The organism is Kosakonia sp., assembly GCF_032052965.1.
In the GTDB taxonomy this organism is placed as follows: Bacteria; Pseudomonadota; Gammaproteobacteria; order Enterobacterales; family Enterobacteriaceae; genus Kosakonia.
The window spans coordinates 57672-115342 of sequence record NZ_DAMBVN010000005.1; the positions used below are offsets into that span (position 1 = coordinate 57672).

Sequence of the window (57671 nt, forward strand, 5' to 3'; positions counted from 1 at the left end):
CGCTGCGGCGTCCATCACATAGGCGTTACCGCCAATGCGGGCTAATGGCTCTTCAATCCCTTCCATTTTACCGATAGAGACTTTGAACTGTCGGCGAATGTGGGCATAAGCACCAATACCCATTGCGACCGATTTCACCCCGCCGGTGGAGTTGGACGGCAGGGTGATCCCACGGCCAACAGACAGACATTCCACCAGCATACGCCAGCCCTGACCGGCCATTTTTGGCCCGCCAATAATGTAATCAATCGGTACAAAAATATCGTTACCACGGGTCGGACCATTCTGGAACGGTACGTTCAGCGGGAAGTGGCGGCGGCCAATTTCCACACCGGGTGTGGTGGTTGGGATCAGCGCACAGGTGATACCCAGTTCTTCATCGCCGCCCAGTAATTTATCCGGATCGGAGAGTTTGAACGCCAGGCCAAGCACGGTCGCAATCGGCGCCAGCGTGATATAACGTTTGTTCCAGGTCAGGCGCATACCGAGCACCTGCTCGCCCTGCCAGTCGCCCATACAAACCACTCCGGTATCCGGAATGGCACCTGCATCAGAGCCCGCTTCCGGGCTGGTGAGTGCAAAGCATGGGATTTCCAGACCACGCGCCAGACGCGGCAGGTAGTGATCTTTCTGCGCCTCTGTACCGTAGTGTTGCAGCAGTTCGCCTGGGCCTAAGGAGTTGGGAACGCCGACGGTGATGGCCAGAATGCCGGAAACGCCTGCGAGTTTTTGCAGCACGCGTGCCTGGGCATAGGCCGAAAACTCAAGACCGCCGTACTCTTTTTTGATGATCATCGCAAAGAAACGATGCTCTTTTAAGTACGCCCACAATTCCGGCGGCAGATCGGCCATTTCATGCGTGATCTGGAAGTCATTCGCCATGCGGCAGGCTTCTTCGACCGGGCCATCAAGAAACGCCTGTTCTTCGGCGGTCAGGCGCGGCTGGGGATAGTTGTGCAGTTTTTTCCAGTCCGGATTGCCGCGGAACAGGTCGCCTTCCCACCAGGTGGTGCCAGCGTCGATGGCTTCTTTTTCTGTGCGCGACATGGGCGGCATCACTTTGCGGAAGCCGCGGAATACCGGAACAGAAATCAGCGCTTTGCGCATCGGCGGCAAATTAAACGGTACCAGTATGATCGCCAGTGGCAGCAGAACCCAAAGCGACCACAGGCCAGAGAGGCCCAGCGCGGCGGTCCACGCCAGTAAAATCAGGCTGCTGAGCAGCAAATTAACCCGGTGGTAAAACAGCACCCCGAGCAGTACAACCGTTGCGATAAGGCTCAAAATCATCATAGAAAAAAGCTCCCTGTCTTGTAGGAGGTCTGACCACTTGTGATGATATGGTTGTAGTGGAAGCGAATTCTTTTATCAATGTGTTTACAAAATAATTACAACCTGGTTCACATTGTTGAAGGCAATTTGCGCACGGATAACGAAAAACGCCCGGTTCGGTGTAAGGCTTTAGCTTCTCGCCCGGCACGCTATCCGGTAAACTTGCCGGTGTTATTTACATTTATGCTGAAGGATATCCTCATGTACCAGGATCTGATTCGTAACGAACTGAATGAAGCGGCGGAAACGCTGGCGAACTTTTTGAAAGATGATGCCAATATTCACGCTATTCAGCGCGCGGCGGTCTTGCTGGCAGACAGTTTCAAAGCCGGTGGTAAGGTGTTGTCCTGTGGTAACGGCGGCTCGCATTGCGATGCCATGCACTTTGCCGAAGAGCTGACCGGGCGCTATCGCGAGAACCGTCCGGGCTACCCGGCGATTGCGATTTCGGATGTCAGCCATCTCTCGTGCGTCAGCAATGATTTTGGTTACGATTATGTCTTCTCGCGCTATGTTGAAGCCGTCGGCCGTGAAGGTGACGTGCTGCTGGGCATCTCCACTTCCGGTAACTCTGGTAACGTGATCAAAGCGATTGCCGCCGCGCGCGAGAAAGGGATGAAAGTGATCACTCTGACCGGTAAAGACGGCGGCAAAATGGCCGGCACGGCGGACATTGAAATTCGTGTACCGCATTTCGGTTATGCCGATCGTATTCAGGAAATCCATATTAAAGTTATCCATATCCTGATTCAGTTGATCGAAAAAGAGATGGTAAAAGGCTAATTTAAAAGGCTATTTTATTTGCCGTTTTGACCACGGGCAGTGTCCGAAACCCTCATGTACTGCATGTACGCTCCGGTTTCAGTGCGCTGTCCGTGTCCAACTGACTGCAACAATTTCGCCTTCTCTGGTAATGGCGCTATGTGGGGGGATGTATGTGCGAACTGCTCGGTATGAGCGCCAATGTGCCAACCGATATCTGCTTTAGTTTCACCGGGCTTGTTCAGCGTGGCGGCGGCACCGGGCCGCATAAGGACGGCTGGGGCATTACCTTCTACGAAGGCAAAGGCTGCCGCACATTTAAAGATCCGCAACCCAGTTTTAACTCCCCCATTGCCAGGCTGGTGCAGGACTATCCGATTAAATCCTGTTCCGTGGTGGCCCATATTCGGCAGGCTAACCGGGGAGAAGTGGCCCTCGAAAATACCCATCCTTTTACCCGCGAGCTGTGGGGGCGTAACTGGACCTACGCGCACAACGGGCAGCTTACGGGTTATAAGACGCTGGAAACGGGCAATTTCCGCCCGGTGGGTGAAACCGACAGCGAGAAAGCGTTCTGCTGGCTGTTACATAAGCTCACGCAGCGCTATCCGCGCACGCCAGGCAATATGACAGCGGTGTTTAAGTTTATTGCTGAGCTGGCCGTGGAACTGCGTAAGAAAGGCGTGTTTAACATGCTGTTGTCGGACGGGCGTTATGTCATGGCATTCTGCTCGACCAACCTTTTTTGGATCACGCGTCGCGCGCCGTTTGGTGTGGCGAAGTTATTGGATCAGGATGTGGAGATTGATTTTCAGCGGGAAACCACACCCAATGATGTGGTAACCGTGATTGCTACTCAGCCGCTCACTGGCAATGAAACCTGGCACAAGATCATGCCAGGCGAGTGGGCGTTATTTTGCCTGGGGGAGCGTGTAGTTTGATGCCAGTTGCGGCTGAGCAGAGGTGTTCAGCGGCTTGCTAACCACGTAGCGACCATCCACAACCGAAACGACCGGCGGTTGGTGGGTGGCGGCGAAATAGTCATAGCCAGGCTTAAGTTGCTTCCAGAAATCCGCATACGTTGAGTACTTATGACGCTGCATGTTAGCGTCGGTCATGCGGAACGGGTAAATACTCAGCTGAACATTAGGCTGACCGAAGACCAGCGCGGCAGTGACAAACTGGAAAATCTCGTCAATGTTGGAGTCGGTCATGGCGTAGCAGCCAATCGAGACGCATGCACCGTGGATCATCAGATACTTGCCTTCGTAGCCGTGAGCGCGGTCATAATTGTTCGGAAAGCCAATATTAATAGCTTTATAGAAGCGGCTGTCCGGCTTGAGCTGGTTGCGCTGCACAGAGTAAAAACCTTCCGGGCTTTTGAAATCACCCTGGCGCTGTTTGGGGCCTAACCCGCCTGAGTAATTGCAAATCTTGTAGCTGTCGAGGAGCTGGTACTGCTCGCCCATTTTGACGTAGAGATCAAGGGTGCGCTCTTCTTTGAAGATTTGGATATAAACCGGCGACCCCATCAGTTGCTGCTTGAATTCTTTGCTGACCGGCGTGACTGAACCATTGCTGCTTACCAGCCCGGCAAACGAGACGCACGGCATCAGAAGCATCGCAATAAATAATGCGATTTTGCGCATACTACTTGTTTCCTTGATAAAGCGAATACCACATTGCCAGGACGGCAAAGGAAGCCCAAAATTCAGACTATTCTGTTTTGGAGCGCCCACATTAGCATTACGGCATTTTTTCGCAAGCCCCAATACACTTCATCCTTCACGCTGTCTCTTTGTTGGCTGCGCCTTCCCACCCCGGTCACTTAATTATGTAAGCTCACGGGGATGCTCATGCTTGCCGCCGCGACACAGCGCGAATGATTTTGTGTATACCCTTCACCTTCACGCTGGTTCTGAGTTGGCTGTTATGGGGCGGAGTGCGAGGGATCGAGTCTGCCCGCGTCGTTTATGCTGCCGTTTGCAGATGACGTATTTTGATCCTAAAAGCGCCGGATTAACAGCCGACGGGGGATTTTTCTGTCTGTTTTTCGCAACCTTATGCGCTCGCTTCTCATTTAACCTGAATGTGCTGTATACTTATCCAGTGTTCTTTGAGGGCGTACGCATGCGCAAAATCATACATGTCGATATGGACTGCTTTTTCGCGGCGGTGGAAATGCGCGACAACCCGGCGCTGCGCGATATTCCAATTGCCATCGGCGGCAGCCGCGTTCAGCGTGGCGTGATCAGCACCGCCAACTACCCGGCACGTAAGTTCGGCGTGCGCAGCGCCATGCCAACGGCGATGGCATTAAAACTTTGCCCGCACCTTACGCTACTGCCTGGCCGTTTCGACGCCTACAAAGAAGCCTCGAATCAAATCCGCGATATCTTTTCCCGCTACACCTCACGCATTGAACCGCTCTCGCTGGACGAAGCCTACCTTGACGTTACCGACAGTCCTCACTGCCACGGTTCGGCGACATTAATGGCGCAAGAGATCCGCCAGACCATTTTTAACGAAACACAACTTACCGCCTCAGCAGGCATAGCACCGGTGAAGTTTCTCGCCAAAATCGCCTCCGATCTCAACAAGCCCAACGGGCAATATGTCATTACACCGGCGGAAGTGCCGGCATTTTTACGCACGCTATCGCTCAGTAAAATCCCCGGCGTGGGGAAAGTCTCCGCCGCAAAGCTGGAAAGCATGGGGCTACGTACCTGTGCAGATGTGCAGAACAGCGATTTGGCCTTGCTGCTTAAACGCTTTGGCAAATTTGGCCGCGTATTATGGGAGCGCAGCCAGGGCATTGATGAGCGGGAAATTAGCAGCGAACGACTGCGTAAATCTGTTGGAGTAGAACGTACCCTCATTGAGGATATTCACCACTGGGAAGAGTGCGAAGCAATTATTGAGCATCTTTACCCGGAGCTGGAAAAAAGGCTGGCAAAAGTTAAACCCGATCTGTTAATTGCCCGCCAGGGGGTAAAATTGAAATTTAATGATTTCCAGCTTACCACCCAGGAGCACGTATGGCCGCGTTTAAATAAAGAGGATTTACTGGCAACCGCTCAGCAGGCCTGGAATGAAAGGCGCGGCGGGCGTGGCGTGCGGTTGGTAGGTTTACATGTGACGTTGCTCGATCCTCAACTTGAGCGCCAACTGGTATTAGGCTTATAAAAACTACTAAAATTTATGGTAGCTATTTATCAGCGGCTTCTTTATTATCTCGGGCGCTTATTCATTCCCTATTTACTGCAAAGGAGGTTCACCATGACACAACATGCCCTGATTTCTCTTTGCAGACCTTTCCAGGATTAATTCTTTGTAATATTGCCCCTGGTTTCGTCTGCCAATTCCTTTTATTTATCTACATATGGATTGGTATATGGGCAATTCTATTTGTCATATCTCTGACGCTATTTCGTATATTGCTTCAGAAAATCTTTGGATCGAAGGTTCAGCGATCCAGCAACTTCAAACGACGGCAGCATTACCGGGTATGGCCCGAGTTGTTGGCATGCCGGATCTGCATCCTGGACGCGGTTACCCGATTGGCGCGGCATTTTTCTCTACCGGTCGTTTTTATCCGGCACTGGTGGGCAACGATATTGGCTGCGGCATGACATTGTGGCAGAGCGACCTGCCGCTGCGGAAATATAATGCCGACAAATACGAAAAACGCCTGAGCACACTGGGCGATACCGCGACATCAGCATGGCTGGATGAATATGTCCCGCCGGCGTTGCAGGATCATCCTTACCGCGCGGCGCTCGGCTCTATTGGCGGCGGCAACCATTTTGCCGAGCTGCAACAGGTCGACAGCGTGGCGGATAGCGCCCTTTTCGCGCAGAGCGGGTTTAACATTCAGCATTTGCTGTTACTGGCGCATAGCGGTTCGCGTGGCCTTGGTCAGGAGATCCTGCGTCGTCATGTCGATGCATTCTCCCATGCCGGGTTGGCAGAGGGCAGCGATGCGGCCCGCGACTATCTGGCTGAACACCATGACGCGCTGAACTTTGCCCGCGTCAACCGCGCGCTGATTGCGCGGCGAATTCTCGGCCATCTCAAAGCCGATGGCACACCGGTGCTGGATGTGGCGCATAACTTTGTTGAGCCGTGCACCGTTGGCGGCAAGAGCGGCTGGCTGCATCGCAAAGGCGCAACGCCGGACGGGCAGGGGCTGGTGGTGATCCCCGGTTCACGTGGGGATTACAGTTGGCTGGTCAAACCGCTGATCAGTGAACAGAGCCTCTTCTCTCTGGCGCACGGTGCCGGGCGCAAATGGATGCGCACCGAGTGTAAAGGTCGCCTGTCGGGCAAATTTTCCCCGGCGCAGCTGTCACGCACCAGTCTGGGTAGCCGGGTGATTTGCCGCGATCGTCAGTTGATTTATGAAGAAGCGCCGCAGGCTTATAAATCTATCGACAGCGTTATGGCCTGCCTGACCGATGCCGGCCTGGTGGTTCCCGTGGCGCGTTTACGCCCGGTGCTAACGGTGAAAGTGAGCGGGGAGGCAGGCGAATGATGTTATTGCAACTCTCTTCCGCGCAGGGGCCAGACGAGTGCTGTCTGGCCGTTGGCAAAGCGTTAGCCCGCTTAATGGCTGAAGCGCAGGCGCACAACGTGGCGCTGGATGTGGTGGAAACAGAACACGGGCGTAACGAGGGGACTTACCGTTCAGTGCTGGTATCGCTCGATGGCGATGATGAGCAGGCGCTCAGTACCCGCTGGTGTGGGACGGTGCAGTGGATTTGCCAAAGTCCGTATCGCCCGCATCACGCGCGTAAAAACTGGTTTATTGGCGTCGCGCCGTTCACCGCCCAAAGCCAGTCGCTGGCGGGGGAGATCCGTTTTGAAACGTTGCGATCGTCCGGACCAGGCGGGCAGCACGTGAATAAAACCGATTCCGCCGTGCGTGCTACGCACATTGCCAGCGGCATTAGCGTTAAAGTGCAGTCCGAGCGCAGCCAGCGTGCCAATAAACGGCTGGCGACATTGTTAATTGCGCACCGTCTGGAGCAGGTAAAAGAGGAGGAGCGCGCGGCGATGAAATCTGAACGGCGGCTGTTTCACCATCAGATTGAACGGGGAAACCCAACGCGGACGTTTAAAGGTCTGGCGTTTAAACCGCAATAACGGGTGAGGAAATGTCCGCGCCGGGCGGCGCGGACATGGCGCTTACTTCGCCGGAATAGCTTTCAGCAGTTCGGTCAGCAGGGTCCAGTAGTGGCCCACGCTTTCGATATGCACTTGCTCATCTGGCGAGTGCGGCCCGGTAATGGTTGGCCCAATGGAAACCATGTCCATATCCGGATACGGTTTTTTGAACAGACCACATTCCAGACCGGCATGGATCACCTGAATGTTCGGGGTCTTGTTGAACAGACGCTGGTAAGTTTCACGCACCAGCGCCATCACTGGCGAATGGGCATCTGGCTGCCAGCCAGGGTAGCCGCCTTTCGGATGGGTCGTGGCTCCAGCCAGCGCGCCGAGTGACTCCAGCATGCTCACCACGTACTCTTTTCCACTATCGACCAGAGAACGGATCAGGCAGACGATCTCTGCGTGGTCATCCTGCAGCGTTACAACGCCGACGTTAAGTGATGTTTCGACCACGCCTTTGGCGACATCGGAGTTACGGATCACACCGTTTGGCGTCGCATTCAGCAGACGTACAAACGTATCGCGGGAGGCGGTGGTCAGCGCGGCTTTGTCGCTGGTGGTGCTGTCGAGCAGAACGGTCAGGTTCTTCTCTTTCATCTCCAGCTCGTTTTTCAGGATTGCCAGATAGTCGTTTGCCAGTGTTTTCAGCTGTGCGGCTTTGTCTGCCGGTACGGCCACGGTGGCAATCGCTTCACGCGGGATGGCGTTACGCAGGGTGCCGCCGGTGAAATCGAGCAGACGCAAATCCAGTTCCTGGGCATGCGCGGCGAGGAAGCGGACCAGCAGTTTATTGGCGTTGCCCAAACCGACATGGATCTCAGCGCCGGAGTGGCCGCCTTTCAGGCCTTTCAGCGTTAGCTTAAAGGTTTCAAAGCCCGCCGGAACAGCTTCGCGGGTTAACGGCAGGTGGGTGATAAAATCGATACCGCCTGCGCAACCCATGTAGATTTCACCTTCTTCTTCGGAATCGGTGTTAATCAGAATGTCGGCCTGCAACCAGCCAGCCTGCAAACCGAATGCGCCATCCATGCCGGCTTCTTCAGTCATGGTCAGCAACACTTCCAGCGGGCCGTGTTCAACGCGGTCATCTGCCAGTACTGCCAGTGCAGACGCCATACCGATGCCGTTATCCGCACCCAGTGTGGTGCCGCGCGCTTTAACCCACTCGCCGTCGACATACGGCAGGATCGGATCTTTGGTGAAATCATGCACCGTGTCGTTATTCTTCTGCGGCACCATGTCCAGGTGCGCCTGCAGTACCACCGGTTTGCGGTTTTCCATGCCGGTCGTTGCCGGTTTACGGATCAGAATATTGCCAACCTGGTCGCGCTCTGCATGAAACCCTTTTTCCTTCGCCCAGCCCATAATGTGTTCGGCCAGTTGTTCTTCATGGTAGGAGGGGTGAGGAATGGAACAAATTTTGGCAAAAATATCCCACAGCGGTTGCGGAGATAGTTGAGACAATTCAGACACAATGAGTCTCCTTACGAAGCGCCTGCGAAACATTACCTTGCAGGCCACAGGGTTAAATTAACGAGCATCGCAAGACAGCCTTGCGAGATGGCGTTGAGAATAACACTTATTGCCTGTTTACGAGCACAGGAACATGTAAAAAGCACCTGCAATGCCGGGTAACACTGGTTTTTAGCGCTTCAGATCTCTATAATCTCGCGCAACCTATTTCCCCCTAGAATACTTTTTAAGCCATAAAACACAGGCTGGGACACTTCACATGAGCGAAAAATACGTCGTCACCTGGGACATGTTGCAGATCCACGCACGCAAACTTGCCGCCCGATTGATGCCTTCTGAACAATGGAAAGGCATTATCGCCGTTAGCCGTGGCGGTCTGGTGCCAGGCGCATTGCTGGCGCGTGAGCTGGGCATTCGTCATGTTGATACCGTTTGCATCTCCAGCTATGACCACGATAACCAGCGTGAGCTGAAAGTGCTGAAACGCGCGGAAGGCGACGGTGAAGGCTTTATCGTTATCGACGATCTGGTGGACACGGGCGGCACGGCGGTTGCAATCCGCGAGATGTATCCAAAAGCCCACTTCGTTACCATTTTCGCTAAACCGGCTGGTCGCCCGCTGGTCGACGATTATGTTATTGATATCCCGCAGGATACCTGGATTGAGCAGCCGTGGGATATGGGCGTTGTCTTCGTCCCGCCGATCAGCAGCCGCTGAGGCTTCATCTGCATTTCTTTCAACGCCCGGTTTTGCCGGGCGTTGTTCATTTTAAGGCGCAACAGGTTACAATAACCTCCGGTGATAGATACATGGAGGCTGCGCGCTATGTCCCAGTCAAACCTCAGCGAGACGCTGTTCAAACCCCGTTTTAAGCATCCGGAAACGTCGACGCTGGTGCGTCGTTTTAATTCTGGCGCGCAGCCGCAGATGCAATCCGCGCTGGATGGCAAAAACGTGCCGCACTGGTATCGCATGCTCAACCGGCTGATGTGGATCTGGCGCGGCATTGATGCCCGCGAAATCCTCGAAGTTCAGGCACGCATTGTAATGGCCGGGGCGGAACGCACCGATCCGGAACTGTACGATACGGTGGTCGGTTACCGTAATGGCAACTGGATCTACGAATGGTCAGTACAGGCGATGCAGTGGCAACAAAAAGCGATGCAGGAGCAGACGGCGGAGCTGAGCGGTCGCCACTGGTTGCATGCTTCCAGTCTGTACAGCATTGCCGCCTACCCGCACATCAAGGGCGATACGCTGGCCGAACAGGCACAGGCGCTGGCGAACCGCGCCTACGAAGAAGCGGCGCAGCGTTTGCCAGGATCGATCAAAGAGATGGAGTTCGCCATTCCGGGTGGTTCGCCAGTGACCGGGTTCTTACATATGCCGCCGGGTGAGGGCCCTTTCCCCACCGTGCTAATGTGTGGCGGGCTGGATAGCCTGCAAAGCGACTATTACACCCTGTTTGAACGCTATTTCGCCCCGCAGGGCATGGCAATGCTGACACTGGATATGCCCTCGGTGGGCTTCTCTTCAAAATGGAAGCTGACGCAGGACTCCAGCCTGCTGCACCAGCATGTTCTCAAAGCCCTGCCGAACATTCCGTGGGTTGACCATACCCGAGTTGCGGCATTTGGTTTTCGTTTTGGCGCGAATGTGGCGGTACGCCTGGCGTACCTGGAAGCGCCGCGCTTAAAAGCCGTGGCCTGTCTTGGGCCGGTGGTGCACGCTCTGCTGAATGAGCCGCAGCGTCAGAGCCGGGTGCCGGAAATGTACCTTGATGTTCTCGCCAGCCGCCTGGGCATGCATGATGCGTCAGATGAAGCGCTCCGCGTAGAACTGAACTGTTATTCATTAAAAATGCAGGGGCTTCTCGGGCGCCGCTGCCCGACGCCGATGCTGTCCGGCTTCTGGCAGAATGATCCCTTTAGCCCGGAAGAGGAGTCGCGCTTAATCACCTCGTCATCCAGCAATGGCAAGCTGTTAGAGATCCCGTTTAAGCCGGTGTATCGCAATTTTGACAGCGCATTGCGGCAAATCACCGGATGGATCAACCATCATTTCCGTTAATAGATTGATAAATTCTATTGATTTGGTAAAACAGTTGCTTCACAAAAGGAGATCGCAATGACGTTACCGAGTGGACATCCGAAAAGCAGGTTGATTAAGAAGTTTACTGCGCTTGGGCCTTATATCCGCGAAGAGCAGTGCGAAGATAACCGTTTTTTCTTCGATTGCCTTGCTGTTTGCGTCAACGTTAAACCCGCACCCGAAAAGCGTGAGTTCTGGGGCTGGTGGATGGAAATGGAAGCGCAGGAAAGCCGTTTTACTTACCGCTATCAGTTCGGCCTTTTTGATAAAGAGGGTCAATGGAAACCGACAGCGATAAAGGATCAAGAAGTCCTCGACCGCCTGGAGCAAACGCTGCGCGATTTTCACGAGCGTGCGCGTACCTTACTGGCGTCACTTGAGCTTAAGCTGGAACCTGCCGACAACTTCAAAGAGTCTCTGAAACTCCCCGCGTAACGCCCCCGATAAAAAAAGCCCGATCGCATCTCGCGTATCGGGCCTGCACTGGCATCGTCCAGTGTTTTCCTCAATCAGGATAAAAACATGCCCTCAACGGAGGGCATGCCATATAACGAGGGTGTTACAGGTTAGATAACTTAGAACTGGTACGTCACGCCCACGGCAACGACGTCGTCGTTTGCGAGGCCCAGTTTGTTGTCGTCTTTAAGCTGGTTGATTTTGTAATCAACCATCGCAGAGAAGTTTTTATTGAAGTAGTAAGTCGCGCCTACGTCGATGTAATTCACCAGATCTTCGTCGCCAATACCGTTTTCCATGTCTTTGCCTTTGGTCAGGACATAGCCCACAGACGGACGCAGACCGAAGTCGAACTGATACTGGACAACCGCTTCAAAGTTCTGCGCTTTGTTCGCAAAACCCAGAGACGAGCTGACCGGGGTCATATTGTAAGACACGCCGTACATGGTGGCGATATACAGGTTATTGGCGTCGTATTTCACGCCAGTTGCCCAGGCTTCGGCGTTCTCGCCGCGACCCAGCGCCAGAGAGGTGTTCTGGGCGTTGGTACGGTCAGAGTTAGCGTAGGCGCCAACGATAGTGACCGGGCTGCCGCCGAAGTCATACGCCAGAGAGGTACCCCAGCCGTCGCCATTCTGCTTGATGACGCTGCTACGGCCGTTTTCATTTTTACCCTGGTATTGCAGGGTGAAATCCAGACCATCAACCGCACCGAAGAAGTCGGTGTTGCGGTAAGTCGCTACGCCGCTGGTGCGTTTGGTCATAAAGTTGTCGGTACGGGTCAGAGAGTCGCCGCCGAATTCCGGGAACATATCCGTTACGGAAGCCACATCGTACAGCACGCCGAGGTTACGACCGTAGTCGATTGAACCGAAGTCTTTGATTTTCAGACCAGCAAATGCCAGACGGGTTTTCTGACCAGAGGTGCTCTCGTCGTTGTTGCCCGCAAACTCAGCTTCCCAACGGCCAAAGCCGGTCAGCTGATCGTTAATCTGAGTTTCGCCTTTGAAGCCGAAACGCACGTAAGTTTTGTCACCGTCGTTGCTGGTATCATCGCTAAAGTAGTGCATGGCTTTTACTTTGCCGTACACGTCCAGTTTGTTGCCGTTTTTGTTATAAACTTCTGCTGCGTGAACAGAAGAAGCCGACGCAACAACGCTCATCACCATTAATGCCAGAGTGCTCTTTTTCATTTTGATTCCTGATTTAACTAACGCGCTAATATTCGCTGGGCCTTTACGCCCCGTGAAAAAACAGAAAGGGTTTTAACGCTGCGAAATTAAAGATTTATGACAAATTCAGAATATTTTTAAATATGTGTATTTTTTTGTGTTTGCCATAAAAGTGTCAAATGGCGCCGCTACGCTTGCTGATCCCGCGCAACAAACCGGTGGGCTATTTACACTGGCAGTTGGCAAGCGCCCTCACTCCTGTTACAACGTCTGATTACGTCAGGTTTTCCTATTATTTCCTTAAAAAAACGGCAGAGAATCATGAGTGACAGCCAGACGCTGGTGGTAAAACTCGGCACCAGTGTTTTAACGGGCGGTTCCCGTCGCCTGAACCGCGCCCATATTGTGGAACTGGTGCGCCAGTGCGCCCAGCAACATGCCGCCGGGCATCGTATTGTAATTGTGACGTCCGGGGCGATTGCCGCCGGGCGCGAGCATCTGGGTTATCCGGAACTACCCGCGACCATCGCCTCCAAACAGCTGCTGGCCGCAGTAGGGCAGAGCCGTTTGATCCAGCTCTGGGAGCAGATGTTTTCCATTTATGGCATTCATGTGGGGCAGATGCTGCTGACCCGTGCCGACATGGAAGATCGCGAACGCTTTCTTAACGCCCGCGACACGATGCGTGCCTTGCTGGATAACAATATCGTACCGGTGATCAATGAAAACGACGCCGTCGCTACCGCTGAAATTAAAGTGGGCGACAACGATAACCTCTCTGCGCTGGCAGCGATCCTGGCCGGTGCCGATAAGCTGCTGCTACTGACCGATCAACAAGGTCTGTTTACCGCCGATCCGCGCAATAACCCTGAAGCCGAACTGATTCAGGATGTTTACGGCATTGATGATGCGCTACGTGCCATTGCAGGTGATAGCGTTTCTGGCCTGGGGACGGGCGGAATGGGCACCAAATTGCAGGCCGCCGACGTGGCTTGCCGCGCCGGCATCGACACCATTATTGCTGCGGGCAGTAAACCCGGCGTGATTGGCGATGTGATGGAAGGTATTGCTGTGGGCACCCATTTCCATGCGCAGGAATCGCCGCTGGAAAACCGCAAACGGTGGATCTTTGGCGCGCCGCCGGCAGGGGAAATTACGGTTGATGAAGGGGCGACAGCGGCCATTCTGGAACGCGGAAGCTCGCTGCTGCCAAAAGGCATTAAAAGCGTGACAGGCAATTTCTCCCGTGGTGAAGTGATCCGTATTCGTAATCTTGAAGGTCGTGACATTGCTCATGGTGTGAGCCGCTACAACAGCGATGCGCTGCGCCGTATTGCGGGGCAACACTCGCAGCAGATCGACGCCATTCTGGGCTATGAGTATGGCCCGGTCGCTGTTCACCGCGACGATATGATCATCCGTTAAGGAGAAGAAGTATGCTGGAAGAGATGGGCATCGCTGCGAAGGCAGCGTCATACAAACTGGCATTGCTCTCCAGCCGCGAGAAAAACCGTGTGCTGGAAAAAATTGCCGATTATCTGGAATCGCAGTCAGCAGAGATCCTGCAGGCCAATGAGCAGGATTTGCTGGAAGCTCGCCGTAATGGATTGAGTGAAGCCATGCTCGATCGTCTGGCGCTGAACCCGGCACGTTTAAAGAGCATCGCCGACGATGTGCGCCAGGTTTGCAAGCTGGCGGATCCGGTGGGTCAGGTGATCGACGGGGGATTGCTGGACAGCGGCCTGCGTATCGAACGTCGCCGCGTCCCGTTGGGCGTGGTTGGCGTGATTTATGAAGCGCGGCCGAATGTCACCGTCGACGTCGCTTCGCTGTGCCTCAAAACCGGTAATGCCGCCATTTTACGCGGTGGCAAAGAAACCTGGCGCACCAATGCTGCGACGGTAAAAGTGATCCAGCAGGCACTGGAAGAGTGCGGCTTACCTGCCGGTGCGGTACAGGCGATTGAGAGCCCGGATCGCGCGCTGGTGAATGAAATGCTGCGTATGGATAAATACATCGACATGTTGATCCCGCGCGGTGGGGCTGGTCTGCACAAGCTGTGTCGCGAACAGTCAACGATCCCGGTGATCACCGGCGGTATTGGCGTGTGTCATATCGTGGTGGACGCGTCAGCAGAAATCGAACCGGCGCTGAAGATTATAGAGAACGCCAAAACCCAACGCCCGAGCACCTGTAACACCGTTGAAACGTTGCTGGTGCATCAGGGCATCGCGCAGCGTTTCTTGCCCGAACTGAGCAAGCAGATGGCGGAAAAAGGGGTAACACTTCACGCTGATGAGCCTTCGCTGGTGTTGCTGCAAAACGGCCCGGCAAAGGTCGAAGCGGTAAAAGCGGAACAGTATGACGATGAGTTTCTGTCTCTGGATCTGAACGTGAAAATCGTCGCCGATCTGGATGACGCGATTACGCATATTCGCCAGCACGGTACGCAGCATTCTGATGCGATCCTCACCAGGACGTTAAGCAATGCAAATCGTTTTGTGAATGAAGTGGATTCATCTGCCGTTTATGTCAATGCCTCTACACGCTTTACCGATGGCGGGCAGTTTGGCCTGGGCGCGGAAGTCGCTGTGAGTACCCAGAAGCTCCACGCCCGTGGACCAATGGGGCTGGAAGCGCTGACGACCTATAAGTGGATCGGTTTTGGCGACGATACCATTCGTGCTTAATTGAAGAGGGGTGATGCAAAAGTAGCCGTTTGATTCCCAAGGGCATTGACGCATCCCCCTCTTAGTTTTAACCTTCTACTCCGTGATTCACGTTCGTGGACACATCGCAGGGCCGATATAGCTCAGTTGGTAGAGCAGCGCATTCGTAATGCGAAGGTCGTAGGTTCGACTCCTATTATCGGCACCACTAACCTCGCGGGTTTACGCTATTTTCACCAGCTCAGCAAAAGCGCCTTGTGCCATATTTGTGCCATTCCCCACCAGAAAATGCCGCTTGTCTCAACTTTATTGATTTAGCGATCTCACGCATCAAGTCATTACATGACGGCGTTCGTTCCTCGTAACGCCATTTTCCGGAGCAGCCGATCATTGCCGTGTGTAAATTCGTTGAAGCCAGAAGCACTATCAGGGATGAGCGCTGTTCTGGCTCGGTTTCAACGGCGACAGGTTTGGTTTACAGGGAAAGGAAGTGACAGATAAATTCCCCTGGCCGGGCAAAGAGAACTGCGCTTACATGCGCAGCGCATCGACACTTTCCGTTCGCAAGTCCACGACTGTTTTTAGACTGGTTTCAATACAGTGAATAATCTCTTCGCGCGGGCCGTTGCGCCAGTCGGCGCTTGAGTAAAAAGCATCCAGAACAGCAGCCATTTGCTCAGGGCTCTCAAAAGCACGAATCAGATAGTAGCAATCCGGGTCATGCAGAGAGTGACCAAACGACACGACATCAATCCCGTGGTGTTGATGAAGGGGAACGCTAACTTCCCGCATGATAGTGTGAAATGCAGTACCGGTGTCTTTGCGTAATGCGTACTGCAATATCTCAATAGTTTTCAATATGTTATCTCCCTCGATACATTCAGGCTTCCCTGGCGATGACGATAAAGTAAACCAGATCGTGCTACGAAGCGACGACTAATCTGGCTACGTTCGTTAACAGAAGCGGTGATCTGTGGCTCAGACGATCAAGGTCATCTTCCCGTTTAGCGGTACATTTCACTTCGGAAAGATAAGCAGAACGTGTCGAAAGCTGACTTCAATAGCACGCATTGGTGAATTATCACGAGCGCATTGGACATTTCGTGCTTTTTTTGAACAGTAAACGAGAATAGGTAACGATATATCGTAGGAATATTCTTAGTTGTGCCATGCTTGATCCGATTGTGATGCAGGAAATGCTGATATGAAAAACGGTTGTTACCGGATCCAGCATGAAGGCATTGTGCAGATAGCCTGGTTTACTAGCGATGGAGCTGAAGAAGCTGAAAATGTAGCCTCTCTCACCGGCATATGGCGGCTTACAGAGGGATATGACATTCATCATGGTGACACTGTAAAAGTGCTTGAAGGGCCACTCACTGAGCCTCATGTATAAAATTGCGTGTATGAGAAGATTTTAAACTTAAATTGCCGGGGTGGAAACCTGGCAGGTAAGATAATAACTGACCAGTTCGGGAGGACTGGTCACTTTATTTTTCGTCACACATAGCAAAAGACATCTTCCTTATTTGTCAGCAACAAAAGCCCCTGTTTTTCATTTTTTAGAGCAGCCTCAGGGAAATAATTTATATTTTCGGTGGTTTGTATTCCCGTTTATAATCCGGTTACCCATAAAAATAATCGTAGAAAGCATTAAAATTCTCGCTGCCAATAACAGGCGAAACGCGCGCGGCTAATTCATCTTTGAAAATTTGTTTCACCTCGTCATTATCATCGGCGATATCAAAAATTTGATAACGGCCATAAACCAGGTCGATAAGTTCAGCCAGTGAAACGATAAAGTCTGTAAAACAGTTTGCTATTCTGAAAGGTTCGCCCACGTCGTAATTTGCGTATACAGGCGTATTTTCTTCATCGAGTGCGGCGATTAGTGGTTTTCCGCCACCTATGTCATCGCCTATTACCAGTGCATTTGCCGGGAGATAACGGTAACCCGTTTGTCCTTTTACTAATTCTGAGGCAGCGTAAATCTTTACGGGGGTGAAACCCGTTTCAATTATTAGATTTTCTGGGTTATAGTTTTTATAGAGGTAATTCAGTTCAGCAGAGCAAAATACATTGGCCGGGAAGAAGGCCGCCAGATCGTTAACCTGCGTAAAATGCCCGGTCAGTGAATGCTTTTCGCACGTGTTAACCCATTTTTCTAACGCATTTTTTATATCGCTCACCGGTTAACCTCATAAATAACAGATTTAAAAATCCAGATCGACACTCACAACACCCGATGCATCAGCTTGCGGATCCTGAACCTCAAGCAGCATGATAAAGGCTTCGAAAGAGTCTGCTATTTTTGTCATTCCTGAAATTACCACATCATCACCGTATACCGGGTCAGACTCATGATCCCAGTACCAAACCTGACCAGAAAGCGCGCCCTGCAGGCGCAGGCAGATCTGATTATCACCCGATGAGGCGCCAATGGCTAACCATTGCGAACCAGTATCTTGCCGGTAGGTCTCAGCCGCTCCGAAAACACTCTCTTCGTTCCCTGATTGACTCAGGCCGTACAGAGATGAAAGGGAATCATACCCGTTATCATCGGCCCAGGGAGAAGGTTGTAATGCTTTGAATAGCACATTCTCTTTAAACACGATGGTCGCGCCAAAATGACATAAAAAGGCGCGATAATCCGCAGGAAGGTGTCCCGTTGACGTTTCAAGTGCCCTGAGATGTTCCTGCAACGTATCAAAGGATATTGGCACAGGCAATGCGCCATAATGTTCCAGTTTTAATAACGTGCTCATTTGCCTTGTGTGAATATCCCTCGTGACTTTCGATAAATGGCAGGCATTCGCTGGAACCGTTTTACACGCTTATTTATAGCCCGGTTTGTCCTGCCATCGGCACAGAAGATAGCTTACTTATCCTTGCGATTGGACTTATTTTTGAGGGCAGCAATCCCTACAAAAACGACGATTACCAGTGGAATAATCCAGGCTAATTTAGGCATGATATATGACAATGTGTCCATGTAATCCTCCAAAAAGTGTAACAGCGCTGCGGCAGTAAGAACGACGAAACCACCCTGTTGGGGCGCGCAAACTACCTCGCATCAACCGACGTCCCGCTGACAGGTTGTACCTTATTTCCCTTGTTCAATCAATCGGATGGGGCTTAAGCTACGACATTATTATTGTTACCCTGCGCTATTTCGCTTAAATCCCTCTCGTTAGCCTTCTCTTTTTCCCGTGCGCTTTTAAGATTTTCCTGATGACTACGAATTGCAGGATAAAGGCTACAATCTGTAACCAACTATTAGCCGCTATTTCAGATCGTTTATTTGCGATCGACACATAAATCCATTCGTGCGGCAAAGAATATATTATATAAAACGCCATTATATTGAGTGTGTGAAGCTAACTATCACGCCATGCAATTATCAATCTAGACGTTCACGTTTAATTAATCGTTGTGATTTGGCTGTGCACATTATCGGCCAGCCAGTTTGTTCAAATAAAGTCTAATAAATCAATAAAATTCAGGTGGCGATAATCTTTTTATCGCTTCGTTTGGAATGATATGGTCAAAATATGAGGTGTCAGTGATGAAGGTCGGACACATTAAACAACGCGTCAGAAACCATCTCAAATCGTTAAAAAAGAGGGTTTCGAATCTGCATAAAAAATGGATATATCGCAATAATTTCAGTTCTGAAGTACTGTGGATTTCGCTGGGTGAAAACTGCCTTCCGGACGATATTCTGCGGCGACATCACCGAAAATCGTTCAGCTCTGTTTTTTCATCGGGGCGATCGAACATCGAATATATTCTGCAAATGGAAAAAGATGATTACCGGAACTTATTGAAACCGGAATTTTTGCAACCTTTTCCAGACGGTGCGCATACAGTGGTTCGCTCAACGTGTTATAACCGTTGTACAGGGCACTATAGCGAGAGGCATATGCTGGGTTTTGAGTTTACGCACCATGACCCGTTAAACATTAAGGAAGATCATCGCGCCTTCAAGCGTCGTATCGAACGTCAGCTCAGCTATCGGGGAACAAAAAATTTTGTTTTTCTTTATCACCACCGCATCACGGAGCAATCGGATCTTCTGCTTTTAAAAGCGCATTTGAATGAATTTTTGTCGTTGTACAACACGGGCGGTTGCGAATGCAAAATGGTGCTTTTCTATCAACATATCATTCCTCAGGCGTCGGCGAAGCATATCGATTTCACCCCACATGACAGCGGATTACTGGAGTTCGTCTGCCACACGCATGAGATATGGGGAGGCGATGATTTGGAAACGTTCTGGGCGAAAAAAGATGATGCGCTCTTCGCCGATATGTTCACTACCGTGGATCGTTACGCGCCAGATACAGAGACACGCCACACCGGCGCTACGCTCGTGACAGCAGGCACGCAAGCGCCTTTATGACAGCTGGCATGTCTCGCGTTACGGGGCATGAGGATGCCAGGACGGAAATAAAAACGCCCCGACAGCGGAGCGTTTTTTGCATTGTGGGCACGCCGTGACGCCGAGAAAATCAGCTGCGATTTTCTTCAATAAAGTGCGCCAGATCCGCCGGGGTTTTCAGTACGGTAGCGACTTCTGTCGGTGGGATCATGCAGCCGTAAACGTCCTGCACTTCCAGCACCATATCCACAGCGAGGATCGAGTCGAGAATATCCGATTCGATCAGCTCATCGTTGAATCCCACTTTGCGGGATAAGATCTTTTCAAACAGCGCGAGAATTTCTTGTTCCATAATATTTTCCAGAATAATCAGTTAGTGCGGGCGTGCGTATCCAGCAACTTGCGGTCGATTTTGCCGTTAGGATTCAGCGGCAATGCGTCTTTAATAATGATTTGCGAAGGCACCATATAGGGCGGGATCACCTTCGACAGGGAATGTTTAATCACTTCGGGTGCCAGTTCTGTCACACAGAACGCGGCAATACGCAGCACGCCGCCGCCGGATTTCATCAGCGGCAGAACCACCGCTTCGCTGATACCGGACATGGCCAGCAGGCGGTTTTCAATTTCGTTGATTTCAATGCGATAGCCATTGAGTTTGATTTGGCTGTCGTTGCGACCCTGGCAGTACAGCAGCCCGTCCTCGTAACCGAGATCGCCGGTACGGTAACCGCGGTAGGCCTCTGTTTCGCGGTGCAGCAACTTTTCTGCATTCTCTTTCGCCAGCCCGAGATAGCCGCGCATGACGTTTTTACCCCAGATGATCAATTCGCCGTCAGCGGTAATTTCCATTCGTGACTCTGGCATCATTGCACCGACCGGCAGCAGATCATTGTCGCTGTTCAGGATCGCGTCGGTTATCTCAATGACGGTGGTCGCAATGGTCGCTTCTGTCGGGCCATAGGAGTTGAGGATCTTTGCCTGTGGGAAACGGCGGCGTAGTTGTTTCACCAGCGCTTTGTTGAGCACTTCGCCAATAAACACAAACACATTTAGCGCGGGCAAATAGTCGCTGTTGAACTGCGGCGACAGCAGTTTCTGGTAGGCGAAAGAGGGCGTTGAAACCCACACCGAAACGTCGTTGTCTTTCAGACGATCGAGCCAGTTGTCTGCGGCGATATCTTCTTTTGCATTCAGCACAATGTGCCCGCCGGTTGCCAGGTTCGCCAACAGCGGTATCAGCGACAGATCGAAGCTGAACACGGCATGGTTCATCAGGACCGGTTTTTCCGGCAGCGCAAAGTCCTGCCGCACCCACTTCATAAAGTGCCACAAACTTTCTCGCCCGATCTGCACCCCTTTCGGTTTGCCGGTGCTGCCAGAGGTAAACATGATATAAGCGAGATCCTGCTCGACCAGTGGCTGGCCAGTCTCGCCAGTCGCGATAAACTGGCGGGTCGCCACATCGTAATACCAGGGAGCGTTGGCCAGCTGGCAAATTTCTTTCAGCCGCTCCTGTGGGTAGATGCAATCCACCGGGATATACGGAATGTTGTGCAGCAAACAGCTGTAAATCGCCACGGCAAACTCCGCCTGCTGATGCCCATATAACACCACCGGCGCACCGGCAATCTGAGGGCAACGCTGGTAACGTTGCAACCAGTCGGTGACGGCAGCGGAGAGCTGCAGCCAGGTCAGAGCCTGGTCGCTGCCGCTAATGGCCAGTTGCTGCGGGTTGGCGGGATCGAGTAATGCCGCACGCAGGAAATCCTGCAATTCCTGAAGCTCGTAATGAAGGTTCATAGAGGTGACATTCCGCTAAAAATGTAGAGAGAAGCCGCAGCGCTTGCCAGCGTTAATAGACGCCCGCAGAAGCTCACAACCGGATACTGAAGCCAGTTATTGAGCGCCGGGCTGCGTTTGGCTGACCACTGAAGCATGTTATGCGCAACGGAAATGGCGCCAAACAGCGCGCCGCTGATAACATAATGTCGTTCAAGTCCGTTCCATGCCCCCATACAAAACAGGGTGCAGAAGATACCGATGTTCTGCGCCAGGGTTTTGTTCTGACGAAAGAAATTGAGCTTCATCAGATTCATATACACCGGCATAAACACCACGTCCCGCAGCCACTCCGACAGGCTGATATGAAAGCGTCGCCAGAAATCCTGTGGATTCTTCGCCAGGATCGGCATGTTAAAGTTCGCCGGGATAGTAAGGCCAAATAACCGCCCGGCGCCGATCGCCATATTGCTGTAACCCGCAAAATCAAAATAGAGATAAGCGCTGTAGGCCAGCGACATCACCACACCGACGGTAAACGTAAACGGGCGATGGCCCCACGACGCAATCACCAGGTTATCGATCAGCATGGCAAATAAAAATTTCTGAATAATACCGGTGAAAATCTGTTCTATCGCCGTTAAAAACTGCTCACGACTAAGCGCAAATACCGGTTTATTAATGTCGTTTACCCATGTCCGCCAGCGATACATAGGGCCGGCCAGGATAATAAACGGCATAAACAGATAGCAAAAATAGTGCAGGATGTTGCGGTCATCTTTTTTATTGCGGTAGAGCAGCACATCAATGGCGCGGAACGTCATAAAAGAGAGACCGATCATGCCCCAGTGGTTGTTGAGGTGTAACTTCACTAAAAACAATGGCAGCAATGTCAGGCTGACTGCCTGCCAGGTTTTTAACCAGCCTTTCTCTTTTAAGGACACCACAAGATAAAAGCTCAGGAATACCGCCACGGGAACCACATAATCCCCCTGGAAAATGTATCCCCAACCGACTGCCGCCAGCACGGAGAATGCCGCTAAATAGGTCAGCCGGAAACGCAATACGCGGTTAACCAGCGCAAAGACCAGCGCGGATGAAAACAGAAAGAAAAAAAAGGTTCCGGAGCTATACATCATTCATTCCTCAGAACTTTTGATACTCAAAATGCACTTTTATATTCATGCTTTCATCAACAGAGGACCACGCAATGATGGTGACCGCCAGAAAGAGATAAAGGAAAAAAAGCCGGATAGCGTATTTCATCATTTAAAACTCTCAACAATAAAGCGATCCATCGTTACCCATGCCAGGTCCGTGGGGTGCAGACGATCCCAGTTCCAGCCGTCCTGATATGGCATCGAGTACATATCCAGATAGGGGATATTGTTTTCTTTGAGGATCGCCGTCGTCTGCGTGACCGCAGGCTGAACCAGTTCGGGGTTTTGCACCGCACGCCGGTTAATCGCGTCGATAATCACCACGACCTGAACATGACGCTCTTTCAGCAAGTTAATCATGGCGCGGAAGGCGTTCAGTTGTTCTGGCAGTACCGGGGAGTCATCCCATACTTCGGGTTTTTCCCCTGGGATATACACCGACTTGTCCATCCACAGTGTGGCGGCGCTTTCGTGACGGGACTCGTTCAGCTCACGGGCGTGCGCCAGTTCGCGATCCCAGTCTGGCGTTATTGAAGTAGCAGGCTGCAGGGGCCAGGGCTGTGCAGGCTCGGGCTCAATGTGCAGCAACGCCAGCCAGTCGTTTTTAATCAACGTGCAGAAATTGGCAAACTGGAAACTAACTTCCTGCCAGATATTGTCCAGGCTCCAACCTGCGATCTTCATTTGAGCAAACGTTAAATGGCTGACCTCTTTTTTATCAATCTTCTGTAAATAATTGACCAGGAAAGGGCGAGTCTGCTCATTCTGCATTAAAGGATTAAAAATTGGGGCCGGGAAAAGGTTGGCAAAAATAGCGGGCGGAACACCATTAGAATAAAAACTGTCAGGTGCCAGTAACAAAACGACTTTGCTGTTTGCGTTAAGGTCGTTTTTAAAACGTGAGAACAGTAAAAAATGTGTAATACTGTCATAAAAGCTATCGCCAAACGCCACTACCGGACGATGCAAATCATTATTCAGATAATTATATACAGCGTAATGTTCATCTTCAGAGGTGGCGACTTCAGAAGCGCCAATGAAAAAAATCGCATTACCCTGTAAAGCGTGAGAAATAGTCGCCATCTTTTCCGCTTGTTCTTTTTGCGTTCCTTCCATTGATTTAATCAACGGCTGAAATTTAAGCGGCGGATTGAAGCTTGTCACCAGCGGGTGAGCACTCAGGAACAGGATGGCGAGGGCCGCCATCAGGATATGTAGGCAGAGAGCATTTTTAAGTTTCATTATAATTTTAAGAAAACATGATATTCATTTGTTTAAAATTTGTTGGGTTTTAACTTTACAGATAAACCGTTCTCTGTGTTCTCGACACTATATACCAGCCACTGGCTGAATGATGAGCGTTGCTGTGTAACGGTATGTACAGATTTGATCTGGCGTAATAACGCGTACTCATTGGCGGGTGCATATTTAACTTATGCAGATGTTTTAAGGGGCTTTTTTATCACACCACGTAGTGCGTTTTTTAAACGTACTTAAGAAAGGTCGCAAGTGCCGGGTTTTGTTGTCCTCCCCGTTCTTTCGTTTTATCTTTCACCTGTTCATACAGTCCGTTGAAAAGATGCGGTAAGCAGGGAGTATTGTGATGATTATCAAAGAGCAGGCGGTAGAGATCGCCAGGCGCTACGCCGCAGAGCAGAATCGGGGCTGGGATGAGCACTACCATGAGGCCACACCCATGACCCTGTTCGGTGAACCGGTATGGAAAATCTCCACCATGGACATTAAATATTCGCCAGAATTGCCCTGGTTGATGGAGTACCTGCCTAACCCGGCGTATTACTACATCAGCATGGTAGAGGGGCGCTGTATCGCCATTGGCACCCGTAACGGTACTGTTCATGGCGTTCGCTAAAGCCCTTTAGTGTGCCGGTTTTGTCGGGGAAGTGGCCGCCATACTGTTCATCTTTTCATAGCGTTTTTTATACTCCGCAGGCGGAATACCGTTATGTTTGCGGAATATCCTGGTGAAATAAACCGGATCGCTATAACCCACCGACTGCGCAATTTTGTATATCGGCAACCGCGTCGACTGGATCAGCAAACGTGCACGGTTCATGCGCTGCACTTCGCGCCAGGCATAAATCGTGGTGCCTAAATCATTTTTAAACAGGTGCGCCAGCCGGGAAGCCGACAGGAACACCATGCTGGCCAGCGTTTCGATTTTCAGCTCTTCATCAATATGATCGTTGAGATAGTCGCAAACTGCATTGATCCGCGGGTCGTGCGCGTAGCGGTTGCTGATGGGCTGCTGCTGAAAACAGGTGATGATCAGTCGCTCGAGGGCGTTCATTGCCAGCGCTTCAGATAAGGGCGCATCAGCAGAGTTATGGCGGATCACCTCATAAAAAAGCGCGCGCAGCGTCGCCAGTGTTAGCGCATCCTCAACCCGCATTTTGCCGATCCCTGCCGGGTTTTGATCCCACTTTAGCCAGTCAAGCCAGTAAGGGCGGGGAATAAAGTAAATCCACACGTGATCCCAGTGCTCGCTGTGCTCATCGCGGCCATACTGATGGGGCACGCCCGGCGGGAAAAGCAGCAGGTCATTTTGCTGGTATTGCAGGGTGCTTTCGCCTACGTTGGCGCGGCCCTGGCCACGTAGCGTCAGATTGATCAGATAGCCTTTCATGCCCTGCGGGCGATTAATGTAATAATCGAGCGAGGAGCCTCTGGAAATAGGCGTAAAGCCGGAGACGATCCAGGCATTAAAGGTGAAGGTTTTTATCAATGGAGAAAAGTTAATCAGTTCATTGATATCCAGTTCCATTATTGCCTCGTTGATCGCCACCGGCTCGCTGTTTAACTTTCGATGATACTAAAGTCCCATGGGCCTAACTGCAACGGCGCACCACGGTGGATGGCTGTTCCTTGCAGCAGGTTAACACCGTCGATTTCACTGCAGAATGTTTGCTCCTCCCCGGCGTAATTGAAGAGGAAGGTGAGCGTCTTTCCGCGCGCGTTGGTCATTTTTCTCACCACCAGCGGGAAGCGGTAAGCCGACGTGCGCGAGCGCAACGACAGGCCGCGCGTCAGCCAGGCAAAAAGTCGGGCGATCAGCGGTTTTTCAGGCAGGAACCCGACATACATCGCCAGGCCGTTACCGAACGTCGCTTCGGTGGCTGCCGCATAGTGCTTCCACATCGGGTGTTGGTAGCGCAGCAGTGTGCGCGTCTGTTCGGCGGGCGTCAGCAATTCCATCCACAGTTCGGCAGGGTTATGCCCCTGACAATCCAGTTCAGGGATGGCCGCGCTAACGGTGACATTTTCCGGCAGGGTAAACTGGTTGTAACTTACGCCGCAGGCTTTGCTTAACCGGCCGGGTTGCGTCTCCACCCGTACTTTTACGTTTTCATCGCTAAAGCCAGATTTAAAGCCGATCAGCGCACGACCGCCCTGCGCAATATAGGCGTTGATGCGTTCAAGCAGTGCGTCATCCGCTGCATAGAGGGCCGGAACAATGATCGCCTGGTAACGCACGGCGCTATCATCGATATCATTAATGATGTCGACCGCCACGTTTTGTTCGTAGAGCGCATCGTGGAAACGGCGCACGATATCGTTATAAACATTGGTCTGCGCACCGGCAGGTTTAAAGTGGTTCAGGGCATCCATCGCTTCATTGCTGATCAGCAGCGCGACATCGTGTTCAGCCTGCAACCCTGCCAGCTGCGGCGACAGGCGTTTAAAATCAGCGCCGATGGTGGTGGCTTCCTGCCAGGTTGGATTGGGTGCAAAATCATGGCTCAACAACCCTTTCCAGTAAGTTTCAAAAGAATTATGGATCGAGTGCCAGTGCCAGTATGAAACCATCGACGCACCAGCCGCCACATGGCTGAAAGCCTGCAACCGTAGCTGGCCGGGGTAGGGGGTCCACTGCGGAAATCCTTGTGCCTGCGTTTCCAGTACGAAGTAGTTTTGCCCTTTTTTCAGGCTACGGGCCACCGCACCGCCAAAGGCTATCTCTTTCCCGGTTAAATGATCCTGACCCGGATGATAAATGTCGACCCCGGCGATGCTCAGACATTTCGCCGCTGCAAAATGATCGACCCGCGGTTGCACGCCATACGAATAACCCCGCCATTCGAAATCAAAGTTATGCGTGACAAAATGCTGCGGTCTGGCGTATTCGCGCACAATACTGGCCTGCCAGGCCAGGTATTCGCTAACCTGCAGGCGCTGGTAACGGCTGAATGCGCACGCCAGGCTGGCATTGATCGTATTTTCGACCGGGGGAAAGTCGTCCCAGTGATCAATACGGTTGCTCCAGTAATCAAGACCAAAGTCTTCATTCAGTTGCGCCAGCGAGGGGTATTTTTCCTGTAAATGGCGAATAAAACCCTGCTGCATATCACGCCCGATATTGTCGTAATGCTTGGTTTCGTTATCCAGTTGAAAGCCAATCACCGCCGGATGATCGTGCACATGCGCCATCAGAACGCGAATGATATTTTCTGCGTGGCGGCGGAAGTCCGGATTGACGATATCCATGATTTGCCGCGGGCCATATTTTTGTTGCCCGTCCACCGTGGTGACCATCACCTCCGGGTATTTGCGTGCCAGCCAGCCAGGGATGGCATATGTTGGCGTGCCGATGATCACGGCGATCCCCGCCGCATGCATTGCGTTCAGTACCCGATCAATATGGTAAAAATTATATTGCCCCTCCTGCGGCTCCAGCGTGCTCCAGGTGGATTCAGCGATGCGTACCACATTGATGCCGGTTTCGAGCATCAGGGCGATATCTTTTTCCAGCCGATCTTCCGGCATGTATTCGTCGTAATAGGCGACGCCATAATATAATGCAGACATGAACCATCTCCCGGTATCAAATTGACGTTGCAGGAACGGCGTTAAACGTTCGCGCTTTGTCGAGGGTAATAAACGAAGCCAGAGTAAATAACAGGGCAATACACCCCAGCACCATATAACTGTCGGCAAAGCCTAGTTTTTGATACATATGACCAATACCCGTTGACAGGAATATTGAACTGAAGCTTTTAGAAAACTGGAAGCCAATAAGATAAACGGTGGCTGAAAGTAGCGGGTTAAAATTAGCGGTAATGTATTTCAGCGCGGCCACCAGCAGGATTGAGCTTTCAAAACCATGCAACAATTTAATCAGGCTGATGGATATTGGCCCCACAGCCCACGCAGAACCGATAATGCGCAGGCTCATAATTAACCCGCAGTACAGCAGGGCATTTTTCGGGCCGATTTTATTCACAAACCATGGAGCAAAAAACATCACGACGGCATCCAGGAAAATCTGCCCGGTGGTTAAATATCCGAATGCCTCAGCGCCATGCGCTTTGCTTTCAAAAAAATGGCTATAGTAAATGGCAAACTGCTGATCGTAGGTTTCATAGACCGCGCCAACGCCAATCATATAAAGGGCGAAGAACCAAAACTTTTTCAATTTTAACAAGGCGGTGGCGTCCGCCAGCGTCACCGGTGTGCTGGTCCGGTGGTGTGCCTCTGGCGCGGCGGTCCTGACCTGCGTTTTCCAGACGGTAAAGAGTAAACACACCCCTGCGCCGCTGGCGGTCCAGAAAATCAGGTTTTGATCGATGCCGTATAATTTCCCGGCGGCAAAGGTGCCTATCGCTGCTCCGATGCCACCAAACATTCTGGCGCGACCAAATTCAAAACCTGAAGCACGGCTGACTTTATCAATATAAGCTTCACAGACACCACAGCCAGCGCCGTAAGCCATGCCAATATAGATGCCGCCCGCTAACGCGCCAAGCACGACATTTATTTTCAGTAAAGGCGCAAAGATATAGATCCAGTACGGTGCGAATAACGTGATAATAATCGCCAGCATCCACATCAGGTTTTTACGGTAAATTAATTTATCGGAAATAAAACCAAACAGCGGCTGGATGCAAACTGCTACCACGGCGGTAAAGGAATAAACCAGCCCAACGTCGCCGTAATTAATACCAATCGTTTCTGTTAGCCATAATGAGAGGTAGGGATAACAACATCCCCAGCCTATAAAGAAAAAGAGAAAAAACAGACAGCTCATATAATAGTTTTTATTTGAATCTATCATGATGCCCTCACCTTATCGGAACCTGAGTACAGGATTTGTCCTCAGCAAATTACCTTTTCAGGGAGGGGAGAGTCATAAAACTCTCGCTATCGACCAGTAAAAATCTGCTATCCACAAACGGCTGTGAAGTGGCTCACGTTCCGCCTGCGGGTAGCCCGGTGCGCTACCGTTACGCGAGGGGGCTTTCAGCGCGCCGTAAAAACGCGGGCGCAGCCTTTTTTAAATACCCCTTTAACCAGCCAGTAGAACGCGGTGGTGAGCAGAAGATGAAACAGCAATATGGCTGCCAGAACAGGATGTTCCAGCTCCGGCGAGTGGGTATCGGTAAGGCGATCATAGGGCACGATGTGAAAGAGGAGCGACATTAACACAATAAACGTCAGCAGCTTGCTTGCCCGTCGGATGCATGCCACTGCCCATAACAGGAAGAAATTTATCGCGTTAAACCGCTGCGCGCTGCGCCAGCGAGTCAGCCCGCTGGTGAACAGACTAAAGAGGATGACACTGACCGCCAGTACCAGAAAGCCATACGCATCGGTCACTACCGACTCCATCGCTTCCGGGGCCGGTTCGCCGTCCATCCACGCCGAGAGACGCACGGCGTCATCAAACGTCAGGTGGCGGGAAACCGCGTCAAAAACCTGTTGTTCAAACGGTGCTGCCCACATGATGGCTAAAAACAGGATAAAAAAAGCGAAAAACTTGAAGAGCGTAATACCCACAGACTTCATTATTCTGGTCCTTACTTCTACGGGCAGGCAGTGCATCGGCGCACAATGGCAGGGAGGAGACAGGCGTTACACCATCTCGTTAGGCATGAGCAGTACCTTCTGCGGATCTTCAGGCAGGTAATAAAGTACCACGGTATTGTTACGCATCACCTTGATGAGATCTTCCGGGGTGAAGTAACGTTTCGTCGTTGCGGTCACGCTTCCGTTGGCGGTAGTGAAGCTAACCACCACGCGGAATTTGGTATTACCGGTACCCGACGCGCCAATTTTTTCTTTGCTGACAATGTTTGCTTCCGTGCGGATGCCGTTCTTTTTGTACTTATCGTAAACCGCGCCAGTGTGGTAGCAATAAACCACCAGCGCCAGCACGATCAGCGTAATAAGCAAAACCGTAAACCAGGGGGAGTCAAATGACATGGTCGTTCCCTAATCATCCATAAATTGCCGGGAATTATAAGCCGTCATTTTCATATCTCAATATTAATCCGGATGCTTCAGGCTGCATGGTGTTGGCCGCCTCACCCAGATGAAACGCTCGCCGGTTTTGGTATTTTCTGTCACGAAATCGCCATCACGATTGCGCGCTGGCGGTACAGAAAAGCGTACAGCATGCGCTGTACGCCCGGAAAGGGGCGGCGGGTAAGGCCGCCTGTGCAATGCCGTTACGCGCGAACGTCGAAATAACGAAAATGCGCGTCTCCCTTTTCCACATTATCTGTTGATGACAGGGCGTAAATCCCCACTTTCGCGCCGATCCATTTTCCAGCCGCAGCAGCAAACGTGGGGCTAATATCCTGCCAGCGTCCCCCGCTCTGCGACCATGCAAAAGTGCAAATCCCATCCCGATCGACGCGGACACGAAACAGCAGAGTCGGCGCTGTGATAGCAACAGGAATGAACACCGAATCGGCCTCGACCATCCCTTTATCGCTGTTCCAGCCGGTGGTGCTTTTTAACCCGTATTGCCCGTTCTGGTAAGCCAGTGCGATTGCGGCAAAGCGCTCTCCGTAGATAACCAGTCCCGCTTCATCCGTCTCATGACGAAAGCGGGCCTGCACCTCCGTTTCCACAGTAAAGGCAGGTGCGGGGAATTTTTGCAGGAGCAGTTGCGGCGTGTCGTACAACGAATGCGCACCCATCGGGTAACAGGCCAGCGTCAGGCCGTTATTGCCGGGCACTATCCAGCCCGCTTGCGGGTTGGCGGGCCACTGCCACTGTAAGCCCGGTTTGCCGCCGACAAAGTTATCGGAGGTTTGCGGTTCGCAATACGCACGTTGTGCGCTGCCGGAGCGCTTACTGCTGCGCAGCACCGGTTCGCCACAGTCTGCGTGTGCATCCTGCGCGCCGATATGCGGCCAGCCTTCTTCGTCCCAGACCAGGGGTTGCAGATGGGTAATGCGGCCGTACAGGCTCTTGTCCTGAAAATGTATAAACCAGCCTTCCCCTTCCGGGGACTCCACCCAGCCGCCCTGGTGTGGGCCATTGATTGGGGTGCTTCCCTGGTGCAGAACGTTTCTGGCCTGATAAGGTCCGGTGACATGCTGGCTGCGCAACACTGTTTGCCAGCCTGTTTCCACACCGCCTGCCGGGGCAAAGATGTAGTACTCGCCATTGCGCTTATAAAATTTGGGGCCTTCGATCGTGGGGTGAGAGCGCGTGCCATCGAAAATGATCCGCCCTGCATCCAGCAATTGTTGTCCATCCGGGGACATTTCGCAGAGCTGCAATTTGTGTTTGATATTCGCCCGGCTGTAGGCAAAGGCATGCACCAGCCACGCCCGCCCGTCGTCATCCCAGAGTGGGCAGGGATCGATCCAGCCTTTCACCGCATGCAGGCAGTGCGCTTTCGACCACTCGCCGCTGGGGTTTTCAGCCTTGCTCATAAAGACGCCTTCGTCCGGCATACTGAAAAAGACCCAGAAAAATCCATCGTGGTAGCGCAATGAGGGGGCCCACACGCCTTTGCCGGGCAGCACCTTGTTGTAATGCTCACCAGGCAGCTCGGGCAGCACGTGATTAATAATTTTCCAGTTCACCATATCGGCGGAAACGAGCAACGGCAGGCCGGGAAGATGGTTAAAACTGGACGCCACCATGTAGTACTGGCCCTCGACACAGATCACATCCGGATCGGAATAGTCAGCGTGGATCACCGGGTTGTGATACGTGCCGTCGCGATTGTCTGCTTGCCATACCATATCCATGACTATTTCGCCTCTTCGGTAATCAATGCAGCACCGGATACGTCCCCTGTGGGTTGCGCGGCAACGCGGCTGGTTTTAGCGTCGATCTCATCATGGATTTTACGCATCAGATCATCATCCAGTTTATAGAAGAAGGAGAGCGCATAAAGGATCAGGTATGACAACGACGGGCCGATTGTCAGCAGGCTGACGATACCGGTGATCGCCGCAGTGCTTTGCGTGGCCGATCCAGCCTGGTAGCCAAACCCGTTTAATGAAAAACCGACCATTGCGCCAGCCACCGCCATGCCCAGCTTGAGCATAAAAAGGTTGCCGGAGAACGACAGGCCGGTAATACGCCGACCGGTTTTCCACTCACCGTAATCGGCGGCGTTGGCCATCATGTTCCACTTAAAAGGCTGGTACATTTGGTGTAAAAAGCCGATCAGAAAATAGACCGGAAAGATAATGCTCAATAGCGTAGGCGGAATAAAGAACATCATTACTCCGGCAAAAACCAACAACAAATTAATGGTGCGGAACATAAATAATGATTTATAGCGCTGCGAGAAATAACCGGCACCCATTGCGCCAAAAATTGTCCCCACCACCATCGTCGTAATAAAAGCGGTTTTCATGGTGGTATTCCCGGCGCTACTGCCGCCGGTCATCAGATACGTGGCGTAATAGAGCGTTGCGGAACTGCGCATTACGCTGGCCATACTGGAAAAGAACGTAATAATTGCGACGATCCGCCACTGGTCGTTTTGCCAGAGATTTTTTAAATCCGCTTTTATCGATGAGTGACTATCAACGACTGGGGTAATGCGCTCTTTAGTATTCACGAAGCACAATATTAACATCACTATAGCGATGGTGCCCATTACCGCCATTGTAGCCTGATAGCCGAACTGTTTATTTTCTTTACCGAACCACTCCACCAGGCTTAGCGTACCGACTGAAACCAACAGCCCGGACAACGAAGATAATGTAAAACGCCATGACTGCGCTGAAAGCCTGTCTTTATCATTATCTGTAATGACCCCGCCCAACGCGCAGTAGGGAATATTAATAAAGGTGTAGGCCAGCATCAGTCCGGTATAAGTCAGGTAGGCGTAAATTAATTTACCGGTATGGCCAAAATCGGGTGTAGTAAAAGTCAGTACCGCCATCACCGCATACGGCACGGCAAACCAGATAAGCCACGGACGGAAATGTCCATATTTGGTTTTAATGCGGTCGGCAATCATGCCGGTGACCGGGTCCACAACCGCATCAAGAACGCGGGTAACCAGAAACATTACGCCGACCGCAGCGGCGTCCAGCCCGTAAATATCGGTATAGAAATAGGTCAGAAACATGGTCACAGAGGAGAAAACAATACCGCAAGCGGCGTCACCCATGCCAAAACTAAGCTTCTCCATCGTACTCAGACGAGTGTAAACAGACATAATTGCCTCGTAGTTGTCATGCATATTGGAATAACTTGTATGCTATCTTTTGTTTTCAGGTATACCACTTGTAAATTTTGATTTTAGGTTTATGTTTTTTTGCTAATGTGAGGCTTATCTCAATAATGAGTCACGGTGTCGGTGGGGAATGATTAATAAAAGGGTTGTCAGAGGAATAAATGGTCTTTAGAAAGGGCTGATATGGCGGTTATTTCCCACCCACTGCAAAATGCTTAAACACGCTATCGCGTGATTCATGCGCCAGGCGGCACAGATTGCCGCCCGACGCAGCGAGATTAGTGGTGTAACATCTCTTCGACAATCTGCTCTTTATTCATATTGTACGGATAATAGGTCGGCCATTTGTCCATCTCTTTTAACAATGCCTCCTGAGACGTATTGCCCATAAAAATATGGAAGTGCTGTGATTGCCGCGGGGCAATAATATGATCGCTGAATTGCACATATTTCGGCGCGTTGGACTGGCTCTCTTTACATTCGAAAAGGTAACGCACGCCTTTTTTACCTGAGCTGTAGGTGAGGATTTTATAGCCTGCATAGTCATAGCGGCAGCTGCTGACGCTGTCCCCCACGTGGAATTCCATCACGTTATTTTCAATACCGATCATGTCGACGTTTGTGGCGTAGCCTTTTTTGTAATAGGCCCGATACTCTTCCACGGTTCTGTCACCCTGTCTGGCTTTTTTCTCCAGCACCGGATCGAGCGAACCGTCCTGCAAATAAGGGTAGAGCGACTGCCATATGCCCTCCCAGTCGGCCAGCGTCCGGTCTTTTACATCTTTATTATCGAAAACGCCTTCACTGGCTTTGCGCTCCACTTCTGTTAGCGGTTTGCCGTGATGGTGGTCGTGCGCCATGCTCTGTGCGCTGCCAAGCAACACACTCATGCCGAGTAAAAACGCTTGTTTCTTCATGATCATCGGTAATCCCTGTTTATCGTTTGTGACAAATTGAAATGTTATAATATAACAAAACTAAATGCTACCCACGCGAAAGGGTGACGCCTGTCGTTTAGTGTGTGAAAGACGAAAGGTGCAAGACGATAGCGCGCCAGGAAGAACGTGCTGGGCATGGGGAAGCCCACGGCCAACGGCCTGAATCAGGCGCTGGCCTAAGAGAGTACAGCTTGCGAATTAACGCGGGAAACCATTTTGAAGGCAGATCTGTCGGCTGGTGCGCAGGGTAAAAGCAATTTTTTGCGGGTACTGGGCGTAATAATTGTGTTCCTCTTCCAGCCCTTTTTGCTGCGCCAGTTTGACCGTTTCCAGCGAACAGGTACGGTAGATCAGATCTTTTTGCATCTTGTGCTGACGTTCAAGCTGCGCTGTGCTGGACTGTTTAAACCAGTCTGGCGTCAGGGAGTAGTCGAAAACCACGCGATTTCCCTGCGGGTGCACATCTTCAACATAGAGATATTCACCGATTTTCATCCGTTTTTGCCCGCCCATACGCGTTTTATCCGCTTCTGCGCCATGTACCGCCAGCTCTTCAACACTCATGGTCTGGATTTTTTGTTGATAAACGCGCACATACTCTGCTGGCTGGGCGTAGTGAGTGGCATAGCGTTGGCGCATTTCCGCATCGCTTACCGTGCACCCTGCCAGCAGGGCGGGTAGCAAGATGACCATTTTTTTCATCATTCCGTTCCTCGTTATCGTTTTTTGCCCACTCAGGATAGGCGCAACGGCACAGAAATGAACTCTTATTTCAGGTAGGGCTTAACGGGTGAGGAACAATCCGCGGGCGACGATTTTCTGAAATTCCGGGCACTGGCTGTGTTCAGGGGCGCTACAGCCAGCAATGTGTTTCAGACCGCGACTGAGCAGACGGAGTTTACGGATGGTGTGGTCTATCTCCTGCGCCCGGCTAACTATTTTCTTCGGATCCAGCGTTACTTTTCCTCGGGGGTCAAACATCTGTGCCATCTCATCCAGCGTGAATCCTGCTGCCTGACCGAGGGCTATCAGCTGTAACTGGTTGAGGACGTCCTCCCGGTATTGCCTTCTCAGACCGTGGCGGCCGAGGGGGCAAATCAACCCTTTTTTCTCGTAGAAGCGCAGGGTTGAGGGCGCAATACCGGCGCGCTCTGCCACTTCGCCAATATCCAGCTCTTTCATTGTTGACTTAAACCTCACTTCACGTTGCACACTGTTGGCAAGCTTATCACTGACAAGGTAAAGAAGGCACAACGCATGGACACAGACCTGATTATTCGGCTGCTCATCACGGGGTTGGGCGCAACACTATGCATGGATGTGTGGTCGCTGTTTCAGCGCCATGTACTGGCGATCCCTTCGCTGGATTATGCGCTGGTAGGGCGTTGGATCTTATGGATGCCCAGCGGGCGATTTTACCATCAAACGATAGGGCAGACGCCCGCGTGCAGTGGCGAAAAAGGCGTAGGTTGGGGCATGCACTACCTTACGGGCACTATTTTTGCGTTTCTTCCGTTCTGCCTGGCCGGGCACGACTGGTACTGGCAACCGACGCTATACCCTGCACTGCTGGCCGGGATAATAAGCCTGTTCGCCCCGTTTATGGTGATGCAACCGGCTTTTGGTTTTGGCATTGCGGCGGCAAAAACACCGCGCCATGGTCGGGCCAGGTTGCTCAGTGTCTTAACGCATCTGATATATGGCGGCGGGCTATATCTGTCTGCCTGGGTAATAGCGCGAGTCGTATGAAGCAGCACCCAGCAGGACACCCAGGTGAAACCCTCAGGCCAGAGATAAGCCTGAGGGATCCATCATGCGGCCATTTGCAGGCACGCATCGGCGCAGCGTCGGCAGATTTGCGCGCAGTGCTGACAGTGTTCATGTTGGTAACGACTGCACTCTTCGGCGCAGGCACGGCAGATATCAATGCAGATGCGGCTAATAGAGGCTAAATGTTCGCTTTCCAGCGCCATGAATTGCCCGGTCACCCGGCAAATGGCGGCGCACTGCATATCCAGCCGGATACAGGCTTGCATCGTCTGCACATCTTCTTCTTGCAAGCAGGAAATGGCGCAATGTTCACAAGCCGCAGCGCACTGGTAGCAGGTTTCGACACATTGTTGATGTTCGGAATGCATAATTATCTCCACATTTTTTGTGTGTCATTCAAGTGTGCACAAAATATCCCACTTAGCCACTTTTCAGGCGGTATTAATTTAATCGTCCTGTGATAATTCAGTGGTTTCACGTAAAATAAAGAAGATACATCTCCTTTTTTGTCTGTGCTTTTTTTTAATTTTTTACGGGTGGTAATAAAAAGAAATATGGCGCAGTTATTCGTTGTTAATGAGTAAGTTGCATTCCCTATGCAATTTATTTTATTTATTTGGCGCTTATACTTTGACTTATTCTCATAAACAACCAGACTTAAAGCTCTAACGCGATCGATATGCCAACGAAATATGCGTACCGATTATGTCGATAATGAGAAGTGGAGATATACCATGGCAGAACAACATAGAGGCGGTTCAGGTAATTTCGCAGAAGATCGTGAAAAAGCATCCGAAGCAGGACGCAAAGGCGGCCAGAACAGTGGCGGCAACTTTAAAAATGACCCTGAGCGTGCATCCGAAGCCGGTAAAAAAGGCGGACAGAACAGCCACAGCGGCGGCAAAAAATAACCGCTGCGCTTTGCAGTTATATGACTTTATTAAGACAATAAATTTTCGCTGTCTTAATAACAGGCGAGCCGGAGACGGCTCGTTTTAAATGGCATGTTATCATGTCGACTGAGGATCTCATGAGACAAAAAAATGAAAATAATAATGATGACGATGATACGGAAATAGTAGAAATTACCAATTTTATTATCACTGAAGCATCGTGTAGCGTAAAACATACCCGAATAATTATTGATACATCTGAAGACGTTAATTTACCTCTCGCCCCTTATCAAAAACGCCTGATTCACAGCATGGCAATTCGTAACATCACCCCCGACGATGCAAAACAGAAATAACGTTCATTATTTTTGGGTCGTTTTTCCGTTTATTTTGTCGCAACCACGTTCACACAGACGTTAAAAAAATGCCCGAATAAACAGCAAAATAGTGTTGTCAGCGCTGTTTTTTTCGCCTGCCGCCTGGCTTTTTTTCTTTCCGCTTATCTATAGTCAGAACATGAGTGGCGAGAGGGAGGGTACCGTGCTGAAAAGTGAAAAAGATGATCCACACCATGCGCCGGAGTCGGGTGAAAAACAGCCGCAACCGGTGAAGAAGTAACAGAAAGGTCGCTGCGGCGACCTTTTTGTTGTGGCAGAACCGGCATGATAGTTTGCCCAGCTACTGCCTGTTTACGCTTTTTCTACATGTCCCAGCGGCTTCTCCGGGAAACAGTAATCACGTACCCGGCGTTTAAGTTCGGCGGCATCCGGAAAACCACCATCCCGCTTGCGGTCCCAGATCACCTCACCCTCAATATCAATCACAAATATCCCGCCTGTGCCCGGCACGAGCGTGACAGCACCCAGATCGGTGCTAAAGGTATGCAGCAACTCCTGCGCCATCCAGCTGGCGCGCAGCATCCAGTTGCATTGTGAGCAGTAATGCAGAGTAATGGCGGGTTTGGTCATTTTTTCACCGTCGGCGTGCCTGTCAGAGTCTTTATTGTAAGCAAAGTGCGTCGGGAATATGAAGTTGCTATGAATTTGTTGCAAGTGATAATTATTATCATTACTATCTGGCCGATAACGATGAGGATTGGCCTTCAGTGTCTGGTGCGGACACGGCACAATCCCGCGCCTGACTGGAAGTAAGCGGTGAGCCTGATACTAATAACTCATAGGCTTGCAAAATATGTCTCAATCGCAACTTTCCCGGCCTCGCTTTAGCAAAAGCATGCTGGTGACTTCATTACTCGCAGCGCTGTATCACACCTCCGCCTGTGCGGCAGAGGCAGGTTCAACCACCGTCACAACCAGCCTTCAGGATAATGCTGAAGAGATGGTCGTCACCGCGCCCGCACCGGTATTAAAGGCGGGCAGCCACCACGCTGTCAGCGCCCAGGATTTGCAAAACAAAGGCGCCAAAGACTTCGGCTCTGTTATGCGGTACGAACCGTTGATCAGCGCGACCGGCTCCAGCGGCGGTTCTGGTAACGGCAAAAGCGGTTTCGATCGGGGGGGTTACACCGGCTATAACATTCGCGGGCTGGAAAGCAACCGTGTCGGGATTGACGTTGACGGCATTCCACAGCCAGACGCCACTGGCCGCAGTTATGTCAGTCGTTCTGGCCTGAACACGTTTGGCATTGGCCGCGACTATATCGATCCTTACATGTACGGGGCTGTCGACATTCAGTCCGGCGCCACCGCAACAGATAACGCCAATACCTCGATTGGCGGTAACGTCTCGTTTAAACCGAAATCCGCCGATGATTTTCTGCATCAGGGTAAGGATAGTTATTTTGGCTACCAGAGCGATTACGACTCCGCCGATCGCAGCTGGCATAATGGCGTGACGGGCGCAGCAGGGGACGATACCCTGCGGGGAATTTTTGTCTACAGCCGCCGCGATGGTCAGCAGACCCGCAACAACAGCGGCACCCACGACGCCTACCCGGCCAACTGGCACTCCGACGCGATGCTGGCGTCCGGCATCTGGCAGCCTAATGAGGCGCACAAACTGAGCGCTACGCTGGACTATTACCACAAAACCAACCACACCCATTACGACAGTTGGGACAGCAGCGGTAATGCGATTCTGGGCGAGGCACAGCAGACCAGCCAGACCCGCCGCTGGGGCGTGAGCCTGAAAGATGACTGGACGCCGATGAACGACTGGCTGGACAGCCTGTCCACCAGGCTCTTCTATCAGCATACAGAAGCACATGACCGCACCTGGATGCCGGACAGCACCACTGCCACAATGGAGACGGTTTACTCCAACTATGACACCGACACCTGGGGCATGCAGACGGCACTGGCAAAAAGCCTTGGCCGCCACGATCTGAGTGCCGGTTTCAATGCCAGCACCAGCAAAACCCAGCGCCCGTTTAACCAGTCACCTGTACCCAGTACTTTCAGTGTGATCATGCAGCCCGAAGCCGACAGCAGCAGCTATACGCTGGGCGGTTTTGTCCAGGATCAGATCAATTTCGACGCTGACGGTCACGCTTTTGCCATCATTCCCGGCGCGCGCGTCGTTTACCAGTCAACCAGGCCGGATAACCTCTCCAGCCTGACGACCAACAGCAGCGTGCTGACGGAGTCCTCGGTGTCGACATTGTACGGTAAAAACAGCGATACCCAGCTTCTGCCGTCGTTAACGTTCCAGTATGACATCACGCCGCGCCTGATGACGTACCTGCAATATAAACGTGGTGCAGAGTTCCCGAATGCCAGCCAGCTGTATGGCTCATGGAACCTGGGCTCCAGCTATGCGGGACGCGGGCAGTATGCATTGATCGGCAACACCGATTTGAAAACCGAAACCAGTAACAATGTTGAATGGGGCATGAAAGGTGACGTTGCCGCGGGCGTGACACTGCGTACCGCGCTGTTCTACAACAGCTATAAAAACTTCATTGCTTATACCCGATACACCCGTTCGGCTAACCCCGACAAATTCACCCACGTTCCGTCGAACATCTACACCACTTACCAGGCGGAAAACCGCGATAAAGCCTTTATTTATGGCGGGGAGATCAGCGCGAAATTTAACATTGGTCGCTGGGTCGACGAGCTGAACGGACTGAGCGCCACGCTGGCATATGGCTATACCCAGGGCAAGTCTAAATCGAGTTATTCCGGCGACAAATACGTTGATCTCGACAGCGTCGCGCCAATGAAAGCGATCGTGGGCGTCGGCTGGGATGATCCGGCAAAACGTTACGGCACCGCGCTGACCGCCACCTTTGTTAAAGGCAAACGTGCCACCGCGACCAATCGCCAGTCTTATCTCAATACTGGCGGCGCCCTCGGTAACAGCAACACGGAATATATGCGGGTGCCGGGCTACGGTGTGCTGGACTGGAGCGCCTACTGGCAGGTGGCGAAACACGTCAAAATTAACGGCGGCGTCTATAACATCACCGACCGCAAATACTGGGATTATCTGAACAGCCGGACGCAGGAAACGTCCACTAACCAGAATGCCTATGACCAGGCGCTGGCGGTGATGCCGGGCCGGACATGGCAACTGGGTGTGAACGTCGATTTTTAAGGCGACATGCGCTTTCGTTCGGCCCGTCACCGGCCGAATGCGGCGCGGTTAAATTCATTCTTTCTCCCCGGTATCGCTGCCGGGGAAGACACCGTTAAAGGAAATAAACATGCTTGCATCGTCAAAAAATGTCGCCGAAATCTGGCATCAATACCAGACCATCAAAACGCAGCAACCAGCGAAATATGCCCGCGATATCGCCAGTGAGATGGGGTTGAGCGAAGCGGAACTGACCCATGCCCGTCTTGGACATGATGCGATACGCCTGACAAGCGACATGGCGGGGATTATCGCGGCGCTGGAGTCTGTGGGTGAGATCAAAAGCCTCTGTCGCAATGACTGGGCGGTTCATGAACAAATCGGTCGTTTTACTCATCAACACCTTGGTGAACATGCCGGACTGGTACTCAACCCACGGGCGCTCGACTTACGTCTTTTTATGCAGCAGTGGGCCAGTGCCTTTTACCTGCGCGAACAGAGCCCGCGCGGTGAACGCCAGAGCATTCAGTTTTTTGACCATCAGGGTGACGCGCTGCTGAAGGTTTACACCACCGCGAACACCGATAGCGCTGCATGGGAGGCGCTGATTGCTCGCTTTCGCAATGCGTCGGATCTGCCGCTCACACTGCTGGCAGCCCCCGTGCAACAGCACGCACCGTCTGCCGATGCCCGCGAGGTCGATCAGGCATGGCGCGCCATGACCGATGTACACCAGTTCTTTGGCTTGTTAAAGACCTTCCGCCTTTCGCGCCAGCAGGCATTTCGCCTGGTGGGCGACGACCTGGCCTATCTCGTCAGTAATGACGCGTTGCCGCGCTTGCTGGACACCGTCCTGCAAGACGGCAACGAAATCATGATCTTCGTCGGCAACCGCGGCTGCGTGCAGATCTTTACCGGCGTGATAGAGACGCTGAAGCCGATGCAGGGTTGGATCAACATCTTCAATCAACAGTTCACTCTGCACCTGCGCCAGGCGGCGATCCATGAAAGCTGGATCACGCGCAAACCTACCGCCGATGGCTATGTCACCAGCCTGGAGTTATTTGCCGCAGACGGCAGCCAAATCGCCCAACTGTACGGTCAACGCAGTGAAGGTGATGCGGAGCAACAACAGTGGCGGATGCAAACAGACGCGCTGGCCAACAAAGGAAAAGCCGCATGAGAAAATTTCTGATACTGCTGGCTCTGCTACCGCTGGTGGCCAGCGCAGCGGCAGAGAAAATTGTTGCCCTTGGCGGCGATGTTACCGAAATCGTCTATGGACTGGGTGCACAAGCGCAACTGGTCGGGCGGGACAGCACCAGCACCTGGCCTGCCGCCGTGAAAACCTTGCCCGATGTGGGCTACCTTCGGCAAATGAACGCGGAAGGTATTCTCTCACTGCGCCCAACGGTGGTACTGGCAAGCGCGCAGGCGCAGCCGTCACGGGTGTTGCAAAACATCCAGCAAAACCATGTCCGGGTGGTGTCGGTACCGGGCGGCTATACGCTGGCAGACATCGACAAGAAAGTGGCGGTGATTGCCGGGGCCATTGGGCAGCAGGAAGCGGGCGAAGCGCTGCGTAAAAAGCTGGCGGCGGAGATCGCCGCGTTGCCGACAACGCCCATCAATAAACGGGTGCTGTTTATTCTCAGCCACGGCGGTATGGGCACCCTAGTGGCCGGGCAGCAGACCGCAGCCGATGGCGCGATTCGCGCGGCGGGCTTACACAATGCCATGCAGGGCTTTGATCACTATCGTGCTATGTCCCAGGAAGGGGTGATTGCCAGTCAGCCGGATCTGGTGGTGATCTCTGCCGAAGGTTTGCGCAGTATGGGGGGGGAAGAAAACCTGTGGCGGTTGCCTGGGCTGGCGGAAACGCCCGCCGGGCGTAACAAGCAACGGCTGGTGATCGATGATATGGCGCTACTTGGCTTCAGCCTGCGCACGCCGCAGGCGCTACTGGAATTACGCCGTAACGCGGAGCAACACCCCTGATGAGCCGTGGCGTATACCGTGCTTTGTGGGGGCTGCTCTTGCTGTTGTTAGGGCTGATATTGTTGGCGACCACGCAAGGGGCGATGCGGCTGCCGTTTGCCAGCCTGTGGACGGCCGGACATGAAGGATTGCGGCAGATTTGGCTGACCATTCGCCTGCCGCGCGTCCTGCTGGGTGTGCTGGTGGGCGCTGCGCTGGCGCTCTCCGGGTGTGTCATGCAAGGGCTGTTTCGTAACCCGCTGGCCGATCCGGGGTTGTTGGGTATCAGCGGCGGCGCGTCATTAATGGTGGCCTGCTGGCTGGTGTTGCCGCTGTCGGTGCCTGCGCTGGTTGCACTTTATGCGCCCATGCTGGCGGCGTTTATAGGTAGCCTGGCGGTGATGGTGGTGATTTTTCTGCTCAGCCAGGCGGGGGATCGCGGGCTATCACGACTGCTGCTGGTGGGGATCGCCATCAACGCGCTTTGCAACGCCGGAGTAGGGCTACTTGCATGGATCAGCAATGACACGCAGTTACGCCAGCTTTCACAATGGGGAATGGGCAGTCTGGGGCAAGTCGAGTGGCCAACGCTGGTGGTCGCCGCCAGCCTGATCCTGCCCGCTTCGTTGCTGATCTGGCGTGTGGCGTCGTCGCTTAATTTGCTGCAACTGGGCCATGAAGAGGCGCACTACCTGGGCGTTAACGTCCCGGCACTTCAGCGGCGCTTATTAGCGTGCAGTGCGCTGCTGGTGGCAACGGCTGTGGCGATCAGCGGCATTATCAGTTTTGTCGGCCTGGTGGTGCCCCACCTGATGCGCATGTGGCTGGGTGCGGATCACCGCGTGCTGGTACCGGCATCTTTACTCGTGGGCGCTGGTCTGCTGTTGATTGCCGATACCGTGGCGCGAACCGTGGTTGCCCCCGCCGAAATGCCGGTTGGATTGTTAACCAGTCTGCTCGGCGCGCCGTGGTTTTTAGGCTTGATTTTCCGCCAGAGGGGCGCCGCGCATGGATGAGTACCTGACCGCAGTTAACCTACACCTGAAAGCAGGAACGCGTCCGCTCATCGACAACGTCTCACTGACGCTTGGCGGCGGGGAACGGGTCGCGCTGATTGGCCCGAACGGCGCGGGCAAGTCGACACTGCTGCGTCTGCTCACGGGGTATCTTGCGGCCGATCATGGCGAGTGCCTGTTAGCCGCTCGCCCTCTCGCGCAGTGGACGCCGCAGGCGCTGTCGCGCCGCCGGGCAGTGATGCTGCAAAACACGCAACTGGGTTTTGACTGGCCGGTTGAAGCCATTGTCGCAATGGGGCGGGCCCCCTGGGGGCCTGAACGTGAAGGGGAGATTGTAGACCAGGTCATTGCGCTAACCGGGTGCGATGCACTACGCCGGCGGCGCTACCGTACTTTGTCTGGCGGGGAGCAGCAGCGGGTTCAACTGGCGCGTAGCCTGGCGCAGTTGTGGCATGAGGATGCCCCGCAAGGCTGGCTGTTCCTCGATGAGCCCACCTCAGCGCTGGATCTTTATCATCAACAGCAGTTGCTGCGTTTGCTTAAACAGCTGACCCACAGCGGAAAATTGCATGTGTGCGCGGTGCTGCACGATCTTAATCTTGCCGCGCTGTGGGCCGATCGGGTTTTGCTGTTGCACAACGGCAAACTGGTGGTGCAGGGCGCGCCTGCGTCAGTGATCCGCCCGGAAATTATCGCGCAGTGGTATGGCGCGCAGGTGTGTGTGGCGCCGCACCCGTCTGTCGACGCTGTGCAGGTATTTCTTTCGGTCTGACCCACGCAGCAACGGGGATTTGCCTGGCTTTGCTACAGTGTAGTGTGACTCACTGATGCGGAGATGTGTGATGCCCCTACCACCGATGCAGGCGCTGATCTGTTTTGAAGCTGTGGCGCGTTATAAAAGTATGAAAGAGGCAGCAGAAGCGCTGGGCATTACCGCCAGTGCGGTCAGCCAGCAAATCACCCGGCTGGAAAACGCAGTCAATGTGCGACTGTTTACCCGCAGCCCGCGCTTTCTGGCGTTAACGCCGGAAGGCGTGAGTTATTTGCGCGTAGTGCAGCCTGCTTTCCGGCAGATCTCGCAGGCCACGCAGCGGCTTCTTGACGATGCGACAGTAGAGCGGGTCACGTTCAGTTGCCCTGCTGAGTTTGCCATTTTGCATTTGCTTCCCCGGCTGGCGGAGTTTGAACACGCCAGACCGGGGGCAGAGGTGCTGATCAACGCAACGCGGCGGGTCGTGGATCTTAATGAAGAAGAGATTGATTTCGCCGTCTATGAGCAGGCGCCGGAGACGCCGGGTTGGGTGTCGCATCCGCTCCCGGACGGGCGCTGGCTGGTCTACGACAAAACCACCCTGCAGCAACCCGTATGTCAGCACTTCCGTGACTGGCTGTTGTCTGCCCGTTCCGTTGAGCCGCTGTAGGCCTCGTAGTATTCAAGCGCCCCGTTCACTGGCTGATCAGCGGTATTGCCACCACAATCGATGAAGTTCATACCCTTGATCTCCCCGCTGCGGGCGTTTTTCCCACGGCTTATCAATAATGTAATGAATATTTTTTACCCGCCCGAAATCCCATATTTTCGGGTGCTGTAACGGCAGCGTTTTTAGGGCGTTATAGCCATAGTGCAGCGGCACCCAGCGGTCGCGAAAAAACGCATTGAGAAAATCCTGCTCGGCAAATGCCCAGTCCGAGATATCTTCTTTTGCTGCCAGCTGCTGCATCATTTGCTGATAGACGGTGTTATCTGGCGTGAGAACCAGAAAGCCGCCATTCAGGTAATTGTCCAGCGAGGCGGGAGGGTGCCCATGCATTTGCGGATCGTCACACCAGCTGTAGTAGCAGTTTTCCGGTTGCCAGCTTGCCGGGTAGCTGGCTATCTTATTCGGGTTGCAGCGGCAGGCATGACAGGCGGCGATAGCTCCTTCTGGTAAAGGCAGCGTAAAAACCTCATCCATATTTTTCACCACCAGCATATCGGCATCAAGAAACGCCACGCGCTGGTAATCGGTCAGTGTCCACACTGCCAGTTTGCTCCAGACCTCGGCAAAACGGGCATTAGCATAATGGTGTGCCAGCGCCGGATCGGGGCCGATATCCGGCACCTTCACCACGCGGCAACCCGCTTGCTGTAGTTGCTGGCGGCTGGGCTCATCAATGGCCGCCGTCACCATCACTACCAGCGGCCATGGTGAACCGCTGGCGCGCAGCGAACGGTGTAACGCCTCAATACCCGGCAAATAAGCCGACTGTGTCAGCAACGTAACCCACGCATACATCGGACTCATGCCATCAGCTCCGTCATAAATGCGTTAAGGAATTTCCCCTGCGGATCGAGCTGGCGGCGGATGGCCTGGAACTCCGCCCACTGTGGGTAGAGCGCTGGCCAGTCATACAACTGAGGATCGAAATATTTCCCCCAGTGCGGCTTACCGCCTTCTTCCGCCAGGCGCTTTTCGGCGGCGCGTAGAAAGGCCAGCCCCTCATCCGACAGCGAGCCGTCTTCAGCGTAATAGACCACAAAGCCAAAAAAACAGGTGGCCTGATGATAGGCCGGGCTGAGCCAGGCGCTGGAAGGTCCGGTGCAGCGCAGGATGATGGGGTAATGCATATGCGGGTGCGCCTGGGTGTGCCATTTTTTCAGACGGGCAATAACCGCAGGTGCGCGATCCATCGGGATCGCGATTTCAATATTGATTTGCGGCGTAGCGATACCCCGACAAAAGATCTGATAGATATCGCCAGTCACGTCGGAGAAATCTTTAAACCGGGTAACGGTGCGAAACGGTTTGCCGTTCTCATCCACAATGTGGGTATCGTCTTGCATGTGCTGCAATGTTTTCTCCACCGTGGCATTCATCTGTGTGTCGGTTTCGTCAAACTCGACCAGCTCACCGCGATTCTGGCGCCATTGCGCCTGCTCATCATCACGCGCTTCGCGGGCGTTCCAGGTATGGACTTTATTCTCATCGGGGAACCACCATGCCTTGCTGAACGCCCATTGCTCATTCCACGTCACCAAATCGTGTGCCAGATTGTCTGCGCTGCTGGCGTTTTTAAAACAGGTAAACAGCGCAGCCGGGCGGGTACGCAGCGTTACCGCGCTGATGGCACCCAATGTGCCCAGTCCCAGTTGCGCCGCGGCAAACCATCGGTGCTGACGGGGGATGTCGTGGATAGTGCCGCCGGCATCGATCAGCCGGATGCTCAGCGCTTCGTCCGCCAGCGAACTTTGTTGCATCCCCTGGCCATGTGTTCCGGTGGAGATGGCGCCAGCGAGGGTTTGTGCATCTATCACACCGGGTGACGCATGCAACATACGGTTAAGCGCGGTGAGGATCTCAAACACTTCATGCAGCGGCGTTCCAGCGGCGAAGGTCACGCTCTCTTCGGTTACGGCGAGCGCGCCGCGCAGACAGGAAAGGTCGATCAGAATATCGTCCTCATGGCTGAGCGCCAGCATTCTACCGGGCGACATGCGGCTGCCCATCACTCGCACTTTGCCACCACATGCCCGGATCGCGGCCTGCAGTTGCGCTTCATTTTCTGGCGTCACTACCGCACAGGTCGCAGCAAGCGTGGCGTTTTTTGCCCAGTTAAGCAGATGCGGATCCCCGGCGTCTTGCTGAGGCTGGCGACGGGGGAAAAGGGCGTGCGTGCTGGTCATTGGCGGCTCCTCGCTCTGTTTTTACTCTGTAAACCAAGCGTAGCCCATCAGGAAAAGGTATGGCGTGAACCCGGCATTTTCACAATAGTTCTCATCGGGTTAACAGAGGCGAGTGGCATCGCCTGTGCAGAAGCGCTTTTCTTTGCCATAGGCAGAAGGGACCCCACCTCTACGGCGTGTGGGGTCAAGGTATTACTGATCAACCCGGTTTTGCGGCTGGCCGTCGAGAAAGGCTTTAACGTTATCGATCGTGGTTGACAGAATGCGCCCGCGCGCCTCGACCGAGGCCCACGCCATATGCGGGGTAATAAGGCAATTTTTCGCCGACAGTAGCGGGTTATCTGCCTGCGCAGGCTCTTTCGACAGCACATCGACGGCGGCTCCCGCAATGCGTCCTTCGTTCAGGGCGGCGGCCAGGTCCGCTTCATTTACCAGCTCCCCGCGTGAGGCGTTCAGCAGCAGAGCGGTGGGTTTCATCTTTTGCAGCGCGGCACTGTTAATCATGCCTTTGGTTTCTGACGTCAGTGGGCAGTGCAGGCTGATGACGTCTGCTTCGGCGTACAGCGTATCGAGGTCAACGAAGCGTACATCCCCGCGCACTTCGTCGCTGCGTGAACGTGCGGAACAGGCCAGCACTTCCATACCCAGCGCTTGCGCCACCGCGCCGAATGCCTGGCCGATACGGCCATAGCCAATAATGCCAACGCGCTTGCCTGCCACTTCGATCATCGGTTTCAGCCAGTAACACCAGGTGTTGCGCTGCGTCCATCCGCCGGCATGGACATCGGCATCGTGTTCGCCGACTCGGTTGCACAACTCCAGCATTAACGCTGTGGTGAACTGTGCGACGGTCGCGGTGCCGTAAGTGGGCACGTTCGATACGACAATTCCGCGCGCCCTGGCGGCGGCAATGTCCACCACGTTATAACCGGTGGCGGTGACGGCAATCATTTTTAACGCCGGGCACTGGCTGAAGAGGGTGTCGTCGAGCACCACTTTGTTGGTGATGGCAATATCCGCACCGGCAAGGCGTTCGGCGACCTGCTCAGTGTTGCAACTGTCGTAGACTGTGACATCTCCCAGTTGCTCAAGCGCATGCCAGGCGAGATCGCCTGGGTTCAATACCCCTCCATCTAACACAATAATTTTCATCTGTTATCCCTGTGTTTTTTATCAACTGGCCATCAACGTAGTCGATATATAGCCGTGTGATAAGGACTTTCTTAAATACGATGAAGGGGGCTGTGCCTGTGCGTTATGATGCGCCCTCTTTGGGAATGATAGAGATATGGCCGTTACGCTCCAGGATGGCGAATTTTATCTGCGCCAGGTCAACAATGCCCTGATTGTTACGGGCGGATACCATAATATCGTCACGTGTAATGTCCGCTTCACGCATTTTACTGACGATCAGTTCTCCGTTTTCCACCAGTACCACTGGCGTGCCATCTATCAAATTCTCGGCGCCTTTGATGTACTTTTTCACCGTGCCAAAGAGGATATCGACCACCACCAGCGTGATAATGGTGAGTGCTGCGCCAGTAACAGAAAAGTCATTGCCCAGCAGCGCTTGCTGTGTGGCCTCGCTGATGATGAGCAGTAAAATCAAGTCAAACGAGGTCATTTGCAGCAGGGCGCGGCGGCCGGCAATTTTAAACACCACCATCAACACCAGATAGATCGCGACAGCGCGCAACACCATGTCCATTCTTCTCTCCTCAGGGCCAGATAAATTGCTCTACGGTGATTGCCGGGGCGCCATTGAGTGAGAAACGTTGTGTGCTGGTCCCCATGGCCTGAGGGGTTAAACCCAGCCACACGGTCAACGGGCGTTGGGCATCGGGGCGGGTATATTCGAGGAACAGTTGACCGTCCTGGCTGTACATTTTCTGCGGCTGAGGGTGCAGCGTACGGATTTCAACATCCTGCATGAAATCCCCGCCGAGCGTAAATACCACCTGACTGCTGCCGGCGTTAGCGGTGAGCCGCATGTCATTATCGCTCATCAAACGGCCATAACGATCGTAGTGCACGCTGAGCGTGTTATCGGCGCTGGTAACGGTTCGGTCACTCAGCCAGCCTTGTGAAAAGAAACCACATAATGCAGCGATGACAATCCCCCCCAACAGGAGCGCTCCCCACTTTTGCACGCGTGTTTCAACATGTAGCCAGAAGGGGCTATCGGCCACGGGATAAGGTTGCTGTGTTTTCGGCGCCATCTCTCCTCCACGGGTTCGCCACCACACCGATAAAAGTGTAGACGAGCGTAAAAGAAAGGGCGCTTCACCTCCGGAGGAAGCGCGATTGATGGCTCAGAAGCGGGGGGCAATGCGGGGCGTGACGCGCCCGTGTAGGGCCGGGTTGTCGCTTTCGTCTTTTAACTGAACGCCAGTCAGGCGGCGCAAAAAGGCCTGCTCCAGCAGCCACGCCAGTTTGAAGGCGGCAGCCTCATAGCTCAGGCCTTCCGGGCGAATGTTAGAGATGCAATTGCGCTCGGATTCAATGCGTTTACGCGTTGGTTGCCAGGTGAGATAGACGCCCAGGCTATCCGGTGAGGACAAGCCAGGCCGCTCGCCAATCAGGATCGCCACGGCTTTACTGCCCAGCGTTTCACCAATGTCATCACCCAGCGCGACGCGCGACTGATGCGCCAGCACAATCGGCCCAGGAGAAATACCCAGCGTGTGCAGGTAGGGTAGCAGGGCGCTGATCAGCCCCGTCGACTGGCGGTGGACGGCATGGGAGGACAAACCGTCACCAATCACCAGCAGTAAGTCGTGCGGCGCAGTGCGGCTGGCTACCAGCGCTTTCCTGCTCTCTTCGCTGAGTACGCGTCCCAGGTCCGGGCGGTTCAGGTAGGTGTGGCGGTCTGCCGCGGCACTGTGCGCCTCCAGCGTCTTCAACCCCAGTGTATGGAGTTGCCGCGCCAGCGTTTCACTGTCAAAAGGCTGGTGAATGGCATCGCGGGCCTGTGCATGCGCCAGCCCGAAGTTGAGCACCTCCTGCGTGGGCAGACTTGCGCCGCAGCGCCCGAGCGCAATGCGGGCATCGGTGAATTCGCGCAGCAGTGTCCAGGCATCGGGCGCGGTCATACGTGTGCTCCTTGTGGCAAGGCGGTTAACAGCGGGTGGTTGGCACCGGTCAGGCGCAACTGGCCGTGGGCATCGATAATTTGCATGCGGGTCAGCCACTGCGCGAACTCCGGCGCATGCTTAAGCCCCAGCAGGCGGCGGGCATATAGCGCATCGTGGAAAGAGGTGCTCTGGTAATTGAGCATAATGTCGTCTGCGCCCGGCACGCCGATCAGGAAAGTGAGCCCGGCGGTGCACAGCAAGGTAAGCAGGGTATCCATATCATCCTGATCGGCTTCGGCGTGGTTGGTGTAGCAAACGTCGCAGCCAATCGGCAGACCCATCAGCTTGCCGCAGAAGTGATCTTCCAGCCCGGCGCGGATGATCTGTTTGCCGTCATACAGGTATTCCGGGCCGATAAAGCCGACCACCGTGTTGACCAGCAACGGGTTGAAGTGGCGCGCAACGGCATAGGCGCGCGCCTCGCAGGTTTGTTGATCGACACCGTGGTGCGCATTGGCGGAGAGGCAACTGCCTTGGCCCGTTTCAAAATACATGACGTTGTTGCCCAGCGTACCGCGTTGCAGGCTTAACGCCGCCTCATGGGCCTCCTGCAACAGCGCAAGGTTAATACCAAAACCGCTGTTCGCCGCTTCGGTACCCGCAACCGACTGGAACACCAGATCGACGGGCGCGCCGCGTTCAATAAGTTGCACGGTGTTGGTGACATGGGTCAGTACGCAGGACTGCGTTGGAATGGCAAAACGATCGATAATGTCTGCCATCATATGGTTGAGTTTTTCCAGCACCGGCAGGCTGTCGCTGGCGGGGTTGATGCCGACAACCGCATCGCCCGCACCATACAACAGACCATCAAGCATGCTGGCGGCAATGCCTTTCACATCGTCGGTGGGGTGGTTAGGTTGTAAACGCACACTCAGGTGGCCAGGCAGACCAATGGTATTACGAAAGCGGGTAATTACGCTGCACTTGCTGGCGACGAGGATCAGATCCTGGTTGCGCATTAACTTGCTGACTGCAGCGGCCATTTCCGGCGTGATGGCGCGGGCAACATGGCTCAGCATTGCCGTGTCGGTGCTGTCTGCCAGTAGCCAGTCGCGAAACTCGCCCACCGTCAAATGTGCAATCAGCGTGAAGGCGGCGGCGTCGTGGGTATCGATGACAAGACGCGTGACTTCATCCTCCTCGTAGGGGATCAACGGGTTGGTGAGAATATCGCGTAGCGGCACATCCGCAAGGGCGATTTTTGCCGCCATTCGCTCCTCTGCCGACTGTGCGGCAACTCCGGCCAGCACATCCCCGGAGCGCGCCGGGGAGGCTTTTGCCATGACGTCTTTGAGACTGGCGAACGTGTAACTCCGGTGCGCCAGAGTGGTTTTATACATTGACCCTCCTCAGGAAATCGCGCGCAGTTGCGGGTCCAGGCTGGCGCGTTCGCGGGCGTGCGCCGTTTTACGGAACCACAAATAACCGCCGAGCATCATGATGGCAAAGATCAGCGCCAGCAGGGTGTTGTACCAGACCATTGCCACCAGGCAGAGCACGGCCATGCCTAAGGCAAAGGCGGGCGCATACGGGAACAGCGGCGCTTTAAACGGGCGCGCCAGTTCCGGCTCGCTGCGGCGCAATCTGAACAAGGCCGCCATCGAGATGATATACATTACGATAGCGCCAAAAACCGACATCGTCACAATGCAGGCCGTCAGTGGCATGCCGCTGATGGTAATTAACGAGTCGGAAAAAATCGCCGCGATACCCACCACGCCACCGGCCAGGATCGCCAGATGCGGCGTGCGGGTTTTGCGGTTCAGGTTTGCCAGGCTTGCTGGCAGATAACCGGCGCGCGCCAGCGAATAAATTTGCCGTGAGTAACCCATTATGATGCCGTGAAACGACGCCACCAGGCCAAACAGTCCCAGCCACACCAGCATATGCAGCCAGCCGCTGCTATTGCCAACGACGACTTTCATAGCCTGCGGCAACGGATCGTTAATATTGGACAACGCACGCCAGTCGCCCACACCGCCGGCAAAAATCATAACTCCCACCGCCAGTACCGTCAGGGTCAGAATGCCGCCGCCCAGTGCGCGCGGAATTGTCCGTTGCGGATCCTTGGCTTCTTCTGCTGCCATCGACGCGCCTTCAATGGCGAGGAAAAACCAGATGGCGAACGGAATGGCGGCAAACATCCCTGGCAGCGCAAGGCCGCTAAAGCTCTCCGCGCCTGCCCAGCCATGGGCGGTGAAGTTGCCCCACGAAAAGCCCGGCGCGACCACGCCCATAAACACCAGCAGTTCGAAAATGGCCAGCAAGGTAACCACTAACTCAAAGGTGGCGGCAATGCCGACACCAAGAATATTGAGTGTCATAAAAATAATGTACGCGCCACAGGCGACCCATTTGGGATCCAGCGACGGGAACTGCACATTCAGATAGGCGCCAATCGCCATGGCGATAGCCGGCGGGGCAAAAACAAACTCTATCAATGTGGCAAAGCCCGCAATAAACCCGCCCGTTGGGCCAAATGCACGGTAGGCATACGCGAAGGGGCCGCCAGCGTGTGGGATGGCAGTGGTCAGCTCGGTAAAACTAAAGATAAAAGCGCAATACATTGCGGCAATAAGAAGTGCCACAATCAAAAAACCCATTGTTCCGGCCTGGGACCAGCCATAGCTCCAGCCAAAGTACTCCCCTGAGATAACCAGTCCGACGGCAATGCCCCACAAACGGAAGCTGCCCAGTGTTCTTTTAAGTGTTGTGGTACTCATTCTGTTCTGCCTCGCCATTGAATAACGTTGCAGAGAGACTGCAAAGCGGATGCCAGAAAAAATAACCCTTTTCATTCATGAGGTTACTTTTTTATACCCATTATAGTGCTGCCGCAGGCGTGTTTTTGGTGCAGCGGCTGCCCCGCGATGGTGAGCACGCCACCTAATCAGGTTCCTGCTGCTTAATGTGAAATTTATTTCCACCGGGTTTGAAAAATAATTTACCCGGAGCGGGTTTAGGAATTTTGTTGTTCGCTAATGGAAATTAATTGCGAATTTTCTTAAGTTATTTCCATCAGCAAAAGCTTTAATTAGATTAATGATTCGATTCTTTGAGAATAATTTCACATTAACTTAACATGCTGATTTTACGATATGAATGAATGGGTTTTGTGAGCCGATACACAGAGTATTCAGGCGAGAGCCTGACGTTAAATATAATTCATGGGAAGCGGTTGACCTGAATTGGCAGGCAATTTATTTTGTACCCCAAAATTCAGTATCGCTTCGGATTATATTTAATAAAGGAGGGGGTATGGCCTGGCGTCCTATTTTATACGTCATTTTTACGCATAATCCGCGACTTAATAGCCGACGGGCAAATTTACGTTTGGTGCACGGGTAATTTTCCCTCCCCCGCAGGGGAGGGGAGAGTTTAGCCCGCTTTCTGCTCGGGCAGATGCGCGGCAATATAACGTTCGTAGCGGTTGGCTTTCAGGTACGTTAAATCCACCAGCACCAGGCCGTCCACGCAGTTGTTAAAATCCGGGTCGCAGCCAAAATCAATAAACTGCACACCGCCGCTTTCGCAGAGCTCAGAGTACTGTTTATAGAGTGGTGGAATGCCGCAGCCAAGGTTGCCCAGCAACGATTTCAACCGCGTGAGATCTTCGGTGTAATCCTCACCCGTAAATTGCGCCAGCACATCGGGCATGGTGGCTGGCCACGGGCGGCGCGACGACGCCAGCGGCCAGGTGGCAGGGAACCACAAACGGTAAAAAGCAACCAGCAGATCCCTCGCCGCGGGCGGCATACCGCCGGAAATCGATACCGGACCGAACAAGTAGCGGTATTGCGGATAGCGCGCCAGATAGGCACCGATCCCTGACCACAGGTAATCGAGGCCGCGGCGTCCCCAGTAGCGCGGCTGAATAAAGCTGCGCCCCAGTTCAATGCCGTGGCGTAGCACATCTGCCATCCGTTCGTCATAGTGAAACAGGCTGTGGCTGTACAGTCCCTCAATGCCGCGCGCCTCGACTTGTTGGGCTGTAGGCATAAAGCGATAGGCACCGACAATTTCCAGATCGCTGTCGTCCCATAAGATCAGGTGCAGGTAATCGTCGTCATATTTATCCGTATCACGACGTTTACCGCTGCCTTCCCCCACCGCGCGAAAGGCAATTTCCCGCAGTCGCCCCAGTTCGCGCAGTAGCGGCGCATCTTCCTGCCCCTTGCGCTGCCAGAGATAGATGACTTTGCCATCCGCCGTGCGGCCAAGACACTCGGCTTTGTTAAGCTCGCGGCGCAGAATGATGCGCTCTTCCGGGCGGGCAATGGCGCACTCGGTTTTAAAGGGGCCGGGCAATCCCTTGCCCAGACGCAGAACGTGCTGGCGACACTTATCGGCCAGCTCGCGAGAAGAGAGTTGCGGCGTATGCCAGCTATCCCAGGGGATGCGCTGGCCGATTTTGATCGGCAGGTTGCTGTTGCGGCGGCGAAACATCTGCTGCATTAACAACAATAGCGGCAGCGTGTCCGACACCATGGCGCTGGCATAAAACAGCGCACTGTTGCGGGCATCAATCCATGCGGGGAGTAGCGGGGCGCGGAACTTGCTGGCCAGTTTTACAAAGCCCGTGTGCCAGCTTTTGTCACGGATCCCTTTGCGGGTCACGCGTGACACCTCTCCGGCGGGGAAGAAAATCAGCACGCCACCGGCTTGTAAATGGTTTTCCATCTGTTGCAGCGCGGTGCGGCGCGTGCGACCGCCCATATTATCCACCGGGATAAACAGGGAACTCAGCGGCTCAAGGTGGCTGAGCATGCGGTTGGTGACCACTTTGACATCTCGGCGCACCCGCGACACGGCATACATCAGCGCCAGGCCGTCGAGCGTACCGGTGGGATGGTTGGCGATAATCACCAGTGGGCCATGTTCAGGGATTTGTTCAAGGTCATGCGCGGGGACAGTGCAGCGGATTTGCAGGTGTTCGAGCACCTGTTCCACCATGTCCAGTCCTTTCAGGTGGGGGTGGCGTTCAGCAAACTGCTGGAATTCCCGTTCATAAAGCAGCCGCCTGAGCAGATTTTTTTGCCAGGGCGCGGGCCTGGCTTGTGGCCAGAGGTCATCGAGTACGTTGTCGAGACTAAACATGGTTGGTCCTCCTCCCGTCTTGCCGATGACAGTAAAGGCCGAACATGACGTTTACATTTCATTACAATGAAGTTATGACAATGCGGCGTGAGGCGGAGGGCGGCGGAGGGTTGCGGTGTAACAGGGGCATTCCCTCTCCCGCGACAGGAGAGGGAAGGTAACGCGTGGACTCAGAGCAGGCCGCGTTCGGCGAGGTCGAGTGCGAAGTAGCTGAAGATCAGATCGGCGCCTGCGCGTTTAATCGCGCCGAGGCTCTCCAGTACCACTTTATCTTCATCAATGGCACCCGCCAGCGCAGCGAATTTGATCATCGCGTATTCGCCGCTGACCTGATAAGCACCGAGCGGCAGACCGCTGCGCTCGCGAACATCGCGCAGAATGTCGAGGTATGCGCCCGCCGGTTTCACCATCAGGCAGTCTGCGCCTTCGGCCTCGTCGATTAAGGATTCGCGGATCGCTTCCCGGCGGTTCATTGGGTTCATCTGGTAGGTCTTACGATCGCCTTTCAGGGCAGTGCCCGCCGCTTCACGGAACGGGCCGTAGAACGAAGAGGCAAACTTGGTCGAGTAAGACATGATGGCGGTGTCGGTGAAACCTGCTGCATCCAGCGCCTGACGAATGGCTTTCACCTGGCCGTCCATTGCGGCGGAAGGGGCAATAAAATCTGCCCCGGCGGCGGCGGCGACCACGGCCTGTTTGCCCAGATTGATCAGGGTTGCGTCGTTATCCACTCCGTGATCACACAGCACGCCGCAATGACCGTGAGAGGTGTATTCACAGAAGCAGGTGTCAGACATGACGATCATTTCCGGCACGGTCTCTTTGCAGATACGCGACATGCGCGCCACCAGGCCATTTTCTTTCCAGGTATCGCTACCAGTGTCATCGGTGTGGTGAGAAATACCAAAGGTCATGACCGAGCGGATCCCCGCATTGGCAATGCGTTCGATCTCGCGGGCGAGGTATTTTTCCGGAATGCGCATCACGCCAGGCATCGCGTCAATGGCTTTGTAATCGTCGAGCTCTTCTTCAACAAAGATCGGCAACACAAGGTCGTTTTTGCTCAGTGTTGTCTCTTCAAACATAGCGCGCAGCGCAGGTGACTGGCGCAGGCGGCGAGGGCGAGTGATTAAATCGTTCATGGTATGCCTGATATTTGTGGAACAGAAAGGCGCATTGTAGCGGAAAAGAGCATGCGCCGTTTTACCAAAATCGCTGTTAAACACCGGGACGAAGGCAATGCGTGCCAGCCCCGGCGTGTCTGTCAGGAGGACGGAACCACTTGCGGTTTGTTGTTGCTCAGCTCGCTGACCAGATCGTTGACGCCGTCACTCATATTCACGAAACGGGTCAACGGCGAACGGGTAATAACCACAAATACGCCGACGTTGTGCTGCGGAACCATTGCCATATAGGTAATAAAGCCGCCACCGCCGCCCGTTTTTTGAATAATGCCCGGATGGCCCTCTTTCGGTGCCATGTAAACCCAGCCCAGACCTAGCGCGTCGGCTTTGCCCGGCACATCCATGCCGACAACTTTGGTCAGCTGGTTTCGCGGGTAAATCAGCGTTTGCATGCGGTCTGCCTGGCTGTTACGGGTATAAAAGTCCGACGAGAGGAACTGCTGCATCCAGCGCATCATATCGCCCGGCGTGGAGTAAACCCCGCCGCTGCCGATGGCCGCCAGCGTGTTGTTGCACGGGCTGGCACCTTTTTCTGCCACCATCAGGCGTTTGCACTGATCCGGAGAAGGCGTAAAGGTAGTGTCTTTCATGCCCAGTGGGCGGGTGATCTGCTCTTCAAACAGCTGAGGATACGGTTTACCGGCTGCGCGGGCCAGCGCATCGGCCAGCAGATCAAACGCCAGATTGGAGTAGCCGGCCTGCGTGCCAGGGGCGTATTTCAGCGTGGCCGTGGAGAGCCAGTTCCAGCGTTGTGCGCGGTCAGGCCAGACAAAAACGTCGCGGTGCGCCGCGCCGCCTGGCTGCTCACGCGGGAGGGCGCTGGTATGCGTCGCAAGGTTCACCAGCGTAATCGGCGCTCCCTGGTATGTCGGTACGCGTGCGCCCGGCGGCGCATATTTGCTTAAGGGATCGTCAAGCCGAACAACGCCCTGATCGAGCAGTTTTACCAGCATTTCGCTGGTCATGAGCTTCGAGAGCGAAGCAATACGGATGACCGAGTCCAGTTGCGGGCGCACATTGCTGCCGGGGCGGGTTTCGCCATAGCTTCTGAACACGCGCTGATTACCGTCAATTACGACCATCGCCATTCCTGTTGCGCCACTGCCGTAAAAAATATGGTTGGCATAGCGGTCAACGATATCCGAAGCAAACACCGGATCGGGCGATTGTTGCGCCGCCTGGGCGGTCGTCAGGCTCAATGCGCACAGCATCGCAGAAAAAAGCAAACAACGTTTCAACGAAGGGATCCCTATAAAAATGGGAAAGAGAGAGCGTATTTATACTATTTAGTACGCCGTTGCAAAGCAGCAATAAGCGTATTATTTCGCCCTAATACGTAACGATGGGTAAAAATGAAATTTTTTCCCTATGACTGAGCCTTTCCGGGCATGTGGTAACCTCTTCATTTCCCACGTACAGGAGTCAACAATGGCAGGCAAACGGGTGGTTATGGTCGTGGATATGCAAAATGGCGTCTTTGCCACTCCGCGTATTCAACGTGAACAGTGTGTCGCGCGTATTAACCAGCTAACGGCAGCGGCAGAGACGGTG

Annotated in this window: 57 protein-coding genes and 1 tRNA gene (2 of these 58 cut by a window edge); 24 read left to right on the forward strand and 34 right to left on the reverse strand. The window is 53.5% G+C overall.

Going from position 1 to position 57671, the window contains the following annotated elements; all coding sequences use genetic code 11:
- Positions 1–1293, reverse strand: partial view of an acyl-CoA dehydrogenase FadE gene (gene fadE / locus RTX30_RS08420; RefSeq protein ID WP_312688837.1) — the 5' portion only. The gene continues 1155 nt to the left of window position 1, outside the view; 1293 of the gene's 2448 nt are visible here — the first part of the coding sequence; it begins with the start codon at positions 1291–1293; its stop codon lies off the left edge, out of view.
- Positions 1294–1533: 240 nt separating this feature from the next.
- On the opposite strand from fadE, the gene lpcA reads away from it, so the two are divergent.
- Complete coding sequence (gene lpcA, locus RTX30_RS08425) at positions 1534–2115, forward strand: D-sedoheptulose 7-phosphate isomerase (RefSeq protein WP_312688839.1); 582 nt, start codon at positions 1534–1536, stop codon at positions 2113–2115.
- Between the two features lie 152 nt (positions 2116–2267).
- Positions 2268–3035, forward strand: coding sequence for a class II glutamine amidotransferase (locus RTX30_RS08430; RefSeq protein WP_312688841.1), 768 nt, complete (start codon positions 2268–2270; stop codon positions 3033–3035).
- Here the strand turns inward: RTX30_RS08430 and dpaA are convergent.
- Positions 3006–3743, reverse strand: a complete 738-nt coding sequence (gene dpaA / locus RTX30_RS08435; RefSeq protein ID WP_312688843.1) for a peptidoglycan meso-diaminopimelic acid protein amidase — start codon at positions 3741–3743, stop codon at positions 3006–3008. The genes RTX30_RS08430 and dpaA overlap by 30 nt on opposite strands.
- A 481-nt stretch (positions 3744–4224) precedes the next feature.
- Between dpaA and dinB the strand changes: the two genes are divergently transcribed.
- From dinB to prfH, 3 genes are all read left to right on the forward strand, one after another.
- Positions 4225–5280, forward strand: coding sequence for a DNA polymerase IV (gene dinB / locus RTX30_RS08440; RefSeq protein ID WP_312688845.1), 1056 nt, complete (start codon positions 4225–4227; stop codon positions 5278–5280).
- A gap of 208 nt (positions 5281–5488) precedes the next feature.
- The gene (locus tag RTX30_RS08445; protein WP_312688847.1) at positions 5489–6628 is read left to right on the forward strand and encodes an RNA ligase RtcB family protein; all 1140 of its coding nucleotides are present in this window, start codon (positions 5489–5491) and stop codon (positions 6626–6628) included.
- Complete coding sequence (prfH, locus tag RTX30_RS08450) at positions 6625–7239, forward strand: peptide chain release factor H (protein WP_312688848.1); 615 nt, start codon at positions 6625–6627, stop codon at positions 7237–7239. The genes RTX30_RS08445 and prfH overlap by 4 nt, the downstream gene beginning before the upstream one ends.
- A 42-nt stretch (positions 7240–7281) precedes the next feature.
- Here prfH and pepD read toward each other — a convergent pair whose 3' ends face one another.
- Positions 7282–8739: a cytosol nonspecific dipeptidase gene (pepD, locus tag RTX30_RS08455; RefSeq protein ID WP_312688849.1), complete on the reverse strand. Its 1458-nt coding sequence runs from the start codon at positions 8737–8739 to the stop codon at positions 7282–7284.
- A 259-nt stretch (positions 8740–8998) separates the two neighbouring features.
- On the opposite strand from pepD, the gene gpt reads away from it, so the two are divergent.
- From gpt to crl, 3 genes are all read left to right on the forward strand, one after another.
- Positions 8999–9457 carry a xanthine phosphoribosyltransferase gene (gene gpt / locus RTX30_RS08460; protein ID WP_214602298.1) on the forward strand — a complete coding sequence of 153 codons (459 nt, stop codon included), beginning with the start codon at positions 8999–9001 and terminating at the stop codon, positions 9455–9457.
- 108 nt (positions 9458–9565) lie between these two features.
- A complete protein-coding gene (gene frsA, locus RTX30_RS08465) occupies positions 9566–10810 on the forward strand; it encodes an esterase FrsA (protein WP_312688851.1) in 1245 nt (414 codons plus the stop codon).
- Between the two features lie 57 nt (positions 10811–10867).
- Positions 10868–11266, forward strand: coding sequence for a sigma factor-binding protein Crl (gene crl / locus RTX30_RS08470; RefSeq protein ID WP_312688853.1), 399 nt, complete (start codon positions 10868–10870; stop codon positions 11264–11266).
- 140 nt (positions 11267–11406) lie between these two features.
- Here crl and phoE read toward each other — a convergent pair whose 3' ends face one another.
- A complete protein-coding gene (gene phoE / locus RTX30_RS08475) occupies positions 11407–12480 on the reverse strand; it encodes a phosphoporin PhoE (RefSeq protein WP_312688855.1) in 1074 nt (357 codons plus the stop codon).
- 300 nt (positions 12481–12780) lie between these two features.
- On the opposite strand from phoE, the gene proB reads away from it, so the two are divergent.
- The 3 genes from proB (at position 12781) to RTX30_RS08490 (ending at position 15336) form a co-directional block, all read left to right on the forward strand.
- On the forward strand, positions 12781–13884 hold the full coding sequence (gene proB, locus RTX30_RS08480) for a glutamate 5-kinase (protein ID WP_312688857.1): 1104 nt from the start codon (positions 12781–12783) through the stop codon (positions 13882–13884).
- A gap of 11 nt (positions 13885–13895) precedes the next feature.
- The gene (gene proA, locus RTX30_RS08485; RefSeq protein ID WP_312688859.1) at positions 13896–15149 is read left to right on the forward strand and encodes a glutamate-5-semialdehyde dehydrogenase; all 1254 of its coding nucleotides are present in this window, start codon (positions 13896–13898) and stop codon (positions 15147–15149) included.
- A 111-nt stretch (positions 15150–15260) separates the two neighbouring features.
- A tRNA-Thr gene (locus RTX30_RS08490) sits at positions 15261–15336 on the forward strand.
- 323 nt (positions 15337–15659) lie between these two features.
- Here RTX30_RS08490 and RTX30_RS08495 read toward each other — a convergent pair.
- Positions 15660–15986, reverse strand: coding sequence for an NIPSNAP family protein (locus RTX30_RS08495; protein ID WP_312688860.1), 327 nt, complete (start codon positions 15984–15986; stop codon positions 15660–15662).
- Positions 15987–16332: 346 nt separating this feature from the next.
- On the opposite strand from RTX30_RS08495, the gene RTX30_RS08500 reads away from it, so the two are divergent.
- A complete protein-coding gene (locus tag RTX30_RS08500; RefSeq protein ID WP_312688862.1) occupies positions 16333–16524 on the forward strand; it encodes a hypothetical protein in 192 nt (63 codons plus the stop codon).
- Between the two features lie 229 nt (positions 16525–16753).
- On the opposite strand, the gene RTX30_RS08505 is transcribed toward RTX30_RS08500, so the two are convergent.
- Both RTX30_RS08505 and RTX30_RS08510 read right to left on the reverse strand, forming a co-directional pair.
- Complete coding sequence (locus RTX30_RS08505) at positions 16754–17317, reverse strand: hypothetical protein (RefSeq protein WP_312688864.1); 564 nt, start codon at positions 17315–17317, stop codon at positions 16754–16756.
- Positions 17318–17341: 24 nt separating this feature from the next.
- On the reverse strand, positions 17342–17893 hold the full coding sequence (locus RTX30_RS08510; protein WP_312688866.1) for an SMI1/KNR4 family protein: 552 nt from the start codon (positions 17891–17893) through the stop codon (positions 17342–17344).
- An 800-nt stretch (positions 17894–18693) separates the two neighbouring features.
- On the opposite strand from RTX30_RS08510, the gene RTX30_RS08515 reads away from it, so the two are divergent.
- A complete protein-coding gene (locus RTX30_RS08515) occupies positions 18694–19530 on the forward strand; it encodes a DUF1796 family putative cysteine peptidase (protein WP_312688868.1) in 837 nt (278 codons plus the stop codon).
- 109 nt (positions 19531–19639) lie between these two features.
- Here RTX30_RS08515 and RTX30_RS08520 read toward each other — a convergent pair whose 3' ends face one another.
- The 4 genes from RTX30_RS08520 to RTX30_RS08535 form a co-directional block, all read right to left on the reverse strand.
- A complete protein-coding gene (locus tag RTX30_RS08520) occupies positions 19640–19861 on the reverse strand; it encodes an acyl carrier protein (RefSeq protein WP_061497358.1) in 222 nt (73 codons plus the stop codon).
- Positions 19862–19878: 17 nt separating this feature from the next.
- Positions 19879–21312: an AMP-binding protein gene (locus tag RTX30_RS08525; RefSeq protein WP_312688874.1), complete on the reverse strand. Its 1434-nt coding sequence runs from the start codon at positions 21310–21312 to the stop codon at positions 19879–19881.
- Entirely contained in the window at positions 21309–22427 is a 1119-nt protein-coding gene (locus tag RTX30_RS08530) for an MBOAT family O-acyltransferase (protein WP_312689129.1), read from the reverse strand. Before RTX30_RS08530 ends, RTX30_RS08525 begins: the two co-directional genes overlap by 4 nt.
- A 129-nt stretch (positions 22428–22556) precedes the next feature.
- On the reverse strand, positions 22557–23693 hold the full coding sequence (locus RTX30_RS08535; protein ID WP_312688876.1) for a D-alanyl-lipoteichoic acid biosynthesis protein DltD: 1137 nt from the start codon (positions 23691–23693) through the stop codon (positions 22557–22559).
- Between the two features lie 358 nt (positions 23694–24051).
- Between RTX30_RS08535 and RTX30_RS08540 the strand changes: the two genes are divergently transcribed.
- Positions 24052–24324, forward strand: a complete 273-nt coding sequence (locus tag RTX30_RS08540; RefSeq protein WP_312688878.1) for a hypothetical protein — start codon at positions 24052–24054, stop codon at positions 24322–24324.
- A gap of 6 nt (positions 24325–24330) precedes the next feature.
- On the opposite strand, the gene araC is transcribed toward RTX30_RS08540, so the two are convergent.
- The 10 genes from araC to RTX30_RS08590 form a co-directional block, all read right to left on the reverse strand.
- Positions 24331–25236, reverse strand: a complete 906-nt coding sequence (araC, locus tag RTX30_RS08545) for an arabinose operon transcriptional regulator AraC (RefSeq protein ID WP_312688879.1) — start codon at positions 25234–25236, stop codon at positions 24331–24333.
- A gap of 32 nt (positions 25237–25268) precedes the next feature.
- On the reverse strand, positions 25269–27278 hold the full coding sequence (locus tag RTX30_RS08550) for a beta-galactosidase (protein WP_312688881.1): 2010 nt from the start codon (positions 27276–27278) through the stop codon (positions 25269–25271).
- 16 nt (positions 27279–27294) lie between these two features.
- Positions 27295–28524 carry an oligosaccharide MFS transporter gene (locus RTX30_RS08555; protein WP_312688883.1) on the reverse strand — a complete coding sequence of 410 codons (1230 nt, stop codon included), beginning with the start codon at positions 28522–28524 and terminating at the stop codon, positions 27295–27297.
- Positions 28525–28709: 185 nt separating this feature from the next.
- Complete coding sequence (locus RTX30_RS08560; protein WP_312688885.1) at positions 28710–29255, reverse strand: hypothetical protein; 546 nt, start codon at positions 29253–29255, stop codon at positions 28710–28712.
- A gap of 66 nt (positions 29256–29321) precedes the next feature.
- Positions 29322–29672, reverse strand: a complete 351-nt coding sequence (locus tag RTX30_RS08565) for a DUF3592 domain-containing protein (protein ID WP_312688886.1) — start codon at positions 29670–29672, stop codon at positions 29322–29324.
- 245 nt (positions 29673–29917) lie between these two features.
- Positions 29918–31459 carry a glycoside hydrolase 43 family protein gene (locus RTX30_RS08570; RefSeq protein WP_312688888.1) on the reverse strand — a complete coding sequence of 514 codons (1542 nt, stop codon included), beginning with the start codon at positions 31457–31459 and terminating at the stop codon, positions 29918–29920.
- Between the two features lie 2 nt (positions 31460–31461).
- The gene (locus RTX30_RS08575; RefSeq protein ID WP_312688890.1) at positions 31462–32889 is read right to left on the reverse strand and encodes a glycoside-pentoside-hexuronide (GPH):cation symporter; all 1428 of its coding nucleotides are present in this window, start codon (positions 32887–32889) and stop codon (positions 31462–31464) included.
- A gap of 296 nt (positions 32890–33185) precedes the next feature.
- The gene (gene zinT / locus RTX30_RS08580; RefSeq protein WP_409429810.1) at positions 33186–33830 is read right to left on the reverse strand and encodes a metal-binding protein ZinT; all 645 of its coding nucleotides are present in this window, start codon (positions 33828–33830) and stop codon (positions 33186–33188) included.
- Between the two features lie 213 nt (positions 33831–34043).
- On the reverse strand, positions 34044–34550 hold the full coding sequence (locus tag RTX30_RS08585) for a hypothetical protein (RefSeq protein ID WP_312688892.1): 507 nt from the start codon (positions 34548–34550) through the stop codon (positions 34044–34046).
- Positions 34551–34628: 78 nt separating this feature from the next.
- Positions 34629–35027, reverse strand: coding sequence for a helix-turn-helix domain-containing protein (locus tag RTX30_RS08590; RefSeq protein ID WP_409429811.1), 399 nt, complete (start codon positions 35025–35027; stop codon positions 34629–34631).
- A 75-nt stretch (positions 35028–35102) separates the two neighbouring features.
- Between RTX30_RS08590 and RTX30_RS08595 the strand changes: the two genes are divergently transcribed.
- On the forward strand, positions 35103–35594 hold the full coding sequence (locus tag RTX30_RS08595; protein ID WP_312688894.1) for a DUF2938 domain-containing protein: 492 nt from the start codon (positions 35103–35105) through the stop codon (positions 35592–35594).
- A 62-nt stretch (positions 35595–35656) separates the two neighbouring features.
- On the opposite strand, the gene RTX30_RS08600 is transcribed toward RTX30_RS08595, so the two are convergent.
- Entirely contained in the window at positions 35657–35983 is a 327-nt protein-coding gene (locus RTX30_RS08600; RefSeq protein WP_312688897.1) for a four-helix bundle copper-binding protein, read from the reverse strand.
- Positions 35984–36349: 366 nt separating this feature from the next.
- Here RTX30_RS08600 and RTX30_RS08605 point away from each other — a divergent pair, with 366 nt between their 5' ends.
- Both RTX30_RS08605 and RTX30_RS08610 read left to right on the forward strand, forming a co-directional pair.
- Positions 36350–36526, forward strand: coding sequence for a general stress protein (locus RTX30_RS08605; protein ID WP_312689132.1), 177 nt, complete (start codon positions 36350–36352; stop codon positions 36524–36526).
- A 101-nt stretch (positions 36527–36627) separates the two neighbouring features.
- A complete protein-coding gene (locus RTX30_RS08610) occupies positions 36628–36864 on the forward strand; it encodes a hypothetical protein (protein WP_312688899.1) in 237 nt (78 codons plus the stop codon).
- A gap of 333 nt (positions 36865–37197) precedes the next feature.
- On the opposite strand, the gene RTX30_RS08615 is transcribed toward RTX30_RS08610, so the two are convergent.
- Positions 37198–37476, reverse strand: a complete 279-nt coding sequence (locus RTX30_RS08615; RefSeq protein ID WP_312688901.1) for a SelT/SelW/SelH family protein — start codon at positions 37474–37476, stop codon at positions 37198–37200.
- A 223-nt stretch (positions 37477–37699) separates the two neighbouring features.
- Here RTX30_RS08615 and RTX30_RS08620 point away from each other — a divergent pair, with 223 nt between their 5' ends.
- The 6 genes from RTX30_RS08620 to RTX30_RS08645 all read left to right on the forward strand — a co-directional run bounded on the left by RTX30_RS08620 (position 37700) and on the right by RTX30_RS08645 (position 44459).
- Positions 37700–40066, forward strand: coding sequence for a TonB-dependent receptor domain-containing protein (locus tag RTX30_RS08620; RefSeq protein ID WP_312688903.1), 2367 nt, complete (start codon positions 37700–37702; stop codon positions 40064–40066).
- Positions 40067–40175: 109 nt separating this feature from the next.
- On the forward strand, positions 40176–41228 hold the full coding sequence (locus RTX30_RS08625; RefSeq protein WP_312688905.1) for a ChuX/HutX family heme-like substrate-binding protein: 1053 nt from the start codon (positions 40176–40178) through the stop codon (positions 41226–41228).
- Positions 41225–42043: a hemin ABC transporter substrate-binding protein gene (locus RTX30_RS08630; RefSeq protein ID WP_312688906.1), complete on the forward strand. Its 819-nt coding sequence runs from the start codon at positions 41225–41227 to the stop codon at positions 42041–42043. The genes RTX30_RS08625 and RTX30_RS08630 overlap by 4 nt, the downstream gene beginning before the upstream one ends.
- On the forward strand, positions 42043–43038 hold the full coding sequence (locus RTX30_RS08635; protein ID WP_312688907.1) for an iron ABC transporter permease: 996 nt from the start codon (positions 42043–42045) through the stop codon (positions 43036–43038). Before RTX30_RS08630 ends, RTX30_RS08635 begins: the two co-directional genes overlap by 1 nt.
- Positions 43031–43810 (forward strand): heme ABC transporter ATP-binding protein, encoded by a 780-nt coding sequence (locus tag RTX30_RS08640; RefSeq protein WP_312688908.1) that lies wholly within the window; start codon positions 43031–43033, stop codon positions 43808–43810. Before RTX30_RS08635 ends, RTX30_RS08640 begins: the two co-directional genes overlap by 8 nt.
- A gap of 70 nt (positions 43811–43880) precedes the next feature.
- Positions 43881–44459 carry a LysR family transcriptional regulator gene (locus RTX30_RS08645; RefSeq protein WP_312688909.1) on the forward strand — a complete coding sequence of 193 codons (579 nt, stop codon included), beginning with the start codon at positions 43881–43883 and terminating at the stop codon, positions 44457–44459.
- A 36-nt stretch (positions 44460–44495) separates the two neighbouring features.
- Here the strand turns inward: RTX30_RS08645 and RTX30_RS08650 are convergent, their stop codons facing one another.
- The 11 genes from RTX30_RS08650 to ampH form a co-directional block, all read right to left on the reverse strand.
- Complete coding sequence (locus tag RTX30_RS08650; RefSeq protein WP_312689134.1) at positions 44496–45314, reverse strand: glycosyltransferase family 8 protein; 819 nt, start codon at positions 45312–45314, stop codon at positions 44496–44498.
- A 5-nt stretch (positions 45315–45319) separates the two neighbouring features.
- Positions 45320–46702 carry a D-arabinono-1,4-lactone oxidase gene (locus tag RTX30_RS08655; RefSeq protein WP_312688910.1) on the reverse strand — a complete coding sequence of 461 codons (1383 nt, stop codon included), beginning with the start codon at positions 46700–46702 and terminating at the stop codon, positions 45320–45322.
- Positions 46703–46894: 192 nt separating this feature from the next.
- Positions 46895–47854, reverse strand: coding sequence for a D-2-hydroxyacid dehydrogenase (locus RTX30_RS08660; RefSeq protein WP_312688911.1), 960 nt, complete (start codon positions 47852–47854; stop codon positions 46895–46897).
- Between the two features lie 103 nt (positions 47855–47957).
- Positions 47958–48410, reverse strand: a complete 453-nt coding sequence (locus tag RTX30_RS08665) for a YetF domain-containing protein (RefSeq protein ID WP_312688912.1) — start codon at positions 48408–48410, stop codon at positions 47958–47960.
- Between the two features lie 10 nt (positions 48411–48420).
- A complete protein-coding gene (locus RTX30_RS08670) occupies positions 48421–48921 on the reverse strand; it encodes a hypothetical protein (RefSeq protein WP_312688913.1) in 501 nt (166 codons plus the stop codon).
- A 93-nt stretch (positions 48922–49014) separates the two neighbouring features.
- The gene (gene eutC / locus RTX30_RS08675; RefSeq protein WP_312688914.1) at positions 49015–49794 is read right to left on the reverse strand and encodes an ethanolamine ammonia-lyase subunit EutC; all 780 of its coding nucleotides are present in this window, start codon (positions 49792–49794) and stop codon (positions 49015–49017) included.
- Positions 49791–51179, reverse strand: coding sequence for an ethanolamine ammonia-lyase subunit EutB (locus tag RTX30_RS08680; RefSeq protein ID WP_312688915.1), 1389 nt, complete (start codon positions 51177–51179; stop codon positions 49791–49793). Before RTX30_RS08680 ends, eutC begins: the two co-directional genes overlap by 4 nt.
- Positions 51180–51188: 9 nt before the next feature.
- Complete coding sequence (gene eat, locus RTX30_RS08685; protein ID WP_312688916.1) at positions 51189–52562, reverse strand: ethanolamine permease; 1374 nt, start codon at positions 52560–52562, stop codon at positions 51189–51191.
- A gap of 655 nt (positions 52563–53217) precedes the next feature.
- Complete coding sequence (locus RTX30_RS08690; RefSeq protein ID WP_312688917.1) at positions 53218–54936, reverse strand: GNAT family N-acyltransferase; 1719 nt, start codon at positions 54934–54936, stop codon at positions 53218–53220.
- Between the two features lie 170 nt (positions 54937–55106).
- Positions 55107–56078 carry a porphobilinogen synthase gene (gene hemB, locus RTX30_RS08695; RefSeq protein ID WP_312688918.1) on the reverse strand — a complete coding sequence of 324 codons (972 nt, stop codon included), beginning with the start codon at positions 56076–56078 and terminating at the stop codon, positions 55107–55109.
- Positions 56079–56200: 122 nt separating this feature from the next.
- The gene (ampH, locus tag RTX30_RS08700; protein ID WP_312688919.1) at positions 56201–57358 is read right to left on the reverse strand and encodes a D-alanyl-D-alanine-carboxypeptidase/endopeptidase AmpH; all 1158 of its coding nucleotides are present in this window, start codon (positions 57356–57358) and stop codon (positions 56201–56203) included.
- 190 nt (positions 57359–57548) lie between these two features.
- Here ampH and RTX30_RS08705 point away from each other — a divergent pair, with 190 nt between their 5' ends.
- Positions 57549–57671 carry the beginning of an isochorismatase family protein gene (locus RTX30_RS08705; protein WP_312688920.1) on the forward strand. 411 nt of this gene lie beyond the right edge of the window, so only the first 123 of its 534 coding nucleotides appear in the window; the start codon lies at positions 57549–57551; its stop codon lies beyond the right edge, outside the window.

Coding starts and splice junctions, on each gene's coding strand:
- lpcA (WP_312688839.1), top strand. CDS start 1,534: ATGTACCAGGATCTGATTCGTAACGAACTGAATGAAGCGGCGGAAACG.
- RTX30_RS08430 (WP_312688841.1), top strand. CDS start 2,268: ATGTGCGAACTGCTCGGTATGAGCGCCAATGTGCCAACCGATATCTGC.
- dpaA (WP_312688843.1), bottom strand. CDS start 3,743: ATGCGCAAAATCGCATTATTTATTGCGATGCTTCTGATGCCGTGCGTC.
- dinB (WP_312688845.1), top strand. CDS start 4,225: ATGCGCAAAATCATACATGTCGATATGGACTGCTTTTTCGCGGCGGTG.
- RTX30_RS08445 (WP_312688847.1), top strand. CDS start 5,489: ATGGGCAATTCTATTTGTCATATCTCTGACGCTATTTCGTATATTGCT.
- prfH (WP_312688848.1), top strand. CDS start 6,625: ATGATGTTATTGCAACTCTCTTCCGCGCAGGGGCCAGACGAGTGCTGT.
- gpt (WP_214602298.1), top strand. CDS start 8,999: ATGAGCGAAAAATACGTCGTCACCTGGGACATGTTGCAGATCCACGCA.
- frsA (WP_312688851.1), top strand. CDS start 9,566: ATGTCCCAGTCAAACCTCAGCGAGACGCTGTTCAAACCCCGTTTTAAG.
- crl (WP_312688853.1), top strand. CDS start 10,868: ATGACGTTACCGAGTGGACATCCGAAAAGCAGGTTGATTAAGAAGTTT.
- phoE (WP_312688855.1), bottom strand. CDS start 12,480: ATGAAAAAGAGCACTCTGGCATTAATGGTGATGAGCGTTGTTGCGTCG.
- proB (WP_312688857.1), top strand. CDS start 12,781: ATGAGTGACAGCCAGACGCTGGTGGTAAAACTCGGCACCAGTGTTTTA.
- proA (WP_312688859.1), top strand. CDS start 13,896: ATGCTGGAAGAGATGGGCATCGCTGCGAAGGCAGCGTCATACAAACTG.
- RTX30_RS08500 (WP_312688862.1), top strand. CDS start 16,333: ATGAAAAACGGTTGTTACCGGATCCAGCATGAAGGCATTGTGCAGATA.
- RTX30_RS08510 (WP_312688866.1), bottom strand. CDS start 17,893: ATGAGCACGTTATTAAAACTGGAACATTATGGCGCATTGCCTGTGCCA.
- RTX30_RS08515 (WP_312688868.1), top strand. CDS start 18,694: ATGAAGGTCGGACACATTAAACAACGCGTCAGAAACCATCTCAAATCG.
- RTX30_RS08520 (WP_061497358.1), bottom strand. CDS start 19,861: ATGGAACAAGAAATTCTCGCGCTGTTTGAAAAGATCTTATCCCGCAAA.
- RTX30_RS08525 (WP_312688874.1), bottom strand. CDS start 21,312: ATGAACCTTCATTACGAGCTTCAGGAATTGCAGGATTTCCTGCGTGCG.
- RTX30_RS08530 (WP_312689129.1), bottom strand. CDS start 22,427: ATGTATAGCTCCGGAACCTTTTTTTTCTTTCTGTTTTCATCCGCGCTG.
- RTX30_RS08535 (WP_312688876.1), bottom strand. CDS start 23,693: ATGAAACTTAAAAATGCTCTCTGCCTACATATCCTGATGGCGGCCCTC.
- araC (WP_312688879.1), bottom strand. CDS start 25,236: ATGGAACTGGATATCAATGAACTGATTAACTTTTCTCCATTGATAAAA.
- RTX30_RS08550 (WP_312688881.1), bottom strand. CDS start 27,278: ATGTCTGCATTATATTATGGCGTCGCCTATTACGACGAATACATGCCG.
- RTX30_RS08555 (WP_312688883.1), bottom strand. CDS start 28,524: ATGATAGATTCAAATAAAAACTATTATATGAGCTGTCTGTTTTTTCTC.
- RTX30_RS08560 (WP_312688885.1), bottom strand. CDS start 29,255: ATGAAGTCTGTGGGTATTACGCTCTTCAAGTTTTTCGCTTTTTTTATC.
- RTX30_RS08565 (WP_312688886.1), bottom strand. CDS start 29,672: ATGTCATTTGACTCCCCCTGGTTTACGGTTTTGCTTATTACGCTGATC.
- RTX30_RS08570 (WP_312688888.1), bottom strand. CDS start 31,459: ATGGATATGGTATGGCAAGCAGACAATCGCGACGGCACGTATCACAAC.
- RTX30_RS08575 (WP_312688890.1), bottom strand. CDS start 32,889: ATGTCTGTTTACACTCGTCTGAGTACGATGGAGAAGCTTAGTTTTGGC.
- zinT (WP_409429810.1), bottom strand. CDS start 33,830: ATGATCATGAAGAAACAAGCGTTTTTACTCGGCATGAGTGTGTTGCTT.
- RTX30_RS08585 (WP_312688892.1), bottom strand. CDS start 34,550: ATGATGAAAAAAATGGTCATCTTGCTACCCGCCCTGCTGGCAGGGTGC.
- RTX30_RS08590 (WP_409429811.1), bottom strand. CDS start 35,027: ATGAAAGAGCTGGATATTGGCGAAGTGGCAGAGCGCGCCGGTATTGCG.
- RTX30_RS08595 (WP_312688894.1), top strand. CDS start 35,103: ATGGACACAGACCTGATTATTCGGCTGCTCATCACGGGGTTGGGCGCA.
- RTX30_RS08600 (WP_312688897.1), bottom strand. CDS start 35,983: ATGCATTCCGAACATCAACAATGTGTCGAAACCTGCTACCAGTGCGCT.
- RTX30_RS08605 (WP_312689132.1), top strand. CDS start 36,350: ATGGCAGAACAACATAGAGGCGGTTCAGGTAATTTCGCAGAAGATCGT.
- RTX30_RS08610 (WP_312688899.1), top strand. CDS start 36,628: ATGTCGACTGAGGATCTCATGAGACAAAAAAATGAAAATAATAATGAT.
- RTX30_RS08615 (WP_312688901.1), bottom strand. CDS start 37,476: ATGACCAAACCCGCCATTACTCTGCATTACTGCTCACAATGCAACTGG.
- RTX30_RS08620 (WP_312688903.1), top strand. CDS start 37,700: ATGTCTCAATCGCAACTTTCCCGGCCTCGCTTTAGCAAAAGCATGCTG.
- RTX30_RS08625 (WP_312688905.1), top strand. CDS start 40,176: ATGCTTGCATCGTCAAAAAATGTCGCCGAAATCTGGCATCAATACCAG.
- RTX30_RS08630 (WP_312688906.1), top strand. CDS start 41,225: ATGAGAAAATTTCTGATACTGCTGGCTCTGCTACCGCTGGTGGCCAGC.
- RTX30_RS08635 (WP_312688907.1), top strand. CDS start 42,043: ATGAGCCGTGGCGTATACCGTGCTTTGTGGGGGCTGCTCTTGCTGTTG.
- RTX30_RS08640 (WP_312688908.1), top strand. CDS start 43,031: ATGGATGAGTACCTGACCGCAGTTAACCTACACCTGAAAGCAGGAACG.
- RTX30_RS08645 (WP_312688909.1), top strand. CDS start 43,881: ATGCCCCTACCACCGATGCAGGCGCTGATCTGTTTTGAAGCTGTGGCG.
- RTX30_RS08650 (WP_312689134.1), bottom strand. CDS start 45,314: ATGTATGCGTGGGTTACGTTGCTGACACAGTCGGCTTATTTGCCGGGT.
- RTX30_RS08655 (WP_312688910.1), bottom strand. CDS start 46,702: ATGACCAGCACGCACGCCCTTTTCCCCCGTCGCCAGCCTCAGCAAGAC.
- RTX30_RS08660 (WP_312688911.1), bottom strand. CDS start 47,854: ATGAAAATTATTGTGTTAGATGGAGGGGTATTGAACCCAGGCGATCTC.
- RTX30_RS08665 (WP_312688912.1), bottom strand. CDS start 48,410: ATGGACATGGTGTTGCGCGCTGTCGCGATCTATCTGGTGTTGATGGTG.
- RTX30_RS08670 (WP_312688913.1), bottom strand. CDS start 48,921: ATGGCGCCGAAAACACAGCAACCTTATCCCGTGGCCGATAGCCCCTTC.
- eutC (WP_312688914.1), bottom strand. CDS start 49,794: ATGACCGCGCCCGATGCCTGGACACTGCTGCGCGAATTCACCGATGCC.
- RTX30_RS08680 (WP_312688915.1), bottom strand. CDS start 51,179: ATGTATAAAACCACTCTGGCGCACCGGAGTTACACGTTCGCCAGTCTC.
- eat (WP_312688916.1), bottom strand. CDS start 52,562: ATGAGTACCACAACACTTAAAAGAACACTGGGCAGCTTCCGTTTGTGG.
- RTX30_RS08690 (WP_312688917.1), bottom strand. CDS start 54,936: ATGTTTAGTCTCGACAACGTACTCGATGACCTCTGGCCACAAGCCAGG.
- hemB (WP_312688918.1), bottom strand. CDS start 56,078: ATGAACGATTTAATCACTCGCCCTCGCCGCCTGCGCCAGTCACCTGCG.